Source organism: Clostridium collagenovorans DSM 3089 (assembly GCF_900130005.1).
GTDB classification, from domain to species: domain Bacteria; phylum Bacillota; class Clostridia; order Clostridiales; family Clostridiaceae; genus Clostridium_D; species Clostridium_D collagenovorans.
The window spans coordinates 71,622-129,292 of sequence record NZ_FQXP01000011.1 but is presented as its reverse complement, the minus strand read 5'-3'; the positions used below and the strand labels follow the sequence as shown (position 1 = coordinate 129,292).

General features: G+C 27.6%; 44 protein-coding genes, 1 pseudogene and 1 other annotated feature (2 of these 46 cut by a window edge). Of the genes and pseudogenes, 40 read left to right on the top strand and 5 right to left on the bottom strand.

The features are described from left to right. The 22 genes from BUA48_RS13075 to BUA48_RS12970 form a co-directional block, all read left to right on the top strand. Positions 1-1,745: the 3' portion of an immunoglobulin-like domain-containing protein gene (locus BUA48_RS13075; RefSeq protein ID WP_072832512.1), read on the top strand. The gene continues 4 nt to the left of window position 1, outside the view; 1,745 of the gene's 1,749 nt are visible here — the last part of the coding sequence; the start codon falls outside the window, past its left edge; it ends in the stop codon at positions 1,743-1,745. A gap of 293 nt (positions 1,746-2,038) precedes the next feature. Next, positions 2,039-3,766 carry an ABC transporter ATP-binding protein gene (locus BUA48_RS13070; protein WP_072832511.1) on the top strand — a complete coding sequence of 576 codons (1,728 nt, stop codon included), beginning with the start codon at positions 2,039-2,041 and terminating at the stop codon, positions 3,764-3,766. A gap of 153 nt (positions 3,767-3,919) precedes the next feature. Beyond that, complete coding sequence (locus tag BUA48_RS13065; RefSeq protein WP_072832510.1) at positions 3,920-7,093, top strand: DEAD/DEAH box helicase; 3,174 nt, start codon at positions 3,920-3,922, stop codon at positions 7,091-7,093. 217 nt (positions 7,094-7,310) lie between these two features. Then, positions 7,311-9,320, top strand: coding sequence for a sigma-54 interaction domain-containing protein (locus BUA48_RS13060; protein ID WP_072832509.1), 2,010 nt, complete (start codon positions 7,311-7,313; stop codon positions 9,318-9,320). A 279-nt stretch (positions 9,321-9,599) separates the two neighbouring features. After that, entirely contained in the window at positions 9,600-10,337 is a 738-nt protein-coding gene (locus tag BUA48_RS13055; RefSeq protein WP_072832508.1) for a gamma-glutamyl-gamma-aminobutyrate hydrolase family protein, read from the top strand. A 38-nt stretch (positions 10,338-10,375) separates the two neighbouring features. Further along, positions 10,376-11,686 (top strand): APC family permease, encoded by a 1,311-nt coding sequence (locus BUA48_RS13050; protein WP_072832507.1) that lies wholly within the window; start codon positions 10,376-10,378, stop codon positions 11,684-11,686. Between the two features lie 594 nt (positions 11,687-12,280). Next, on the top strand, positions 12,281-13,927 hold the full coding sequence (gene cplR, locus BUA48_RS13045) for an ABC-F type ribosomal protection protein CplR (RefSeq protein WP_072832506.1): 1,647 nt from the start codon (positions 12,281-12,283) through the stop codon (positions 13,925-13,927). Between the two features lie 445 nt (positions 13,928-14,372). Next, on the top strand, positions 14,373-15,545 hold the full coding sequence (locus BUA48_RS13040) for a GGDEF domain-containing protein (protein WP_072832505.1): 1,173 nt from the start codon (positions 14,373-14,375) through the stop codon (positions 15,543-15,545). A 111-nt stretch (positions 15,546-15,656) separates the two neighbouring features. Next, entirely contained in the window at positions 15,657-15,950 is a 294-nt protein-coding gene (locus BUA48_RS13035; RefSeq protein ID WP_072832504.1) for a CD3324 family protein, read from the top strand. 157 nt (positions 15,951-16,107) lie between these two features. Further along, a complete protein-coding gene (locus BUA48_RS13030) occupies positions 16,108-16,815 on the top strand; it encodes a class I SAM-dependent methyltransferase (protein WP_084666340.1) in 708 nt (235 codons plus the stop codon). A 142-nt stretch (positions 16,816-16,957) separates the two neighbouring features. Continuing rightward, positions 16,958-17,368, top strand: a complete 411-nt coding sequence (locus tag BUA48_RS13025) for a DUF5317 family protein (protein WP_072832503.1) — start codon at positions 16,958-16,960, stop codon at positions 17,366-17,368. Between the two features lie 301 nt (positions 17,369-17,669). Then, positions 17,670-18,032 carry a DUF2089 domain-containing protein gene (locus tag BUA48_RS13020; RefSeq protein WP_072832502.1) on the top strand — a complete coding sequence of 121 codons (363 nt, stop codon included), beginning with the start codon at positions 17,670-17,672 and terminating at the stop codon, positions 18,030-18,032. A 16-nt stretch (positions 18,033-18,048) separates the two neighbouring features. Beyond that, entirely contained in the window at positions 18,049-18,438 is a 390-nt protein-coding gene (locus tag BUA48_RS13015) for an SHOCT-like domain-containing protein (RefSeq protein WP_072832501.1), read from the top strand. Positions 18,439-18,448: 10 nt separating this feature from the next. Continuing rightward, positions 18,449-18,682, top strand: coding sequence for a hypothetical protein (locus BUA48_RS13010; protein WP_072832500.1), 234 nt, complete (start codon positions 18,449-18,451; stop codon positions 18,680-18,682). A gap of 333 nt (positions 18,683-19,015) precedes the next feature. Then, positions 19,016-19,948 (top strand): ABC transporter ATP-binding protein, encoded by a 933-nt coding sequence (locus tag BUA48_RS13005; RefSeq protein WP_072832499.1) that lies wholly within the window; start codon positions 19,016-19,018, stop codon positions 19,946-19,948. 14 nt (positions 19,949-19,962) lie between these two features. Then, the gene (locus tag BUA48_RS13000) at positions 19,963-21,648 is read left to right on the top strand and encodes an ABC transporter permease subunit (RefSeq protein WP_072832498.1); all 1,686 of its coding nucleotides are present in this window, start codon (positions 19,963-19,965) and stop codon (positions 21,646-21,648) included. A 143-nt stretch (positions 21,649-21,791) separates the two neighbouring features. Further along, entirely contained in the window at positions 21,792-22,460 is a 669-nt protein-coding gene (locus BUA48_RS12995; RefSeq protein WP_072832497.1) for an ABC transporter ATP-binding protein, read from the top strand. A 5-nt stretch (positions 22,461-22,465) separates the two neighbouring features. Beyond that, positions 22,466-25,105, top strand: a complete 2,640-nt coding sequence (locus tag BUA48_RS12990) for an FtsX-like permease family protein (RefSeq protein WP_084666338.1) — start codon at positions 22,466-22,468, stop codon at positions 25,103-25,105. Between the two features lie 100 nt (positions 25,106-25,205). Beyond that, positions 25,206-25,904: a response regulator transcription factor gene (locus BUA48_RS12985; protein WP_072832496.1), complete on the top strand. Its 699-nt coding sequence runs from the start codon at positions 25,206-25,208 to the stop codon at positions 25,902-25,904. Next, positions 25,905-27,161 (top strand): sensor histidine kinase, encoded by a 1,257-nt coding sequence (locus BUA48_RS12980; protein ID WP_072832495.1) that lies wholly within the window; start codon positions 25,905-25,907, stop codon positions 27,159-27,161. It abuts the gene before it with no gap. 179 nt (positions 27,162-27,340) lie between these two features. After that, the gene (locus BUA48_RS12975; RefSeq protein ID WP_072832494.1) at positions 27,341-28,009 is read left to right on the top strand and encodes a response regulator transcription factor; all 669 of its coding nucleotides are present in this window, start codon (positions 27,341-27,343) and stop codon (positions 28,007-28,009) included. Beyond that, entirely contained in the window at positions 28,006-29,025 is a 1,020-nt protein-coding gene (locus BUA48_RS12970; RefSeq protein ID WP_072832493.1) for a sensor histidine kinase, read from the top strand. Before BUA48_RS12975 ends, BUA48_RS12970 begins: the two co-directional genes overlap by 4 nt. Before the next feature lie 109 nt (positions 29,026-29,134). Here BUA48_RS12970 and BUA48_RS12965 read toward each other — a convergent pair whose 3' ends face one another. Beyond that, a complete protein-coding gene (locus BUA48_RS12965) occupies positions 29,135-30,022 on the bottom strand; it encodes a hypothetical protein (RefSeq protein WP_072832492.1) in 888 nt (295 codons plus the stop codon). 641 nt (positions 30,023-30,663) lie between these two features. Between BUA48_RS12965 and BUA48_RS12960 the strand changes: the two genes are divergently transcribed. The 11 genes from BUA48_RS12960 (at position 30,664) to BUA48_RS12915 (ending at position 44,093) form a co-directional block, all read left to right on the top strand. Next, positions 30,664-31,629, top strand: coding sequence for a tRNA dihydrouridine synthase (locus tag BUA48_RS12960; RefSeq protein ID WP_072832491.1), 966 nt, complete (start codon positions 30,664-30,666; stop codon positions 31,627-31,629). A gap of 225 nt (positions 31,630-31,854) precedes the next feature. Next, positions 31,855-32,334: a hypothetical protein gene (locus BUA48_RS12955; protein ID WP_072832490.1), complete on the top strand. Its 480-nt coding sequence runs from the start codon at positions 31,855-31,857 to the stop codon at positions 32,332-32,334. Positions 32,335-32,348: 14 nt separating this feature from the next. Then, positions 32,349-34,097 (top strand): hypothetical protein, encoded by a 1,749-nt coding sequence (locus BUA48_RS12950; protein WP_084666336.1) that lies wholly within the window; start codon positions 32,349-32,351, stop codon positions 34,095-34,097. A gap of 21 nt (positions 34,098-34,118) precedes the next feature. Beyond that, entirely contained in the window at positions 34,119-34,283 is a 165-nt protein-coding gene (locus tag BUA48_RS15655; RefSeq protein WP_178138986.1) for a hypothetical protein, read from the top strand. After that, positions 34,283-34,738: a hypothetical protein gene (locus BUA48_RS12945; RefSeq protein ID WP_072832489.1), complete on the top strand. Its 456-nt coding sequence runs from the start codon at positions 34,283-34,285 to the stop codon at positions 34,736-34,738. Before BUA48_RS15655 ends, BUA48_RS12945 begins: the two co-directional genes overlap by 1 nt. A 1-nt stretch (position 34,739) precedes the next feature. Then, positions 34,740-36,296, top strand: a complete 1,557-nt coding sequence (locus tag BUA48_RS12940; protein ID WP_072832488.1) for an AAA family ATPase — start codon at positions 34,740-34,742, stop codon at positions 36,294-36,296. A 178-nt stretch (positions 36,297-36,474) separates the two neighbouring features. Beyond that, a complete protein-coding gene (locus BUA48_RS12935; protein ID WP_242944354.1) occupies positions 36,475-40,185 on the top strand; it encodes an AAA family ATPase in 3,711 nt (1,236 codons plus the stop codon). 14 nt (positions 40,186-40,199) lie between these two features. Beyond that, on the top strand, positions 40,200-40,688 hold the full coding sequence (locus tag BUA48_RS12930) for a hypothetical protein (RefSeq protein WP_072832487.1): 489 nt from the start codon (positions 40,200-40,202) through the stop codon (positions 40,686-40,688). A gap of 10 nt (positions 40,689-40,698) precedes the next feature. Further along, entirely contained in the window at positions 40,699-41,358 is a 660-nt protein-coding gene (locus BUA48_RS12925; RefSeq protein ID WP_072832486.1) for a hypothetical protein, read from the top strand. Between the two features lie 85 nt (positions 41,359-41,443). Beyond that, positions 41,444-42,445, top strand: coding sequence for a homing endonuclease associated repeat-containing protein (locus tag BUA48_RS12920; RefSeq protein ID WP_072832485.1), 1,002 nt, complete (start codon positions 41,444-41,446; stop codon positions 42,443-42,445). Positions 42,446-42,743: 298 nt separating this feature from the next. Next, the gene (locus tag BUA48_RS12915) at positions 42,744-44,093 is read left to right on the top strand and encodes an MATE family efflux transporter (protein WP_072832484.1); all 1,350 of its coding nucleotides are present in this window, start codon (positions 42,744-42,746) and stop codon (positions 44,091-44,093) included. Between the two features lie 399 nt (positions 44,094-44,492). Here BUA48_RS12915 and BUA48_RS12910 read toward each other — a convergent pair whose 3' ends face one another. Together BUA48_RS12910 and BUA48_RS12905 are read right to left on the bottom strand one after the other, a co-directional pair. Further along, positions 44,493-45,296 carry a LytTR family DNA-binding domain-containing protein gene (locus BUA48_RS12910; protein ID WP_072832483.1) on the bottom strand — a complete coding sequence of 268 codons (804 nt, stop codon included), beginning with the start codon at positions 45,294-45,296 and terminating at the stop codon, positions 44,493-44,495. A 349-nt stretch (positions 45,297-45,645) separates the two neighbouring features. After that, complete coding sequence (locus BUA48_RS12905) at positions 45,646-47,079, bottom strand: MATE family efflux transporter (protein ID WP_072832482.1); 1,434 nt, start codon at positions 47,077-47,079, stop codon at positions 45,646-45,648. Between the two features lie 100 nt (positions 47,080-47,179). Here BUA48_RS12905 and BUA48_RS12900 point away from each other — a divergent pair, with 100 nt between their 5' ends. Beyond that, positions 47,180-48,004, top strand: coding sequence for a MerR family transcriptional regulator (locus tag BUA48_RS12900; RefSeq protein WP_072832481.1), 825 nt, complete (start codon positions 47,180-47,182; stop codon positions 48,002-48,004). A gap of 155 nt (positions 48,005-48,159) precedes the next feature. On the opposite strand, the gene BUA48_RS12895 is transcribed toward BUA48_RS12900, so the two are convergent. Next, positions 48,160-49,146 carry a CPBP family intramembrane glutamic endopeptidase gene (locus BUA48_RS12895; RefSeq protein WP_072832480.1) on the bottom strand — a complete coding sequence of 329 codons (987 nt, stop codon included), beginning with the start codon at positions 49,144-49,146 and terminating at the stop codon, positions 48,160-48,162. A gap of 265 nt (positions 49,147-49,411) precedes the next feature. After that, positions 49,412-50,149, bottom strand: a complete 738-nt coding sequence (locus BUA48_RS12890; RefSeq protein WP_072832479.1) for an NAD-dependent protein deacylase — start codon at positions 50,147-50,149, stop codon at positions 49,412-49,414. A 334-nt stretch (positions 50,150-50,483) separates the two neighbouring features. Here BUA48_RS12890 and BUA48_RS12885 point away from each other — a divergent pair. The 6 genes and pseudogenes from BUA48_RS12885 to BUA48_RS12860 all read left to right on the top strand — a co-directional run. Then, positions 50,484-51,266 (top strand): annotated as a pseudogene (locus tag BUA48_RS12885) (HAD-IIB family hydrolase); the annotation flags it as partial. Between the two features lie 402 nt (positions 51,267-51,668). Continuing rightward, the gene (locus BUA48_RS12880; RefSeq protein WP_072832478.1) at positions 51,669-52,172 is read left to right on the top strand and encodes a CarD family transcriptional regulator; all 504 of its coding nucleotides are present in this window, start codon (positions 51,669-51,671) and stop codon (positions 52,170-52,172) included. Positions 52,173-52,672: 500 nt separating this feature from the next. Next, positions 52,673-52,901 (top strand) — a binding site (T-box leader). Between the two features lie 48 nt (positions 52,902-52,949). Further along, positions 52,950-54,857: a threonine--tRNA ligase gene (gene thrS, locus BUA48_RS12875; protein WP_072832477.1), complete on the top strand. Its 1,908-nt coding sequence runs from the start codon at positions 52,950-52,952 to the stop codon at positions 54,855-54,857. A gap of 206 nt (positions 54,858-55,063) precedes the next feature. Further along, positions 55,064-56,227, top strand: coding sequence for a class I SAM-dependent methyltransferase (locus tag BUA48_RS12870; protein ID WP_072832476.1), 1,164 nt, complete (start codon positions 55,064-55,066; stop codon positions 56,225-56,227). Between the two features lie 257 nt (positions 56,228-56,484). After that, a complete protein-coding gene (locus BUA48_RS12865) occupies positions 56,485-57,048 on the top strand; it encodes a beta-class carbonic anhydrase (RefSeq protein WP_072832475.1) in 564 nt (187 codons plus the stop codon). A 187-nt stretch (positions 57,049-57,235) separates the two neighbouring features. Further along, a protein-coding gene (locus BUA48_RS12860) for a DUF5662 family protein (protein ID WP_072832474.1) crosses the window boundary here: on the top strand, positions 57,236-57,671 show its 5' portion. Its footprint extends 119 nt past the window's final position; 436 of the gene's 555 nt are visible here — the first part of the coding sequence; its start codon is at positions 57,236-57,238; the stop codon falls past the right edge of the window.

The following is a 57,671-nucleotide window of genomic DNA, read 5'->3' as shown; positions in this document are numbered from 1 at the left end:
GATTTAAAAATAGAAGAGGGTTAGCATGTTTTTTAATAGCTATTATGATATTTGCTCAATTTAATACTGTGGTATTTGCTTACGAAATAGTTGATAATACTAAGGTGAATGTGGAATCTGTAAATAAATCACCAATAGTAAAAGGGCATGAAGATGTGTTAGTTGTAAAGCATGGAACAGAGGTAACAAAAGATATGATATTAGGTGGTATAGAGATTGTTTGTGAATCTGAGTACACTATTGAAGTTAAAAAACCTAATATAGAGGAAGATGGACAATATGAAGCGGAAATAATAATTAATGATATAGAGGGAAGAAAAGCTTCTGTGGTACGAAAAATAATTATTACAAGTAGTTCCATAATAGAACTTCCAGAGAGTGGACAAGGATTATCTGAGGAGGATGTTAAGGTTCTACAAGTAGTAGATGAAGAAATGATAACATCTTTAAGTCATAGATTAAGTGAGATAAGTAAAGATTATGTCATCAAAGAAAGCAAAATTAGTTTTAGTGAATATAATAAATACAATTTTGTAATTTATAAGAAGCAAGCTGTTTTTAAAGAGCGTGAAAAGACATATGTTGAGATAAGAGTGTCAAAGGTAATTGAAGCAGCTACAGGTGGTATTATTATTGATAAATATAAAGAAATATTAGCTACAAGTGTAACTATAAACAATAAGGAGAAATTAAAGCATTATATAGATAAGGGAGAAGAGATAAATATTAGTGCTACAATAATTCCGGATAATACTACTAATAAGGAGTTAGACTGGATAAGCACTAATAATGATGTTATTGAAATTGAAAGAGTAGAGCAAGGAATAAAGATAGTAGCTAAGGAATATGGAGTTGCAACAATTAAAGTTGGGGCAGTTGATGGTAGCGATCAATATGATGAGTTTACATTCAGTGTAACTAATTCTACTGATGAAGTTCCAAGCGGTATAGAGGTGATTTGCGGAAATGGAACAGAAGATTCACCTATTATATATGCTACTAAAAATATTGATTCTTTAAAGGCATTGATTGGAAGAGCTACAGAGGAGTTTAATGTTTTATTACAAGATAAGGTTATCTTAAAGGAGAATTTAGTTCAGTATTCCATAAAGTTAAGAGAAAAGAGTAACTTTAAAAATGTATTTACTAAATCAAAGGAATATTACATAGCAGTACAAGTGCCTAAAAATCATGAGTTTAATGAATTTTTATATATGTTAGAAAGAGAAGACCTTAAATCACCAGTATTTAATTATAATGGAGATATGGAGATTATATTAGAGTTTGGACAAGCATTTAATAATCCAATTATAACGGCTTTGGATAATCTTGATGATGAAGTAGAGGTAAAAGTAACCACTAAAAAATCAGAAACAAATGAAGTTATTTCTGAAATAGATACTACTATTCCAGGAAATTATAATATAGTTTATGAAGCTGAAGACTCATCGGGAAACAAAGCAAGTTTAGTTATTAAAGTAAAAGTTAATGCTAAACTTGAAGTGCCTGAAGAGGATAAAGATGAAAATATAATTCCAGAAGTTACACCAGAAGAAGATGAAAATGTGAATGTAGATACAGAGGGTAATATAAGTAGTGGTAATAAGACAGAACATGAAGAGTTAGAAAATTCAAAAGAAGAAGATGGAGCTTCAGATAAAGAGAAGGATATAAACTTAATAGTACTATTAGGTACAATGAGTTTAGCTATAGGCACAATATTTGCTTTTAAAATGGAAAAATAAAAAGAGAGCTAGCAGAGAAAATAAAAGCATCTGCTAGCTTTTTTATATGTAATAAAAGCAGAATTTAAAGGAATGATTAATATCTTTAGGTAATGAATTTCAAGGTATTACTAATATAAAACATATATTAGTATATTTTGTAATAATAAGCTATAATTAGTACTGAAGTAAAAAATAAAAGGGTTCAAATTATACGTTTTTATAAAGTGTTAGCGAAAGAAACGTTAAATAGAGATGGTGATATTGGATAAAATTAAAATGTTTTAAATTTATATAATAAGGGGGATTAAATCATGGAAGAAAAGTATTTAAAGAAAATAATCAAGCCTTTAATACCAAAGTACTTAAGTGCTATATTTTTAGGGCTACTACTGAATCTTTTAATAGTAGGTTCAAGTTTCATCTTTAAGTTTCTTTTAGATGATGTAGTGCCTTCAAGGGATATGTCCACATTGACTATTTTTGTCATAGGCTATTTTTCATTTTATGTGTTTAAAAATGTGGTATCATTTTTGAAAGAATTCTTATTTTCAAAATACGGATATAAGATTCTTTATGATATAAGAAGTAATGTGTTTTCTTGTATTACTTCTAAGTTCAGCTTCACTTCATTTTCATCTGAGAAACAGGGGTATATTATAACCTTGTTTAGAGATTGGGTAACCTCCATTAGTTGGTTTTTGTCTAATATACTTCTTAGTACAATAACAGAGGGAATTTTACTTATCATCGGATTAATAGTTTTATTTGTTACAGATATAAAGATATTTTTAATTACGCTTATGACTCTTCCGCTGTATGGGATTATTTATCTTTGTTTCAATTCTAAAATTCGTAAAAATAGAATGGATATGATGGACAAGGATGTAGAAGTTATACAAAATCTTAAGGACTCCTTAGATAGTATTAAAGAAGTTAGAATACTTAATACAGAGGATAAATTTATAGATAAATATAATGTATCTCAAAATGAATTTAATGAAAAAGCTTTAAAATACGTAATTACTACAGGTACATATGATAGCTTGGCTAATATTATTAGTGTTTTAGGAAATATTGTTATTTTATATTATGGAAGCATAGAAGTTTTTAGTGGAAATATGACCATAGGAACTTTGGTTGTGCTAAATTCAATAGTTGCCTTGTTATACACACCTATAGAAAGGATAGTTAATTTTAATCGTCTTTTACAGGTTTTCAAGATTGAATTAGCAAAGATAAATAAGTTTTTAGAAGATAATATATCTAAGGATAGTGTAAAAGAAAATAAGGACTACTTAGGGAGTATTAATAATGAAAATAAAAATATTTTATTGCAACTTCAATCAGTATCCTTTTCTTACTCAAACTTAAAAGTTTTAGAAAATATAAATTTAGATATAGAAAAAGGAACATCATATTCAATTGTTGGGGAAAATGGTTGTGGTAAGTCAACAATAATCAATTTAGTAACGGGATTACTAAACCCTAACAAGGGCAATGTGTTTTTTAATGGTGTTAATATACATGAGGATTTATATAGTTTTAGAAAACAAATTGGATATGTTGCTCAAGACACTTTTTTATTAAATGATTCTATATTGAATAATATTATTTTTGGGCGCAGCGAGAAATCAAAAGAACACATAGAAAATTTACTTAATATATGTGAAGTAGATAATTTTATGAAGTTAAATTCTTTTGACTTAAACAGTGTAATTGGAGAAAAAGGTAATAAGCTATCTGGTGGACAAAAGCAAAAGGTTGCGTTATGTAGGGCATTATATAATATTCCTAAATTACTTATTATTGATGAAGGAACTTCAAATATTGACTCGGATTCAGAAAGAAGAATTTTTAAAAATATAAAAGCAGCTTTTCCAGAACTATCAATAATATTAATATCTCATAGATTATCAACTGTTAAGTTAGTGGATAATGTTTTTGTATTGAAAAATTGTGAGATTGCTGAAGAAGGAAATAGGGAGGAGTTGTATAATAAGGATTCAGAGTTAAATAGGATTTTCTCTAGTCATGTATAATGTAATATTCTAATAATGAATCTTCATTTTTTAAGAATGTAAAGGACACCTTGAAATAGGTGTTTTTTTATTTAAAGTACTTATATAGAATTATTAGACTAATAATCTGAATTTTGATAAAATTAGGATGAATGGTGAAAAGAGGTGGGTTCATTGAAGGAAGGCTTGTATGAGCAGGTTATAAATCAAGATATAATAGAGAAATTAAATACTTTAGAGAAAGAAAGTTTTATTATAAATAAAGCTGATATAGATAAGGAAGAAGCAAAGGCTATTTTATCTCAATACATAGCTCAAGTTATAAGAAAGTCTCTTAATTATATAAGGGACAAGGAGAAGGAAGATAGTGAGAAGTTATTAAAGCAGATTGAAGCTTGCAACGAAATAATTAATATATTAAGTAAGGTTTCTGATGAAGAGGATATAAAAAAATATAATATAGATGAAAATGGGGAGATGTTAGTTGCCTTGTATTCCAAGGTTAATAACAAGAGGGCTTTAAGTAAAAATAGTGTTATAAGACCAGTTACTCCATTATCTCAAAGTTCTCTCTTTACAGGGGCTTCTAAGGAACCTAATATGTTAGGTGAACTAAATAAGGAGATAGTATCATGTGATTCCATTGATTTATTAGTTTCTTTTGTTAAGTGGAGTGGTATAAGATGCATTATTGAAAGTCTTAGGGAAGCAACGGAAAATAATAAAAAACTTAGGATTATAACTACATCTTATATGGGGGCAACTGATTTCAAGGCTATTCAGGAGCTTAGCAAATTACCTAACACAGAAATTAAAATATCTTATGATACGGATAGAACAAGACTTCATGCTAAGGCTTATATGTTTAAAAGAGAAACAGGATTTACAACAGCGTACATAGGCTCATCAAATATTTCTAATGCTGCTTTAACTTCAGGTTTGGAGTGGAATATTAAAATTACAGAGCAGGATTCCTTTGATATTATAAAGAAGTTTGAGGCTACCTTTGAGAGTTACTGGTATGACTCTGAATTTATAACTTATAGTGGTTCAGATGATGATATTAGAAGATTACAAAGCTCTTTAAAGAGAAAATCAATTAGTGAATTGAATGATAGTGAATTTAATTTTACCTTTGATATAAAACCATATTCCTTCCAAAAGGAGATTTTAGAAAAGCTTAAGGTTGAGAGGGAGTTATTTAATAAAAATAGAAATTTAGTTATAGCTGCCACAGGGGTTGGTAAAACAGTTATTTCAGCCTTTGATTATAAAGATTTTTGTGAAGGTAATAGGGGTAAGAGAAATAGATTATTATTTGTTGCCCATAGAGAAGAAATTTTAAAGCAAAGTAGGGATACCTTTAGAGGAATTCTTAAGGATAATAACTTTGGGGAACTTATGGTGGGTGGAAGGAATCCTGATAGTTTAGAACATTTATTTGTTTCTGTGCAAAGTTTAAATAGTAAGGATTTATGCGAAATTACATCTAAGGACTATTATGATTTTATAATAGTTGATGAGTTTCACCATGCAGCCGCACCTTCTTATCAGAGGTTATTAAGTTACTATGAGCCTAAGATATTACTAGGACTTACGGCAACTCCAGAAAGAGCTGATGGTAAAGATGTTTTTGAATATTTTGATGATAGAATTTCAGCAGAAATTAGATTGCCAGAAGCTATTGATAGAAAGCTCCTAAGTCCATTTCAATATTTTTGTGTTACAGACTCTGTTGATTTAAGCAAGCTTAAATGGAGTAGAAAAGGTTATGAAATAAGGGAGTTAGATAATCTTTATACTAATAATGATTTAAGATCCAATCAAATTATTACAAGCTTAAATAAGTATGTTACTGAAATGGATAGGGTTGTTGGATTAGGATTCTGTGCTGGAGTTGACCATGCTGAATATATGGCTAATTATTTTAATAAGAATGGAATTTCTTCCTTAGCTCTTCATGGTAAAAGTAGTGATGAAGATAGAAATGATGCTAAGAGAAAACTAGTTAATGGTGATATTAAATTTATATTTGTTGTGGATATATATAATGAAGGGGTAGATATTCCAGAGGTTAACACGATATTGTTTTTAAGACCTACAGAAAGTTTAACAGTATTTTTGCAACAGTTAGGAAGAGGATTAAGATTAAGTGAAGGTAAAGAGTGTTTAACTGTATTGGATTTTGTTGGACAAGCACATAAAAATTATAATTTTGAAGATAAATTTAAAGCTTTAATAGGAAAGACTAATCATTCAGTAAAAAATTATATTGAAAATGGATTTTTGACATTACCAAAGGGATGTTATATTCAACTTGAAAAAGAAGCTAAGGGATATATTTTAAGAAATATCAAATCCGCTGTAAATAATAAATCTAACTTAATAAATAAGATAAAAACTTTTAGTTCGGATACTGGATTAGAACTCACCTTAGAAAAGTTCTTAGCTTATAATAGCATATCCTTAGTAGATTTTTATGGTAAGTCAGGGGATAGGAGTTTTTCAAGATTATCTGTACTTGCAGGAGTAAGAGAAAATTTTATTGAAGAAAGTGAAGAGAAAATAACTAATAAGTTAAAGAATTTATTTTTTATAAACTCAAGAAGATTTATAGGTTTTATGGTTAAAGTAATAAAGGACTATGAAAATATATCACTAACTAACTTTAATGAAGAAGAAAAATTAATGTTAAATATGATGTACTATACATTTTATAATAATTCACCAGATAAAGAGGGATTAACTTCACTAGATGATGGTATAAATAATCTTTTGAAGAATAAAGTTATGATGAATGAAGTCTGTGATATTTTAAATTACAATTATAATAATTTAGAGTTTATAGATAAGAATGTTAACTTAGGATTTAATTGTCCTTTAGATTTACATTGCGATTATTCAAGAGATATGATTATGGCTGCTTTTGGATATTTCAATGAAAATAAAAAGCCAGCATTTAGAGAGGGAGTTAAGTGTTTTGAAGATAAAAAGATAGATATATTCTTTATAACCTTAAATAAAAGTGATAAAGATTTTTCACCATCAACTTTATATGAGGACTATGCTATAAATGAGAGTTTATTTCATTGGCAAAGTCAAAGTACAACTTCAGTAGAAAGTGCCACAGGACAAAGGTATATAAATCATGTAGCTAAAGGGAGTAAGATAGCTATTTTTGTTAGAGAGGGTAAAATGCGAAATGGTATAACTTCAACTTATACTTATCTTGGCACATGTAAATATAGAAGTCACAGAGGAAGTAAGCCAATAAGCTTTGTTTGGGAGCTTCATGAAAAAATACCAGCAAGAATGATAAATGAAGCAAATAAAACAATAATAATTTAATTATTATAGGAGAATCCAAGTAAAGTATCAATTCATTACTTGGATTTTATTTTTTATTGAATGAGTTCTTTTCTGTTATAATAGTTTTACGATATAATTTTAATAAATAATAATTTTTATGAGAAAAATATATTTTAAATTACATTTGTTTATTAATATTCCGATATTAGTGATGAATTTTAGTAGGGGTAAATCTAAAGATTGAAGGTGTTTAATAATGAAAACTATAGCTGTAGTTACAGATGGTATATCAAGATTAGAGTTATTTTTAAATAAGAATATAGAGAGTATTTTTAAGGATAAAATAACAATAAAAAATTATTATTTAAATAGTATGGAGAAGAATCAAATTATTGAAGGTGATGTGGTTCTTGTCATGATAGATGAAAGAGCTGTGCAAATAAAGAGCTATGTTGATGATGTAAAGAAAATAATAAAAATAAATAGAAGTATAAAGCAAAATGAAGTTTATAAGTTATTCGCATTACCAGAGGGAATAGAGGTACTTGTTGTAAATGATAATGAACAAACCATATTAGAAACTGTGTCTAGTTTATATGATATGGGTATAAATCACTTAAATTTTATACAATATGATCCGAAGAAAGATTATAGTCATATTAAAGTAGCGGTTACACCTGGAGAATCCAGTTTGGTTCCAAGTTATATTGAAGAAGTTATTGATCTTGGACATAGGTGTATTGATAGCTCAACATTTCTTCAAATAATAGCAAAATTAAATATTGATGATAGAGAAGTAACAGAGAGGCTAATAAAGTATTCTGATAAGGTTATTAGTTCATATTCAGGTGTAAATACAAAATTTAAAGAACTTACTATAAAGAATGAAGAATTAAATTCCATAATTAACTTATCTAGTGTCGGAATGGCAATGCTATCAAATAAAGAAGAAATAGTAATTTGCAATCAAAGTGTAAAAAGAATATTAGATATTGATAATAATATAATTGGTAAAAAGGTAAAAGATATAGAAAATAAGGACCTTAGAATGATTTTTAGCTTAAGTAAAGCTAATGATGAGGTAATAAAATTTAAAAATAAATATATTAATGTGAATAAACACAATATAGAAAGCTTTGGAAAGATAACTGGAGCATATTTCTGTATTCAAGAAGTAACCTATATAAAAAAGTTAGAACAAAATTTATCTAAGAAATTAAGGGATAAAGGACAAGTGGCAAGATATCATTTTGATGATATAAAGACTAAGTCTGCGGAACTTGAGCAATCTAAGGAATTAGCAAAGAAGATTGCAAAGTCAGATTATACTGTTTTAATAACTGGAGAAAGTGGAACTGGTAAGGAGTTAATGGCTCAATCTATACATAATGATTCCTTAAGATTCAATCAGCCATTTATAGCTATAAACTGTGCAGCCATGCCTGAAAACTTACTAGAAAGTGAACTTTTTGGTTATGAAGAAGGAGCATTTACAGGAGCATTAAAGGGTGGTAAAAAGGGACTATTTGAACAAGCACACAATGGAACTATATTCTTAGATGAAATAGGGGATATGCCTATGTATTTGCAGACAAAACTTCTTAGAGTAATTCAAGAAAACCAAGTTATGAGGGTTGGTGGAGAAAATGTCATAGATATTGATGTTAGGATTATTGCCGCTACTAATAGAGATTTACTTGAAATGATAAAAAAAGAAAAGTTTAGAGCTGATTTATATTATAGAATAAATGTACTTCATATAAATATACCTCCTTTAAGAGATAGAAAAGAGGATATAACAGCTATGTTAACGTATTTTATGAATAAAAAAATTAATATAAGTAATGAGGTTAGTAAAATACTTAATAATTACTCATGGCCAGGAAACATAAGAGAGCTAAAAAACACAGCTATGTATATAGATACTATGTGTATGGAAGATGAGGTTAAAATTTGTGATTTACCGCATAATATTCTTAATAATAGAAAAGAATATACTCAAGAAATAAAAATTTTACAAGATAAAGCATCTATTGAAAAAGCAAAAAAGATTATGCAAATTATAAATGAAGAAAATAAATTAAATAAATCTATTGGAAGAAGTGGAATAGTAAGCAAGCTAAATGAAGAGGATGATTTTATAACAGAGGGCGAAGTAAGAAGAATATTAAGTATATTTAAAGAGTTAGACTTAGTTACATCTGAGGTTGGAAGAAAAGGAAGTAAACTAAGCGAAAAAGGAATATACTTATTAAAGAATATATAAATAGGATGAGTAATAGGAGAACAAATAGGTTTTAAACACAACCTATAAAACCTATTTATATAGAAAATTAGAGGAATATAAGAACTTTAAAAATAATATATGAACAAATAAAAAAATATTTTTAAATAAAAGAGTCGTTGGAAATACAAGAGGGGGAGAATAAAAAATTTTTCTCCTCTTTTAAATTTTTTGAAAAATAAGACTTTGGCATAGAAATTGCTTTAAGAAAGGTGTGAAATTTTTATTACTATCAATTTAGATATAGGAGTGATATTAGGAATGGAAAATAAACAATATCCGATAATTGGAATATCTGGAAGCTTAATAATCGATGAAGGTGGAATGTTTCCTGGGTATGAAAGAGCTTATGTTAATAACGATTACATACAATCAGTAGCTATGTGTAAAGCAATACCTTACATGGTTCCTATGATTAGTGACGAAGAACTAATAAGAGAACAAGTAGCTAACGTAGATGCCCTAATATTATCAGGTGGACATGATGTAAATCCACTTATGTGGAATGAAGAGCCACATAGCAAGTTAGGTGGAATATTACCTAAAAGAGATACTTATGATATGGCATTATTAAAAATTGCACTAGAAATGAAAAAGCCAATATTGGGTATTTGTAGAGGTGAACAATTAATAAATGTAGGTAATGGAGGAAGCTTATATCAAGACTTATCTTTAATAGAAGGTTCTTATATAAAGCATAACCAACAACATTTATCAAATGTTGCTACACATACGGCTTGCATAAAAGAAGGTACAAAATTACATGAAATACTAGGTGAAGATGAAATATTAGTAAATAGTTTCCATCACCTAGCTATAAATAAAGTAGCTCCAGGATATATAGTATCAGCTACAGCTAAAGATGGTGTAGTTGAAGCTATAGAAAAAGAAGGTGACCATTTTGTAATGGGAATTCAATGGCATCCTGAAATGATGACAAAGGATTATCCTAAAATGCAAAAAATCTTTATGGCATTAGTTAAAGAAGCGTCTAAATAGGAAATAATTATTAAGACACACAAGGTGGAGGGTTAACAATGAAAAAAGAGACGAAGTTAGGATTTTGGAGTATTGTTCTGTTAGGTATCAATGCAATTATAGGTTCTGGAATATTTGGACTTCCTGGTGCAGCATACTCAAAGGTAGGGCCATCGAGTATATTAGTATTAGGATTCTGTATGATTTTAGCAGTATCTATAGCTTTATGTTTTGCTGAAGCAAGTAGTTGGTTCGAAGAAGATGGTGGACCATATATTTATGCAAAAGAAGCATTTGGTAATTTTATAGGATTTGAAGTTGGATTTATGAAATGGGCTGTAAGTATGATAGCATGGGCAACTATGGCTAACTTCTTTGCAGTTACATTATCTTCAGTTTGGCCACAAGCAGCTGAACCATTAACTAAAAATATAATAATAGGTGTATTAGTAATAGGTCTTGGTATCATAAACTTAATGGGTGTAAAACAATCTAAAAAATTAAACAACATAATGACAATAGGTAAGTTAATCCCATTAGTATTATTTATAGCAGTAGGAATATTTTTTATAAAAGGTTCAAACTTTACACCATTTGTAATAATACCAGAAGGGCAAGCAACGTCTTCTGCATTTGTTGCAGTAGCTATATCTTTATTCTATGCATTCACTGGATTCGAATCTTTAGCAGTTGCTGCTAAGGATATGGAAGACCCAAAGAGAAATGTACCAAAAGCTTTAGTAACAGTAATGCTTGTTGTATCTATAGTATATGTTCTTATACTTGCTATAAGTATAGGGGTTTTAGGTTCAGGACTAAGTGGTGCTAATAACCCAGTTGCTGATGCTGCAACTAAAATAATGGGACCAATAGGTGGATATATAATAACAGCAGGAACTATAATTTCTGTAGGTGGTATAAATATAGCATCATCTATATTTACACCAAGATCAGCTACAGCATTAGTAGAACAAGGTTTATTACCTAAACCTATGAGTAAAACTAATAAAAATGGAGCTCCATATGTAGCTATAATAGTATCTATAATAGGAACTTTATTAATAGCTTGGTCAGGATCATTTATAACATTATCACAAATAAGTGTTGTATCTAGATTTATTCAATATATACCTACTTGTTTATCTGTATTAATCTTTAGAAAGAAATTTGCAGATAGAGAAGTAAACTTCAGAATACCAGGTGGTGCTTTTGTACCAGTATTTGCAGTAATAGTAAGTTTAATATTATTAGTTAAAGCTGGAATAGATGCTCCTATGAAAATAGTTTGGGGTCTTGGTGGATTAATAGTAGTAGTACCTATTTACTTCTATATGACTAAGGTTTACACAAAAAGACATAGTAATAATTAAATAAATTTCAAGTAGAATATAAAGTAATAATTAAAGAGATTTATAATTGAAAATAATATATGCTAGTTTATAGCAATATAGATTATTAAAATTAAATAGATAAAAAATGATAAAAGCGGTAATTATTTATTTTAGTATAAGTAATTATCGCTTTTGTATTTTCATTTATAAGGTGATTAAAGGTTAGTAGTGTGAAAATAAACTACTAGTACTTCAAAGTTTGGATTTGAAATACTGGTGAAAAGCTTAACTTATTAAAAAATATTAGTTTATAGTTAGATATGTAAATATGATATTATAAAAATATAAAAAGTATATACTGTAAATAATATGAAAATATTAGTTGATTTTAAAATATATACATGCTAAAATTGCATTAAAAATAAAAAATGAAAGGGTACGGATAAAAGAAAAATGAAGTTATAATTTACATTTAAAGTTTAAAGTATTATAAATTTTAAAAACCTATTTTATAGGTTTATTTATAGTGCTTAAATTAAGGAGAGTAAATTATATTTTTTACTTTTATTTAGCGTGCCTATTATTATAATAGTCTCTCCTTATATTTGAGTACAATTAAGGAGGGATTTTTTTATGCAATTAGTGATGATAGATAAATTAAAAAAATATTATTCGGATAAATTAGTTTTAGATATAGATAAATTTGAGATTCTAGAAAATGAAAAAATAGGCTTAGTAGGGTCCAATGGAGCAGGAAAAACTACATTGATAAAGGCTTTAACGAGACAAATAGAAATAGATGAAGGACAAATATATTTAACTAATAGTTATTCATATATTACTCAAAGTGAGGATTTAGATTTTTTATTAGAAGATAATAAGATAAAAAGTATGTTAAAGGCTCCCGATAAATTTGCAGATTATTTATCGGGGGGAGAAAAGGTGAAATTAAGAATAGCAAATGCATTTAAAGAAGAAAAGAAGTTAATAATAGCAGATGAACCTACTGCGAATTTAGATAAAGAAAGCATAAATATATTAGAATCTATGTTGAAAAAGTATAATGGAGCTATGCTACTAGTATCACATGATAGAAACTTTTTAGATGTATTGTGTAATAGAATAGTTGAAATAGATAATGGAAAGTTAAGTGTGTATAACGGAAATTATACGAGTTATACACACTTAAAATCAAAGGAAAGAGAAAGAGAAAAATTTGAGTTTGAGCAATATATTTCAGAAAAAAAGAGATTAGAATCTGCCAAGATTAAAAAAATTAATTCAAGAGATAATATAAAAAAAGCGCCTAAAAGAATGGGGAATTCAGAGGCTAGACTTCATAAAATGGGGGATCAAAGAGGAAAGAAAAATTTAGATGGAAATGTTAAATCTATACAAAGCAGAATAGATAAATTAGAAGTAAAGGAAAAGCCTAAGGATATAGCAGAAATTAAAATATGTATAAAAGATGGTCTTGAAATAGTAAGTAAGAATTTAATAGAAGTAAATAACTTTACACTTCTCGCACAGAGGAAAAAGTTGTTAGATAATGTTTCATTTAAGATTAAGAGAAATAAAAAGATAGCTTTATTAGGTGAAAATGGATGTGGAAAAACTACTTTAATAAAGGAGATTCTAAGAAATAATAATTCATCAATTAGAACAAATCCTAAGGTTAAAATAGGATATTTTGATCAAAGTCAAGAAATATTGAAGGAAGACAAAAGTATCTTAGATAATATAAAAGTATCATCATCCTTTAATGAAACCTTTATAAGGATAAATTTAAACTTATTTGGATTTAAGGGTACTGATGTACATAAAAAAGTAAACTTATTAAGTGGTGGTGAAAAAGTAAAAGTAGCACTTTGTAAAATAATTTTAGATGACAATAACTTTTTAGTTTTAGACGAACCTACTAATTATCTAGATATTACTTCATTACAGGCACTTGAAGAAGCATTGCGAAATACTGAGAAGACTATGCTTATAGTTTCTCATGATAGAGCATTTATAGAGAAAGTATGTGATTATGTTATTGAAATTAAGAACTTAAAAATTAAAGAGTTCAATGGAAGCTATAGAGAGTATATGGAAAGTAAAAACAATAAAAAGCTAACTTTAGCTTGCAATAAAAAAAATGAGGAAATTTTAATTTTAGAAAATAAGCAAAGTCAGTTAATTTCTATGTTGTGCTTAGAAACTAATGCTGATAAAAAAGTTGAATATGAAAAAGAATATTATGATGTATTAGCTAAACTAAAAGAATTAAGGGAATAAATAATTAATGTAGATAAATTATATGTTAGTAATTTGAACATTCGTACTTAATAAGGAACTATTTAATAAGAAATATAATAACTATCAGTGATATTTTTAGTAAATAACTTAAAGTATATATTATTATTTTTTAGTTCTTTTAATTTTATAGAATAATAAGTACTCTTAATAATAAATATTGATAAATAAATATTCTGAGAAAAGTTGTATAAGCGTGTAAAAACATGTATAATAATGTAGAAATTCATATGAATAATATAGTTTTATATAAATAAAAAATAATAAGGTACATGTATTAGAAGTTAGTTTCAATACATGTACTTTTTTAAAATAATGATTTTAATTTTCAAATAGTATTATTAGATCAATCATATTTTTGAAGTTATTAAAAGAACGGTAAGCCTATATATTATAAATTGTAGGCTAGATAAAAGTGAGGGGAAACATGAGCTTCGTAGACATTTTGATTACATTAGTACGTAATATTATACCTTATTATTATTTGATGAAATGGAAGGAACCAAAGAAAAAGTCTATTTCTATTGTTGGGATAAGTGTTTTAACTATGATATTAATTTCTAATTTGGCATTAATATATGGTTTTAGAAATCCAATATTATTTTTAATAATAGTTACTATTCCTAGTTTGGCAATATTTTATTTGTTTTCAGAGTATAAGGATGGAAGGTTCTTGTTAACTTTCTCAATGGTAGATAATATTACAGCAGTTATATTTTTTTTAGTTGATATATTTAGTTATTTAATAAATATAGATAAAATTGTAAAAATATTTTTGCAAATATTAATGTTAATATTAATTGGTTGTATATCCAAATTAGTTTCTAAACGATATCATGAATTAATGACAATTAAATCAAGTGGATGGATTGTTATTTCAGCACTATCATTTTTATATTATATAATGTTATACGCATTTATTGCATATCCAACTTATATAGTTGAAAGAATTGAGTATTTACCCATAGCTATTCTATATTGTGTGCTGGTCATTGTAACTTATATGGTGATTTTTAGGATAATGGTTCTTACAAAAGAGGTATATAAGAGAAAAGAAAAAGAGTATATTTTATCTGCTCAGTTGGAGAAGCAAGAAATACAACTTGAGTTACAAGATTTGTATTATAAGATGGCATATACTGATGGATTAACAGGACTTAAAAATAGAACTGCTTATGAAGAAAAGCTCGATGAAATTAGAACAAAAAGAGAAAATGTATTATCCTTATGGTATATTTCCTTTGATTTAAATTATTTGAAACAAACTAATGATAGCTTAGGTCATCATATAGGGGATAACTTAATTAAATCTTTAGCTAATGCTTTTAAAGAAGCCTTTAAGAATAATAAGAATATTTTTAGGGTCGGTGGAGATGAATTTGTAGTAATTTTAGAAGAGGATATTAGTGAAGAAGAATTAATTAAAGAGTTGGAAAACTTTCAAAGAGTTTTAGGTAGATATAGTAAGATAATAGATACAAACATAAGTGTGGCATATGGATATAGCTTATTTAAAAACAGTGAGGATAATTTTGATAAGGTAATTATATGTGCTGATAAACAAATGTATATTAATAAAAATAATATGAAAAATAATTAATATAAAGGAGTTGAAGAATGTATGAGAAAACTAATTATTTTTGTATAGCAAAGGCTATTGCAAAATTTTAATAGCCTTTGTCATATTCCTATAAAATTTTAGGAGGCAAAAATGGGCTATATTAAAGCAAGTGATATTTTACCAAGAGAGGTTATAGAAGTTATTCAATCATATATAGATGGAGAATATATTTATATTCCTAGACTAGAGAGCAATAAGAAAAGTTGGGGAGAAAACACCAATACAAAAAAAGAAATAAGGAATAGAAATAATCAAATTTATTTTGAAAATAAATCTGGTAAAAGTATTAAGGAATTATCTAAAAAGTACTATCTATCAGAGAAAAGTATCCAAAGAGTAGTTACAGAGTTAAAAAAGAAAGAAAAAATTCAAGCAGAGTCATAGATAAATTCTATGACTCTTTTTTACTTCAGAAAAGTTTATTAGGTTTTAAGATGTATTAGCTTGATTATAATTATAAATATAAAACAAATGAATTTTAAGAGTCAAAAATTAAAATCAAATATATAATAATATGTTTGCATAATTTAGGGGGATAATTATGGAAAAGGAATATGAAGAATATCTAGAAGAACTTAAATCATGGCTTGAAGAAACAAGGGATACAAAACTAGAGTCTATGGATCAATTTTTTGAAGAAAGGGTTGAGACTTATGATGAACATATGGAATCTTGGGATAAGTATTATAAAGTTATGGGAAAACTTATTCCTAAAAATACTAAAGAACTTCTTGATATTGGATGTGGTACAGGATTAGAATTAGAAGAAATTTTTAAACATCTTCCTGCTATTAGGGTTACAGGAATTGACTTAGCTAAGAGTATGTTAGATAAACTTGAAAATAAGTATAAAGACAAAAATACAGAGCTAATTTGTGGTGATTATTTTACTACGGAGTTTGGAGAAGGTTGTTTTGATACAGCAATATCCTTTCAAACATTACATCATTTTAGACCAGAAAAGAAAATTGAGGTATTTAGAAAACTATATAGTAGTTTAAAAAATGGTGGATGTTATATTGAGTGCGATTATATTGCAAGGACTCAAGAAATAGAAGATTTATTATTCTTAGAAAGTGATATTAGAAGGGAGAAAGAGAAACTTTCAGAAGAATATTTTGTTCACTTTGATACTCCTTTAACTTTGGAACATGAAATAGAGTTAATTAAAAAGGCTGGTTTTGAAAAAGTTGAATTTTTTAATGAAGGTGAAGATAAAAACACTGTTCTTATAGTTGCATGGAAGTAAAGAAATATTTAGAATATATATTAAAGTAACTTTTGAAGTTTTATAAAAAATTATAGAAGTTGGTATAGTGCATAAAATCTATAGTTTTAATTTTTAATAGATGCTAAAATAATTGAAAATATGAAATAGAGAGGTAAAAATTATGAATTTTAATTTAGTAGTCAAGTTATTTCTAATATCAATTATTTTTAGTATTTTAATTTTTTCTATAGTTAAAAATGAAAATCACAAGCTTGCAATAAATATAATGGTATTAATAATTATTACAGGAGCATTATTAGGTGCAGTGGGACTAACACTGAATTTAATAGTTGTAGAAAAAAATTATGGTAAAATGCCCGTAAGTACTGTACAAGGTGAGATAGTAGAAGATTACAGGCATATAGCTTTAAGTGAAGAAGTAAAGTATGAATTTTTAACTGACAAGTATTATTTAACTTTTCCTTGTAAAGGCATGTATTCTATTGGAGATATTTTAGCCGGCATAGGAGTAGTTATGGCTTTTTCAACTATGGGAAATGTAGTCTTATTAGCTAAGTCAAAAAGAATTTAAACTTCTTCAATGATAAAAGACGAAAAGAGAGTAAAAAGACCTAATATTTTAGTATATAAAATATTAGGTCTTTTTTTATTTATTAATTAGATTTAATAAATAGATAATATATCGTCGTAATATTTGCTTTAATATATAAATCACATAGGAATATCATTAAAATTAATCATAAGATTAATAAAATCAATTGAATGTCTGACTATAAATTAATAATATTAATTTTAATATTAAAATATTCAATAAAACTCTTCACATTATTTGAAGGATGGTGTATATTATTATTAAAGATAGGAGGAGTTTCATGTATAAAATATTAAGTCGCTGTCCAGTATGTTCTAATAAGCTAAAAGCAATAAAATTAAAATGCAATAGTTGTAATACAGTTATAGAAAATGAATTTGAATTATCTAAATTTGATTATTTAAGTAGTGAGCAGTTATATTTCGTTGAGACTTTTATAAAATGTAGAGGAAGTATAAAAGAAGTTGAGAAGGATTTGGGAATTTCATATCCAACAGTTAGGGCAAAATTGGATGAAGTAATTGAAAGTTTAGGATATTCGGTAAAAGAAACTAAAACTAAACAAGAAAGTAAGGATATTTTAGCTGCCTTAGAAAAGGGAGATATTTCAGTTGATGAAGCAATTAGTAAATTAAAGGATTAAAATTGGAGGGATTATTATGAATGAAGAGGTTGTTACAGTATTAAAAATGGTTGAAGAGGGGAAAATTTCTGTTGATAAAGCTAAGGAAATAATTGAAGCTTTAGAAAGTTCATCAAAAAATACTGATATTGTACCTGCAAAACTATATGATGATAAGTTTTTCAGAGTTAATATTTTAAGTAATGAGGGAGATAGAGTTAATATACAGCTTCCAATTAAAGTGATTAAAGAAGTCATAAAACTTACTGGTAAATTACCTATATCAACATCCATTGAAGGTATGGAGGGAATTGATATTGATGAAATAATGAATACCATAGTATCATGCTTAGATAATGAGGTTATGGGGGATATAGTAGATATAAGTTCTAGTCAAGGTGATATAGTTAAAATAGGAATAAGTTAGGGGTTTTAAAATGAGAATTTCTATAAGAAGCAAAGAAGCAAGGCTTAAATTAACTTTACCAGTTCCATTAGCTATGGGAAGTATAATAATAAGGTGTATTCCAAATGAGAGTTTTAGTAAAGAACAAAAGAAAATTGCTATAGAGCTTTTTAAGGGCTTGAAGGGAACTTTGAGAGAGTATAGGGGCTTAAGAATTGTAGAAGTTGAATCACAAAGTGGTGAGTATGTAAGTATTACCTTATAAAAAATATATTTTTAAGTTTAATTATTAAGAAGATTATAATATATCCATATATGTAGTGAGAGAAGTTTTAAATTACATATATAGGATAACTGATACTATAAATAGGGTAAGTACTAAGAATTAAGTTCTTAATATAAGATTAATATAATGTAAATAAAAGCAAGAAAAATCTAAGTGTAACGTAAAATCACATTTAGATTTTTTTTGCTTTATTTTTGATTTAATAAGATAGATTTTATTTGTTATCAAAAAGTAAGATTAGAATAAGATAATTGTAAGTTACACAGAATAAAATACTAAATATCAGGAAGAGCAAACAAGGAGGTAAGAAATATGAAAACCGTTTTAGAACTGAAGAATGTTAGTAAAATTATGGGGAATAAAACTTTAGTTGAAGATATAAGCTTTAAAATTAATGAAGGTGAGATATTTGGTTTCTTAGGACCCAATGGTGCTGGAAAAACTACAACTATAAAGATGATTACAGGGTTATACAGTATAAGCAAAGGTGAAATATATATAGATGGCAAAAGTGTTAGAAAGCAGTTTGAGGAGGCTTTAAACGGGGTTGGAGGAATAATAGAAAACCCTGAGATGTATGGATATTTAAGTGGACGAGACAACTTAAGACTTTATGCAAGGATGCATGGGGGAATAACCAAGCAGAGAATAGATGAAGTTGTTGATTTAGTTAAGCTTGGAAACAGAATAGATGATAAGGTTAGTAAGTATTCTTTAGGTATGAGACAGAGACTAGGTGTAGCTCAAGCTCTTTTACATAATCCTAAGTTACTTATATTGGATGAGCCTACTAATGGTTTAGATCCAATGGGTATAAAGGAACTTAGAGAAACTTTAAGAGATTTAGCTGAAAAAGAGGGGCTATCAGTAATGGTATCAAGCCATCTTTTAACTGAGATGGAGCTTATGTGTGATAGATTTGGTATTATTGATGGTGGAAAAATAATAGATATTAAAACTATCGGCGATATCAAGAAAGATGAGTCAGCAACTAAGAAGTTTTATAAGTTAGAAGTTAGTGATAATGAAAAGGCTATAAGTGTTATAAGTAAAAAATATCCTAACTTAGATGTAGAAATTTTAGATAATGCAGTAAAAGTAAGTTGTGAACGAGAAGAATTAGGGAAAATAAATAAAGAAATAATCTTAAATGATATGACTTTATATGTAGTTAATATGATGACTAAAACTTTAGAAGACGAGTTTATGGAAGTGACTAAGGGCTCTAAGGAACAAATTAGATAAAGGGGATGAAAAATTTGAAAATAGTAAGTTTAACATATAATGAACTAGTAAAGCAATTTAAAAAACCTAGTATAAAAATAATTTTTGCATTAATATTAATAACAGCTATGGTACTACCAATGTTTATTAAGAAAATGCCGGTTGATAGATATAGCAATAGTGCTTTAGAAAGCAATAAGTTTTTAGTAGAACAAGCCAATCAGATGATGGAACAATCTAAGGAAGATAAAACTCAAAAGGGAAAAATGTCATATCAGTATGCTATGATTGAGAAAGAGTATTGGCAGTTATATGTAGATTATAAAATTGGATTTGATGATTGGAGAAGAATTGAAGCAGAAAATTTTAGAGATGCAGCGTATGATTTAGCAGCTATAGAATTTGTATTAGAAGGATACAATCAAGAAGTAGTAATTGAGAACTTACAGAGTGCAAGCACTGATGAGGTTTCAGCATATTATGAAATGACTTTGGCTAAAAAGAAAGAAGTTGAGACAGCTTTAATATCTCAAAAAGAGAAAATAAAAAGTATTATAACTAATAATGATTATATGGCTCATACTGAAGAAGAGTTAAAAAGAAAGCAAGGATTTATAGATTTAAATAAAAAGACTATTGAGGATTATGAAAAGTTAAAAGCTAAAAATCCTAAGGATGAAGAAGGAAAGGAAAAATTAGCACAATTAGAAAAGCAAGCAAAATCAGCAGAAAGTTCAATTAAGAATTTTGAAGAAGATAAAAAGATAATAGAGTTTAGATTAAAAAATAAAATAGATTATGACTTAAACAACTGGAAAAATAACTCAATAAATACTATTGAAAAGGAAATTCAAGAGTTAAGAATTAATTTAATGACAGAGACTGAGTATAGTTCAATAGCTACTCAACAAGGGTATTCTATGACATATGATGACTATGTTAAGAATTATAATGAAAAGAAAGAACAAAGAATAAATAAGATAAATGAAGTATGGTATGGACTAGAAAATAATATTCCAGCTTTAAATGACATAAGAGATGCTAGAAGTGTATTAGATGGAACTTATGAAATATATATGATTTTAGCAGTTATAATGGTTATTATAATTGGTGGAGGAATTGTAGCATCAGAGTTTTCACAAGGAACTATAAGATTATTGTTAATAAGACCTGTTTCAAGATGGAAGGTACTATTATCAAAGTTATTAGCTGTTTTAATAATTGGATTTTCAATTGTTATATTAGGAATTGGTATATTATATATTTCAACAGGAGCTGTATTTGGCTTTGAAACCTACAAAACTCCATTATTACAAACAATAAATGGTAGTATAACTAGGGTAGAATATATCAAGTATTTACTTCCTAAAATAGTTATTTCATCTTCAAGTTTAGTATTTATATCATCTTTAGTTTTAACAATATCAACATTATCAAAGAATACAGCTTTAGCAGTTGCAATAAGTACAGTGCTTTATTTAGGTATAGCTCCTGTTACAGATTTGTTAGTTGGTATGAAACAAACATGGATAGTAAAAACATTATTACCTTATATAAATGCTTCTTACTTTAGATTAGTTCCGTTTACAGAGCAAGCTTTATCAGAAAGATTTGGTATACTAATGCAGTATAATCAAGGGGCTATTCAATTAATCATAGTTTCAGTGGTACTTTTAATAATATCATTTGTAGTATTTATGAAAAAAGATATTAAAAATTAATATAAATAAAAAGTTGGCTAAGGCCAACTTTTTATTTATATTCAAAACTAACTAATACAAAATATTAAAATAGGTATGTTGTAGAAATTTTAAAATCATAATATAGTTAAAAAGTATTATATAAGAAGTTTAAGGAGTTAATAATGAGCGCTATTAAAGTAATAAATGTTAGTAAAGATTATGGCAAAGGAAATAATAAAATAGAGGCCTTAAAAAATATAAATTTAACTGTAGAAAATGGAGAGTTTATTGCTATAGTTGGAGCATCAGGTTCAGGTAAATCTACACTGTTACACGTAATTGGAGGTGTAGATAGGGCTACTAGTGGAGACATATACATAGATGACATATACTTAAATGATTTAAATGAAGATGAAATATCATTATTGCGTTTAAGAAAGTTGGGATTTGTATTTCAGACTTATAACTTAATTCCTGTTCTTACAGTAGAGGAAAATATTGAAATGCCAGTACTTTTAGATGACGGGGTAATGGATGTAAGGTTTAAAAATGAACTTATAAAAATGCTACACCTAGAGGATAGGGTAAATCATTTACCTTCAGAACTTTCAGGTGGTCAGCAGCAAAGAGTTGCAATAGGAAGAGCACTTGCTAATAAACCTTCTATAATTTTAGCAGATGAGCCTACAGGAAATTTAGATTCCAAAACAGCTATGGATATTATGGAATTATTAAAATACACAACTAAAAAATATAAACAAACCTTAGTAGTAATAACACATGATGAAAAAATAGCGCAGATGGCTGATAGAGTTATTACTATAAAAGATGGAGAAGTAATTAGCAGTTAAAAGAGGTGAGTCCTATTAAAAAATATGGTGATATAGTAAATAAACAATTTAAAGTAAATAAACGACGAAATTTATCAACTATATTAGGAATAATTCTAAGTGTAATTTTATTTACAACTGTGGGTTTTATCCAAGAATATTACAGAGATATAAACATTTTATATGCTAAAAATAATAATGGTAATTATGATGTTGTTTTTAAAGGCATATCTAAAGGTGAAGTTGAATTATTAAAAAATAATGTACTTGTAGAAACAATAGGAGTATATAGTGAGGTTTTTTCATCTAGAATTAAAGTTGGTGAAGATAGAGAAAAAATAATAAAATTAAGTGCAGTAGACAAAATTATATTAAATGAATTATTTTCTCCCATAGTTAAACTGCAAAAAGGTAGATTTCCCGAGAAATATGGAGAAGTAATTATAGATGATTTAGGAACAGGAGTCTTAAATAGAAATATAGGAGATACAATAGAATTAGGTGGAAAAGAATATAAGGTAGTAGGTATATATACTAATGATACTTTTTTAAATACATATGAAATTAATATGATTACATATTTTGATGAAAAAAGTAACTATGAAAATATAAATACAGCTTTTACCGTAAAAACAGAAAAAGATAAAACGAGTATCATAAGAGATATAGCAAATAATCTAGGAATAAAAGAAGTAAACGAGAGCAAGAGTAAAGGAACAGGAAGTAAAGAGTTTATTTTTAATAAGGTACTTTTTTATCATTATGGAGAGAAAAATATAGGGGAAGGGTACTTAGAAAATGATTCTAAAAATACAGAAGTTATTTTATACGGGATAATATTAGTATTAACCACCTTTTTAACCTATGGTTCAATTAATGTATCCATAAAAGAAAGAGTAGAGCAATTTTCCATTCTAAGATGTATTGGAGCAAGAAAAAGTAAAATAAGAAAGTTATTGATAAAAGAAAGTTTGTTTTTAGCTATATTTTCATTGGTACCTGGAATTATAATAGGGCAAATATTTTCCTATGGAATTTCAAATATTCTTTTTAAACAAATAGTTGAATCAACTGTGTATACAGTACAATATAAAATATATTTTAATGTTATTCTAATAACCGTAGTATTAACTATAATTAATATATTCCTAGCTACTATTATTCCAATAATAAATATAGGTACAATATCGCCTATAGAAGGAATAACTAATGGAAGGGCTATAAAGAAAAATATTAAAGGAAGAAAATCTAAAATAATAAAAGGATTGTTTGGATATAATGGTGAGCTAGCTTATAAAAATATTAGAGCTAATAATAGAAATTTTATAATTACTACATTAACATCTATTATAATATTATCAACTTTTATAGTATTCACAGGATATAAAAATAATATTTTAAATAGTTTTGAAAGAGAAAATAATATTATCAAAGATTTTAGTATTGATATATCGGTTAAATACGCTAAAAAATATAATGATGCATATGAAGAATTAGATAAATATAAAGGTGAAATTGAAGATTTGCAGATAAGTGAGAAAATATATGGAAGGATAAGTAGTTTAGTTAGCGGAATATTTAAAAATATAAGTTTAAATAAATATATAAAGGATAGAGATAATCAGTATTATATAAAGGAAAAGAGTATTAATCAGGATGGAGAACAATGTGTATATAGTAATGGTATAAATTTTATTATTATGGATGATGAGGCTTTAAAAGAATTAATAACCGTGCAAAACCTAGATATAACATTAGAAGACTTTAAGGAAAATGGGGTATTAATAGCAGATAGAGCAGTTGTGAAAAACCTTGTAAATGTAGCTAGAGAACCTATATTTAGTTTAGAAAAAGGTGATAAACTTAACTTAGAGTTAAAAGCAGGTAAAGATGATTGGAGTCAAAAGGATGTACAAAAAGAAATTGAAGATATAAGACAAAATAATAGAGAAATAAGCTTTAAATATTTAGATTCAATTAATGGAGAAAAGATATTTGATAGCAAGAGATATGGTAGTGATAATTATATAAATTTAGTTGTGAGTAAAGACTTTTATTACGAAAATCTTGATCTATTTACAGGTTATAATAACAAGGAGAATAAGATTATTGATCCAAATTCAATAATTTTTGTATTAGAGTTAAAGCCTAATATAGATAGAAATGTAGCAACTGAAATTTTACAAAGTTATTCAAGAAAAATTGAAGCTACATACTTAGATAATAAGTTGAGTAATGTTAGAACTAAAAATCAGCTTATAATTAGCTCTAGTTATATGTATGTTGTACTATCTTTGATTATAATTACTGGAGGAATTAATTTAATAAATAATAAAAATATAAATATAAAGTTAAGAGGTAAAGAAATAGGAACTTTACTTGCTTTAGGTATAAATAAGAAGAGACTAAAAAAAATCCTGATGCTTGAAGGAATAGTACAATGGTTTATAGCCAGTGCATCATCAATAATATTGTCATATGCAGTCTTAAGTGTATTATATAAAGTATTAATGTATAGCACAGAAATAATTACAAACAGAATGCCAATAGGAGCAACTATTTTGGGGTGTAGTGTTTTATTTATAATAAATATTTTAGGAGTTTACTTACCTATAAGAAAATTAAAATATACAGACACTATGGGACTTATAAGAAACAAAGAGTAGATAATAACTTGTTAGATACTAAAAAGTAAATAATAAGAAGGAAGGGAGGATTTAGAGGGAGTTTGGTACTTACAATACAATCTCTCACTAAAGATAAATAATGAGAAAGGTTTTATTGGTAGAAGATGATAGAGCAGTAGCTTTGGCTGTAATATATAGCTTGAAAAAGGAAGGATTTAATATAGAGCATGCTATTAATTTAAAAGTAGCAAGAACATTAATCAAAGATGATATAGATATTATATTATTAGATTTAATGTTACCTGATGGAGATGGCTATGAGCTTTGCAGTGAAATAAGAGAAAGTGGGAGTAATGTACCAATAATTTTTATGACAGCCTGTGATGAAGAAGCTAATATAGTTACAGGATTAGATTTAGGTGCAGATGACTATGTAACTAAGCCTGTAAAAATAAAAGAATTAGTATCTAGAATAAATGCTGTTTTAAGAAGAAAAGGTAAAGAGGTTAAAGAAATAGAAATAAGTATTATGAAAAGTGAAAATATTGAATTGGATAAAGGTGCACATATTGTTAAAAATCATGGAGAGGATATATACCTAACATTAAATGAATTCAAGCTTTTACAAATGTTTATGGAAAATTATCCTAATGTATTGACTAGAAATATAATTCTAGAGAAGTTGTGGGATGCAGAAGGTAATTTTATTGATGATAATGCACTCAGTGTTTATATAAAAAGACTTAGAGAAAAAATAGAAAAAGACAGTAAAAATCCACAATTTATAGTTACGGTTAGAGGTGTTGGATACAAATGGAATACTAAGGTGGTGAAATAATTGATAGACTTTCAGAATAAGGATGAAAGATTAAAAATTATACTATACATAAGCATAGCCTTAGCTTTTCAAGCTATAATATTATCTTTTATATACTATACTTCCTTAAAGTCTGTAAATAATAGAACAATAGAAGAAAATTCAATTATAATATCAAAAATAAATTCTAAGGATAAGGATCTATTACAGGATATTATACCAGTTATAACAGGCAAAATTAATGGAAGTGAGCAGAATATAAAAGATGGGAGAGAAATATTAAACTTATACTCTTATGGTAACAATTTAAGTTATAAATATAATCCATTGATAGGCAATATAGCTAATAAGTATATAAGTATTATTACATTAATAGTGTGTATAACACTAATTGTATTAGTGGTTGGTATCATATATCTAATAGATCCACTGTTTAAAGAAATAAATTTATTAACTCATAGGGCTGAAAATATAGTTGAAAATAAGGATATAGAGAACCAGAAAACTTATAAGTATAAAGGAAGTTTAGATAAATTTATAGTAAAATTTGAAATGATGGAAGAGAGAATATATAATAACATAGATATTTTGAAAGAAGAAAAGTTAAATTTAAAAAATATAATAAATGATATATCTCATCAATTAAAAACACCTTTAATGGCTCTATCTATGTATAATGAAATTTTAAATGATCATAGAGAAATGGAAGATGAAGATGTAGATAACTTTATAACTTTAAGTAAGGAACAATTAGATAGAATGGATTGGCTTGTTAAAACGCTTCTAAAGTATGCTAGACTTGAAAGTAATATTGTAGATTATAATAAAGAAAAGTTCTTATTGAATAATACAATTGAAGAGAGTATAAATCCATTATTAGTAAAGGTAGAGGAGAAGAAGCAAAGCTTAATATTTAAAGCAGATAGTGAAGTGTATTTATATCATGACAGAAAGTGGATAGCTGAAGCACTAAGTAATATAATAAAAAATGCAATAGAACATACAGCTATAGGTGGAAAAATAGAAGTTGGAGTGCAAGAAACACCTATAACAGTTAGAGTGTGGGTGAAAGATAATGGTGAGGGTATAGATGAAAGTGAAATAAAAAAAATATTCAATAGATTTCATAAAGGTCAAAACTCACTTAATCCAACAAGTATAGGTATAGGACTTTGCTTGAGTAAATCAATAGTTAAATCACATAATGGAGATATTACTGTGGATAGTAAGGTAGGAGAAGGAAGTACATTTTATATTACTTTTATAAAAATTCCATAGAATTTAAAATGGATTTTCGTAGTATTAAATTAAACAATACATAAAAATGTTTAAAGAAAAGTGACTAAAAGATTTAAAAACTTTTAAATAAATAAAAGGTTTGAAGGTTAAGGAAATATAAAGTTAAATAAGTTACTTAATTGAATTATTAAAAAATTTAATTTGTGGGGATACAATAGATGTTTAATATAATGATAATTGATGATAATGAACAATTACAAAATGAATTGGGAATTCTTTTAATTAATAATAACTATGCTGTTACAAAAATAAAAGAGTTTGATAATATTTCCAATCAAGTAAAGGAAAATAATCCACACTTAATTTTACTTGATATTAACTTACCACAGGATGATGGATTTAAAATATGTACTGAAATAAGAAGTTTTTCAAAGGTTCCAATTATATTTATTACTAGCAGGGATACAAATATTGATGAGCTCATGGGGATTACCTTAGGAGGGGATGATTTTCTTACAAAGCCTTATAACACACAAATACTTTTAGCAAGAATAGCATCGCTTTTAAAAAGAGCTTATCCTAGTGAGAAAAGTACAAATACTATTGAATGTAATGGTATAAAACTTAATATATTATCAAGTACCGTAGAATACGGTGAGAGCAGCATAGAATTGACTAAAAATGAATTTAAAATATTACATTACTTAATTAAAAACAAAGGTAAGATATTATCTAGATTTGATATTATGGAATATTTATGGGATAGTTCATTATTTATAAATGACAATACACTTACTGTAAATATAACAAGGATAAGAAATAAATTAGAGGAAATAGGAGTAAAGGATTTTATAAAAACAAAACGAGGTCAAGGGTATATAATATGAGTTTAAAGAACTACTTAAAAAGTAGAATTTCATTAATAATAATTAATATAATTGCTTTAATAACTATGTCATTATTCTTATTTAGTACGGGAAATGCTATTGAGACCATAAGAATTATAGTAGGGGTATGGATAATAAGTTTGAGTACTTTTTTTTGTTATGAGTATAGAAAAAGAAAAATATTCTTTGATGAACTTTTAAAAACAATTGATAATTTAGATAAAAAGTATCTTGTTAGTGAGGTTATTGATATTCCACCTTATATAGAAGCAGTTCCTTATTATGGTTTACTTAAGAAAGCTAGTAAGTCCATGAGAGATGAACTTAATGAGAATAAGAATGCACGTAAGGAATACAAAGAGTATATTGAGCAATGGGTTCATGAAATAAAAACTCCAATTTCATTGATTAAATTAATAGAAGAAAATAATAAAACAAATCTATCACCGCTTATATTACAACAATTGCAGGAAATAGATAGGTATGTTGAACAAGCCTTATTTTATGCAAGAAGTGAGGAAGTAGAAAAAGATTATCTTGTAAAAGAAATCTCCTTAGAGCAGTGTATAAATAAGGTTATAACTAAAAATAAGCAAGTATTTATTTTAAATAATATAGATGTTGAAATAAGTGATGTAAATAAAAATGTCTATTGTGATAGTAAGTGGTTAGAGTTTATTTTAAACCAAATAATAGTTAACTCTATAAAGTATAGAAGCAGCAAAGATCCAAAAGTTATAGTAAGTGCCAATGAAATTAAAAATGGTGTTGAACTAATAATTGAGGATAATGGAATGGGAATACCTCAAAATGAATTAGGACGTGTTTATGAAAAGGGCTTTACAGGAAATAAAGGGAGAATAAAAAGTAAATCTACAGGAATAGGTTTGTATCTGTGTAAAAAGTTATGTGATAAATTAGGCTTATTAATAAACATAGATTCACAGGAAGAGGTATACACAAGGGTAAAGATTATTTTCCCTAAGGGTAGCTTTGTAAGCTTAGATGAGGTATAAATACTAATTGACTTTCTAATGTTAGGATAAATTTTTTGTGATTTATTTTTATTAAGCACACTAGGCGCTCGCTGTGAATTCTTAGTGTGCTTAGTTAAAAAAACACCTGTTATTTTAAAATGCTATTATATTCTCTATATAAGATTTTTAAGTTTTCATTTATTATATACTTTCTATTTAAGAATGGTATAAAGCATATAATAGATAAAAACCATATTGATACTCGCAAACCGCCTAGTCTTCCATGAAGAAAAACTTCAGCAAGGAATAAAATTATATAGCCTGAGATAAAACTTAAATTTTCAAAGACTATTTTCAGAAGCTTATTTTTATCATAATTCAAAACTAAACTTGTTAATTTAACATTTAAGGTCGTAAATACAAATAGTAATATAACACTAAAGATAATGAGTAAAATCATTAAGTTATTAAAATGTTTATATATAAAACTAGATATAAAAAGTCCAATATATATAAGAATGCAAACAATGTTTATTTTCCCAGATAGTATAAGAGCATGTGCCATACTATTTAAAGAATTATTTGCATCAATATCTAATTGAATTATATTATCCTTATTATTCAGAAGTTTAGTTATAAATTTATTAATTTCTACATAACTAACAGTAGTTGAGTTTTTCTTAGGAGAGACTTTATATATTTTAGATATAAATATCTCTATAAGTATATTTAGGATAAATAATATAGCAATACTAAGGTTAATTATTGCAAGATGAAAATCAAAATATAAATATAGAATATTTAGTATTAAAGATACTACTCTTGCAAGCACATCTATTGTTGATATCTTTTTCAACACACTTAATTTCTTTCTAAAGGATTCTTCCATTATAATAGTTGATAAACTTAGTGCTATATATAGTGCTACATGAACAATATAGTCATCACCATAGGATTTTAGTACAAATCTATGGAATAAAAGTAATAGATAAAAAATAATATTAGAAATAGATAAAAATTTAAATTTCGATAACATAATAAGTATCCTCACTTGTAGTTTAAGGTTTTACTAAAATAATATATGACGAACTTTACAATAAATTAAGCTATGCATCTCCTCGTTTTTTTAGTTAAAGTTTAGCATTTATACAATATATTATCAATAACTATCAGTAAATTTTATAAGTACTTTTATTCCATAACTTTTCTATATAAATGGGGATTGTTGAATTTTAATTTTTAACTCTATACTGTGATTATTTCTAAGTAATAGGTTGTTACTTTTGATAAGCTTACATATAAATATAAAGGTAAATGGAGAAAATTAATTAGAACTTATATATTAAAGAAAGCTCAAATATGATAAAATATATTTCTATTATATATACTTTGTAATACTAAAACTATATTATTAAACTTTAGTGCATCACTGTAATTTTACAGAGAAAGCCTAAAAATATAAAATAAATTTAATTAATGAAATGTACTTTATAGATTTTGTAATATTAAATCTATAATATAAATTAAAATTGATATCTATATGTTTATATATAAATCTAAATATGGTGATTGAAATTTAATTACTGCAAGATATATAATAAAATACTATTTAAACATAAAGAAAGAGAGGTAGTGGGAGAAGCATAACTTAAAATAAAATCTCACTAAAGACAATAGATGAAATATTACTTAGCACCAATGGAAGGAATCACAATACATATATATAGAAATTTATATGAAAAGTTTTTTCATAATGTAGACAAATACTTTACCCCTTTTGTTGTTCCTAATAGAAGTAAAAATCTTAGAACTAGAGAATTAAGAGATGTTTTGCCAGAAAACAACAAGGGTATAAATGTAGTACCTCAAATACTTACTAATGATTCAAAGGGCTTTATAATTACTGCTAGAAAGTTACAAGAACTAGGATATAATGAGATTAACTTGAATTTAGGGTGTCCTTCTGGTACTGTTGTATCTAAAAATAGAGGTTCAGGATTTTTAGCTAAAAGAGAAGAGTTAGATAAGTTTTTAGAGGAAATATTCACAATAGATGATATGAAAATTTCTATAAAAACTAGACTTGGTAAAGATAGTGCAGATGAATTTTATGAACTAATTAAAATTTATAATAAATATCCCATGGAAGAGTTAATAATACATGCTAGAACTCGTGAGGATTTTTATGGTAATACACCTAATTTAGAAGTATTTAGAGATGCTTTGGATTTAAGTGCTAATTCTGTATGTTATAATGGTGACATTTTTACTGCTAATGATCATGAGAACTTAACAAAGGCTTTTCCTAATTTAGAAACAATGATGATAGGACGAGGAATAATTGCTAATCCCGGGTTACTTGATGAAATAATAAGTGATAAATTTTTAGATAAGCAATTATTAAAACAGTTTCACGATGAACTTTTGTATGAATACCTTGAAGTTTTTAAGGATGAAAAGAATACTATGTTTAAGATGAAGGAAATGTGGGGATTTATGATTCACATATTTTCTGATAACAAAAAGTATCTTAAAAAGATAAAGAAATCTCAAAAGGTAAGTGATTATGAAGAAGCAGTTTCTATTTTATTTAATGAACAGGAAATAATAAGGGGAGCAGGATTATTTAGTAGTCAAGAGTAAGAAAATTTTATAATAAAGTTTATTTAAAGGCTCAAGGAAACATTAAGATTTTCTTGAGTCTTTATTATTTGATTGAAAAAAGTTATAAAAATAATAAGAAAAAAACCATTATATCAATAAATTAGTGAAATTATATAATATAACTACAAAATTGTAATAATGTAGTATAATATAGGTTATATAGTACAAAATTAGAAGTTATATTGTTAATAGGGGGGAACTTTAATGCCAAGACCATTAGTACTGGGAAGAGAAAAGCAAGAGAATAAATTAGAATTAAATATTCAACAAAGCTCTGCTACGAAGACAAGCATGAATCCAATGGAGCTAGAAAAGAGGCTGAGAAGTAAGAGATCCAATGAGTATATGGAAGCAATAAGAAAGCTTGATATTGGTGGGTGCGAACAATGTAAAAAGCAGTTTGAGGATTGTGTTGAAGCAATAAAAAATGAATTTAAGGATATTCCGGAAATTAGCCTTTTAGTTGGATTAGTATCAAAATGCTATTTAGGAGAGCCTTATGATGTTCATACAATAGATATGGAGGGGAGAATCTTAGTACATTATAAAATTTCCGAAAGCATGCCTATGTTACTTGAGAAAGCAAGGGGACTAGCACTTCATGGAGGGTATCAGTATATAGAGGTTTACACAGATTGCTTATGTGCTGTAAAAAGTGATGGAAGCGTTAGTGTGATTAAATAGGGGGTACATAAACAATGTCAGATAATCAAAATAATTTATCCAACTTAAGAGGGATAGAAAGTAATTTGAAATTTTTATCTAAGGATATAAGAGGAATAACTAATAATTTACAAGGTATAAATAAAAATTTTGAGGCTGTACTTAGTAAAGTTAATAGTGTAGATAATAAGGTGGATGTAGTTTCAACAGAGCTAAGTGCTTTATGTGAAGAGTTTAGAGCTTTTGTTAATGAAGCAAATAGAGTTGCTAACTTAACTGATGCAAAGCACAATATAGTTATGTTAGAGCAAGAATTAGAAAAAGAATTTGGAAACTATGAAGTTGTAAGGAGACATGCTGTTGGTATAATTCAAGCTGCAGATGTTAATATAGTCAAAAAAGAAACAATAGAGAACATAACAGAGGAATTGATGCTTGCAACACCAAGATATTGGTTGGCACCAGCATTAATAGCATTATCTGCTTGGTTAAGTGATAATAGGGAGCTTGCGGAAAAAGCACTTAAAGAGGCTATAAGAAGAGATGATGAAAAAACATCATTATTATTTTGCTTAATAAGTAGAAGAGCAGGAAGATTAGATGGTTCACTATTATGGCTTGAAAGATATTTTGAAATGCAAGATCCAGAAAAAATGGAACGTAAGATAATTATTGTCTTAGATGCTTTTGCTAGTGGTTTATTTGGAGGAGATACAAAGGGGTTATGCTCTTCTAAAATCAAACAATGGATTGAAGAGTTATCTTCAAAATCAGGCTTTGTTGAACAACAAAGAGAAAATTGGAAAAAGGTACTTGAATCTAAAAAGGTTGCAGTAAATGAAGAAGAATTCCCTGTTTTAAAAGAACATAGTCCTACATGGAGTAAGATGAAGGAATCCTTAGAAGCAGTTCAAACACATAATGAAATATATAAATATTTCAATACTATATTTAATGTTCCAGTAGAAAATGTAACAGCTGTGTCAGCTAAAATAGATGAAATATTAGATAATTTGGTTGGAAACTATGATATTGAGGAATTGCCAATTAGAAATCAATTAAGAAGAAATAGATTAGTAGTTGAAGAGAATGGTTCATTAGAGAAAGCAAATAAGAGATTTGATGTGGAAGCCAAGTCATTTGAAAGATATGAAGATTTTTCTCAGCACCTAACCAATATTGCTTTAACGCCAGAATCAACAGGTGCATTAATTGCTACTCAAAAACTTGCTGTGGCGTTATCTAAAGATTGGGTATTAGATGCTTATGAAGATTTAGCTGCTAAAGGAAGGATGGAAGTACCAGTAGAAGTTGATATTAATATAGAGAATTGGAGTGGAAAGACAAGAGATGGTTCTAATGGAGAGGAACTTCTTAACTCATTAAACACGTATATAGATGAAATAAAAGAAAAAAAATTAAGCAAAATACATTGGCTTAATGGTACAGTTGTATCTACTGGGTTAATTGCAACACTAGTGTCATTTTTCACTCTAGCAACCGTTGTAGTACCTATAATTGCAATGAGCATATTTACTTTAACAGGTATATCACAAAAAAGGTCTATTCCTAATAAGAGAGAGAAGATAGAAACTGAACTTGATAACTTTAGAAAGACATCACAAGAAATATTAAATGGCTTTTTAGCTGAGGTAGTTGATTATAGAAGATTGTATGCAGAGAAAGATATTGAAAGTGAGAAAGTAGTAAACTTCTTAAAAGAATTAACACCAGAGCAGTATATTTCAGTTCAAAGTAATAGTAAGGCTAGAGAAATATTATAATAGTACGGAGGGTAAAATTTAATGAGTAATGATTTATTATTGAATAGACATGCTACAACAAATTCTGAAGGGCATAAGGAAATTGAAGTTGTAAATAAAGAAGAAAAAGATAAATTAGCAGCATCCTTTCCAGAATGGACTTTAACTCCACCAACAGTTCTTGTAAGAAGAGTGAGGAGAAAATAATGAAGATTCCAACAATGTATTTAGATTGGGTAGAGTGCTTTGATATTGTAAAAAAAGGTACAGATGATAAAGAGGTTTTAAATTGTATGAAAAGTGGAACTCTTACGTTAGCTGCAGGGGTTGGGGGAAGAGTTGCAAAACAAATGAATGAAGTTATACAGTTAAGATTAAAAAAGGCATCAGATAAATTTTCAAGAGCTATGGATTTTAACAATGGAGATTTAAATATGCTTGCTAATTCGTTAATATTACTGAGAAAGGAATTTAAATTCTTAATAGAATTTGTAAATATTCCTATTTTACCAGAAGAAGATATTAAAGCTTTTGTAGATATAATAAAAAAACAGGCTGACTTAATGCAAGAGTCCCTTGAAAAAACAAGCAGAACTGATAGAACAGGGATGTTAGCTAGTGTAATAAAAAAGAATAGAATTAATAACTTGGAGGATAAGTAGGATGAATTTTAAAGAGTGTACTCAGAAGGTTAAACAGTATTCATTGGCAAGAATACCGTTTATATCATTTAATACTCTTGAAAAAAGTAGGGCGTTAGAGGTATGTAAAGTAGTATCAGAAGATTTATGCTTGCCATTTTATGTACACACACTTTCAAAAGGTATGTATGATATTTCAACAGGAAGAACTGTAAATGAAGATAAATCTTTAATGGGAGCCTTAGACTTTATTACAGAACAAATGAGAATTAAGCAAAATATGACTTTCATACTTACAGAAGTTCCAGATATAGAAACAGATACAATGACTTCTAGATATATTCAAGATGTTGTATCATTAGCTGAAGAAAATGGTGGAGTTATAATTGCATTAACTACAACTCAAGTATGGGGGCAATTACAAAGATTTGGTATGTCATTAGACTTAGATTTACCAAATGAAGAAGAAATGCTTCAGATTATACAAGAAAATATTGAACCATATAAGAGGGACATAACAATAGAGTGGGATAATAACGATTATCGTGAAGCAGCTACAGTTTTAACTGGAGTAACACAGGTTGAAGCACAAAATGTAATAGTATCTTTAGTAGCTAATAGAGAAATTAAGAAAAGTGATTTAACAGAGCTAAAGTTTGCTAAAAATAAACTTTTTACTAACATTGAAGGATTGGAGAAAATAGAAGTATCTCAAAATATCTTAGATGTTGGAGGATTAAGTGGTTTAAAAGAATGGCTTAATAATAAGAAGAAACTTCAAACTCCTGAAAAGAGAGATGAGTTAAGAAGAAGAGGTTTACAACCACCTAGAGGAGTGCTTCTAGTAGGGGTACCAGGATGTGGTAAATCCCTTTCGGCAAAAGCAATAGCAGCATTTTGGAATTTGCCTTTATATAGACTAGATTTTGCAACAGTTCAAGGTCAGTATGTAGGACAAAGTGAACAGCAATTAAAAGAGGCTTTTCAGACTGCAGAACATCTTTCACCATGTGTATTATGGATAGATGAGATAGAGAAAGGTCTTGGTGGATCAGGTAATGATAGCTCAGGAGTTACAACCAGAATGGTTGGACAATTTTTGTTTTGGATGCAAGAATGTAGAAAATTAGTTTTTGTAGTAGCTACAGCTAATGATGTTTCAAAGTTACCTTCTGAATTATTAAGACGTGGGAGATTTGATGAATTATTCTTTGTAGATTTACCTTCTGAAAAAGAGAGAGAAGAAATAATAAACTTATATGTTAAGAAGTATATTAATTTAGAGTTATCAGAAAGTGCTATAAGAGAGCTTGTTGATATAACAGAAGGCTTTACAGGTGCAGATTTAGAGTCGTCACTTAGAGATGTTGCATATAGATTAATTGCTGATGATGATTTAGAGTATTCAGATGAATTAATAATAAATTCATTGAAAAATGTTGTGCCATTGTCTAAAACTAGTCCTGAAAAGATAGAATCGATTAGAGATTGGGGAAGAGAAAGAGCAGTTCCAGCTTCTGGACAACCAATAGGAGGAAATATATCTAATACTAAAGCTTCTAGAAGAGTTTTAGTTTAGAAATATAACTATAAATAAGAAAAGTTTTATTCAAAAACCTCAAAAGCAATAAAAGCTTTTGAGGTTTTGCTATTGTAATTATATTAATTTATATTTAATTAGATAATCTTATTATAAAATATATCTTTTATGATAAAATATAACTATCATGAAAAGATAAAATGGAGGAAGATTCAAAGTGGTTAAAACTAAAACAAAAAAAGAATCCTTGCCAATGTCTAAGTTTATAAGAGTATTATTTCCAGAAATTCAAGTTGTAGATTATATAAAGGAAAACGGAATAATAGATCGAGATTATTTTAAGAAGAATAAGCAAGTAATAAGTGAAACAACTACTAATGTAAAAAGTAAAATTAGTAATGTGAGTATCAATAATACTGGGAATATTACTAATATGGCTAAAGAATCAGTTGCTAAAGTAACCAATGCGTATGAAAATACAAATAAATCACCTAATACAAATAACATAAAAACAAATACTAGGACAAGCAAAGAAGAATTAGATAAGGCTTTCTTAACAATAGAAAGTGTGCTTTCAGAATATGTTCTTGGACAAAAAGAGTATTTATCTAAACTTACAGTTGCTTTCAAAAGACCCTTTGTATATGGAAAGGAAGATGGAGTTAAAAACACAATTTTTATAACGGGTCCAAAGGGTTCAGGAAGACATTTATCAATAAAGGCTATATCTAAGTTTTTAAAGGAGCAAAAGATATTAAAAAAAGAAGGAATATCTACTTTAGATCTTTCAAAATACAAACTTGAAAAAGATGCAGAAAATTTATTTTTAACGGATTTTTATGGTGCACTTTATGGAAGTAACCCAGTAATTGTATTTGATAATTTTGAACAGTGTCATCAAAACGTTTTAGATTTAATTAGTAAGTTAGTGGTGGATGAAAAGCTTAAATTAAATAGACGATACATGGATAAATTAGGGGAAATGGTAGATGTCACTGGTAAAGGAAATCTTACATTAAATACTACGGATGAAATATTAGCTAATGGAAAGTATTTAGTTTTTATAACAGAAAAGAGTGAAGAAAGTATTAGAAATACTTTTTCTGGTGCTTTTATGAAAAAGGTATATGATATTATAAATACAGTTGAGCTTGAAAAGGATAGTCTAGATATAATAAGTAAATTTATTTTAAAAGACTATAAAGAAAAGATTTTTAAGAATCTTCATATAGTTATAAATTTTAATGAGTCAATTTTAAATTATGTATATGAAAGCTTTGAAAAAAGTTTGGGTGCACATGGATTATATGATGTTATTGAAAAAAATATATATGCACCTTTAGTTGAGCTAGATCTTATGGGTAAACTAAGTAGTGAGCAAGAGTATAGCTTAAAAGAGGAAGATAAAAAAGTATTTATATTTAATAGCTTACAATGCTTAGAATTATCAGCTTTGATTAAAGAAGAACAATTAGGTAATATTGAAGATTTAAATAAAGAACTTGATAATATAATAGGATTAAGTAGTGTAAAAGAATTTATAAAGAAATTAGAAGATAATATAAAAGTTCAAAATATGAGAGAAAGCAATGGAAGTAAAAAAGCAAAGTTATCTTTACATATGATCTTCACAGGAAATCCTGGAACGGGTAAAACTACAATGGCTAGAGTAATGGCAAAATATTTAAAGGCATTAGGATATTTATCAAGTGGGCATTTAGTTGAGGTTTCTAGAAATGATTTGGTTGGACAATATGTTGGAGAAACTGCACAGAAGACTATGAGTAAAGTAAATTCTGCAATGGGCGGAATCTTATTTATAGATGAGGCTTATGCTATAGCAAAAGATGAAAATGATGTCTTTGGAATAGAGGCTGTAGATACTTTGGTAAAAGCTGTTGAAGATAATAGGGACAATTTAGTTGTTATATTAGCAGGGTATACTGATGAAATGCAAAAATTCTTGAAGACTAATAGTGGATTGAAGTCTAGATTTAATTATAATGTAGATTTTGAAGATTATACCCCAGATGAATTACTGCAAATATCCAAGGTAATAGCTAAAGCAAATGGATATGAGATAGAAGAAACTTTAGATAATAGACTATTAGAATTGTTTGAAGGAAAGCAAATAAAGGGTAGAAATGATAGCGGTAACGGAAGATTAGCAAGAAATATAATAGAAAAAGCTATTGCTAATCAATCTAATAGGCTAGCTAATTTAGATGAAGGAAATATAGATAAAGAAGAGATAAATAAACTTACAATAAGTGATTTTGGCTTAGATAAAAAAGTAGAATTTGACCTTGAGAATGAATTAAGTAAGGTAATAGGATTAGAAGAGGTAAAGAGCTTTGTAAGGAATATAGAGAAACAGTTAATAGCTAAGGAAAAAAGAAAAAAACTTGGTGTAAGTGTAGAATCTTCACAGTCTCTTAATATGATTTTCACAGGAAATCCTGGTACGGGGAAGACTACAGTTGCAAGGCTTATAGCCAACCTTATGAAAAATATGGGAGTTTTAAAATCAGGTGAAGTAATTGAAGTAGATAGAAGTGGACTAATAGGACAATATGCTGGTGAGACAACTAAAAAGGTAACCGAAGTATTCCAGTCAGCTTTAGGTGGAGTTTTATTTATAGATGAGGCTTATGCATTAATGTCCTCTGAAAATGATCCATTAGGAAAAGAAGCTGTAGATACTTTAGTTAAACTTATAGAGGACTTTAGAGAAGATATAGTCGTTATTATTGCTGGTTATAATAAAGAGATGAAGGAATTTTTAAATACAAATACAGGATTAAAATCTAGGTTCCCTTTAAGTATAGATTTTAAGGATTATGAAATAGATGAATTAGTTCAAATTGCGAAGTTGATGATAAAGGGAAAAGGCTTTGTATTAGCAGGAAACTCTGAGGATGAATTAGAAGAAGCTATAAGAAGAGAAAAGCAAAATGGTGGACAACAATCTGGTAATGGAAGAATGGTAAGAAATATAATTGAAAAAACAATAAGAAAGCAATCATCAAGAATTGCAGATATGGATAGTATTGATGAAAATTCAGTTATATTATTACAAGAAGAGGACTTTGGAACTGTAGATAAATCTATAGATGAATTTGATTTAGAAGAAAAACTAAATGAAGTTGTAGGGCTAAATGAAGTTAAAGAATTTATAAGAAGTCTTCAAGCACAATTAAACATAAGAGCTCAAAGAAAACTATTAGGACTTCCAGTAGATGAGTCACAAACTTTGCATATGATTTTTAAAGGAAATCCAGGTACGGGTAAAACAACTATGGCAAGAATAGTTGGAGAGGTTTTATATAACATAGGAGTTCTTAGTAACAAAAATTTTATTGAAACAGATAGAAGTGGATTAGTAGCTGGGTATGTTGGACAAACAGCTATAAAGACTAAAGAAAAAATAGAGTCCGCACTTGGTGGAATATTATTTATAGACGAGGCTTATGCTTTATCTCAAGATTCACAAAGTGGTAGTGGATTTGGAAAAGAAGCTATAGATACCTTAGTAAAATGTATGGATGATAATAGAGATAATTTATTAGTAATATTAGCTGGATATAGTAATGATATGGATAAGTTTTTAGAGGTTAATCCAGGGTTGAAGTCTAGATTTGCTAATATTATAGAATTTAAAGATTATTCAGTTGAGGATTTATTAGTTATAGCAGATAACTTATTTAGTAGTAAGGGGTATGTTTTAACTGAAGAAGCTAGAGTGAAAGTAAAAGATATATGCCAAGAAGCTTGTGGAATTTCTGATTTTGGAAATGGTAGATATGTTAGAAATCTATTTGAAAAATCAGTAAGAAATCAGGCTGTAAGACTTGAAAAAATTAATGACTTAACTAAGGAACATCTTGTTACTATTGAAGAGTGTGATGTATCTAAGGTTAATCTGTAGTAGAGGTGCTAAGTATGAAATTTATATCTAAAATTATAGGTAATTTGATAACTGTTGCTTATTCAGTGTTGGCTATGCCTTTATTGATAATTATGGCTTTACTTTTCCCTATTATGACTATGACAGATGCATTCAAAATAATTGGTACAGGCTATACAGTTACAGGAGATTATATATCCTTAATTATGGGAATGTTGGTAATTATGTATGTATCCTTAAGGTTTAGAGTTATAAGAAGAATATATAGTATTTTTCCATCATTATTTGAAACTCTTAAATATTTAATTATAGCGTCTGTATTTATAGGATTTGGGACTGAGATTTTAAATTGGAGCTATATAACATTGACACCAGGAAGAAAGACTTTTGGCATAATTATATTTGTATTAGTGTTAGTAATTTGGAGAGTAGTAGTTTCAATTTATTACAGAAAAAAACCACTATCACAAACTATGTTAGAAGAAACTAAAAAATTACAAAATTATAATGAGGAGCTTAGCTAGGGAGGGTAACATGAAAAGATTTAATGAAAACACGCCCACTGATTTTGAGGAAGTAAGTACGATTGAATTAAAGGATGAACAAAATACAGATAATATGGAAGTAAATAAAGCAAATACATCTTTAGAAGAAGAGAGCTTTAAACACCTTGAGGATAAAGAGATAAAAGAAGAATATATTAATCCTGCAATGAAAAGATTTAGAACTATTATAGGAGCAATTATTATATTGGCTTTACTATCAACTAGCATAACTAGTACTAAATACAACAAGGTTTTAAAGGAAAACTTATCTTCAGGTGCTATAGAAAATGTAAGTGTTGGAGATATAATGAGTAAAGAATCATTGAAGCTTGAACCTAAGGATGCAACTGTAGAGATTACTAATGGATTTGGGAATCTAGAAATATCCATTTGGAATTTTGCAGAAAAGGAAGATAATGATTATGTACAGGTATTTATAGATGGAGTTGAGCAGGGAGCACCATTTTCTATTAGACATAAGGCTGTAAAAATAAGTGTTCCTGATAAAGCAGTAATTCAAGTTCAAGGTGTTAGGGATGGAAGTAATAACGGAATTACTTATGGAGTACAGTTTAATAAGACAGGAGAAACTTATTTAAATACAGTTCCTTTAAATGCTATGAATAGTTATACTATAATAAGTAAATAAGGTTAAAAATCTTATTTAAAAAATAATAAAATGCTTATTCATTATGGGTAGGCATTTTATCTTTTATAAATTAGAGGTGTGAAGTATGAAAAACAAACAGTTTTCTGAAAGTGAAATTAAAGAATTATATGAAAGAATCAAAAGTTTATCGGCTAATTGTTTAGAAGAGAATTTAAATAATAGGGATAAGGAATCTGAAGAGTGGAAGACATTTTCTTTAGAAACTAAGAGTGGAAGAGAGATATATAATAGTTTAAGTGATGAAGAATTATTAAAACTTTTATATGAAAAAGCAGAATCTTTTGGACGTTCTCCTTCACAAAATGAGGTATTTTGGGTTTGTAGGGATTATATAAAATTAAGATTTGAAAAGTGGCCATATGCACTTAGAGCTGCAGGACTTCCTACTTCTACAGGAAATGGTGGTAAGACTCTAGAGAGATTTAGAATTGAACAGAAGGAGATAGAGGAGTTTCTTAAGGAGGTAAGAGAAAAGGCAGTAGAATTAGGAAGATTGCCACATCCTAAGGATTTGCCTAATGTTCATAAGGGTATGAAGAGATATGTGCGTACTTGGGGAGAGGTGCTTGCAGCTGCAAATATAGATAGTGATGTAATTTTAAATAAATCTGTTTATAAAATTAAAGACTTAGAAGAGGAGTATATTGCTCTTTTAGGACAAGTTAAAGAACAAGTTAAATTATTAGGTAGGGTTCCGATGCATAGTGAAGTTGAATCTGATTTAAGAAAGAAGTTAATAAAACGCTGTGGATCATGGAGAAATGCATTATATCAGATAGGCTTAGAGCCAGTTAAGAGAATAAGTCCTTTTTCTACTACCTATCTTAAGGAAGATGTCAATGCAGAAAGTAAAGTTCATAGCAATCAGTTATATGATTGTTATTATAAAATACTTAAGTTAGATGAACAAACCAAACACGATCTTTTATTTTTAAAAAGATTATCAGAAAAAAAGAATAAAATTCCTAATAAAAAGGATGCTCCAGTTGAAATTAGACAAAGGTTAAAAGGTTCTTGTGGTTCATGGTCAAATGCATTATTTCAAGTTGGATTAATTAAGGAATAATAAATAAAAATAACTTAGTATATTCCATTGCTTTAGAGTGGTACAAGCATTAATTTAAGAAAAAAACTTATTCTTATAGTGCCTTTCTGAAGTAATGGATATTTTATAATGTTTGAGTATGTATGATACTTATATAAAAGTAATTTACAGTTAGCATAATAAAAATATCACCCTAATTATATATAATTACATTATTTCATAATTTATATTGTTTATATTAATATTTTACAATAGTTGCAATAAGTTTTATACTTATAGTGTACATGAGTTTATTTATATTTATGGGGGGAAATTATCAATGAATAAGGATCTAACGGTTGGAAAACCAGAGGTTGTTTTATGGAAATTTTCTATTCCGCTCTTAGGAAGTATTTTGTTTCAGCAACTATACAATATTGCGGATAGTCTTGTAGCAGGTAAATTTATTGGGGAAAATGCTTTAGCTGCTGTAGGAAACTCTTATGAAATAACATTAATTTACATAGCCTTTGCTTTTGGGTGTAATATAGGATGCTCTGTTGTCGTATCTCAATTATTTGGCGCTAAAAGATTAACAGATTTAAAAACTGCAGTAAATACTACTTTTATTTCAAGTGGAGTTTTATGTTTAATATTAACTATACTTGGATTTTTGTTATGCCCTTTTTTACTGAGAGTAATAAATACTCCAAGTGAAATTTTTAGTGACTCTATGTTGTATTTAAACATATATACTGGAGGTCTTATATTTTTATTTTTTTATAATATAGCAACAGGAATTTTTTCTGCCATGGGGGATTCTAAGACACCTTTTATATTTCTTGCTATATCTTCTACAGCTAATATTTTTGTAGATATTTTATTTGTTAAAGCGTTTAATATGGGTGTTTCAGGTGTTGCATGGGCTACATTTTTATGTCAAGGAATAAGTTGTGTTTGCGCAGTTAATACGATTTTTAAGAGGTTATCAAAGATAGAAACGGAAAAGAAAGGTGAAATTTTTTCGTTAAGATTATTAAAAAGAATTTCTGCTATTGCAATTCCTAGCATTTTGCAACAAAGTTTTATTTCAATAGGAAATATAATTATACAAGGAATTATTAATGGCTATGGGGCAGGGGTTATAGCTGGGTATTCAGCAGCTATAAAGTTAAATAATCTTGTTATTACGTCTTTCTCTACCTTAGGTAACGGTATGTCTAACTTTGTGGCTCAAAATATAGGCGCTAATAAAATGGAGCGTGTAAAGCAAGGATTTAGAGGTGGACTTATCATGGTTTATGTACTTTCCATACCTATAATAATACTATACTTTGTATTTGGAAAGAGCATGATACATATATTCATGAATCAAAGCACTGGAGAAGCAGTAGATACAGGAATTAAGTTTTTGAGGATTGTAGCGCCATTTTATATTATAGCTTCTACAAAATTAATTGCAGATGGTGTATTAAGAGGTGCTGGAGCAATGAAGTTATTTATGTTTGCAACCTTTACAGATTTAGTTTTAAGAGTTGTTTTAGCTAAATTATTATCAGGACAATTTGGTTCTGTTGGGATATGGTGTGCATGGCCAATAGGATGGACAATTGCAACTATTTTATCAGTTATGTTTTATCTTAAAGGTAAGTGGAAAAATAAAGTTGAGAATGTAGTAGCCATTGAATAATAGTAATATCAGAATTTAATTAGCTTTAAATTTAAAAACCATGTAGTAATTTATATGCTTATAATTTATTTTAAAGTAAGCATTTAAATAATACATGATTTTCATACGAAAAACTACTATACAATTTGATTATCAGCATAAACATTGTATCTATCGACGCTTTTAATGGGATAAGAACTACATTTTACCACAGAAAATACTACGATAGAAAAGGCTGTGATACGAAGTTGTCTTAAAATATTCCACCTTATAGATACAGCACATCAGTATTGGATACATGAAAAATTGAATAGTTTTGTATCGCAGTATGAGCTGATTCTTCACAAGGAGAATAACTGGAATATTGTAGGATAAGAAAAGCCGGAAGTACGGCATTAATGCCTGTACTTGCGGCTTCCTTTAATTTTCTGACAGTATTCTTTTGACTGACATATAACGTTCTTTGCTGATAGGAATAATTGTGCCGTTATGCAAGGTCAAAGTGTACCTCTGAATACCTGCCACATACGTTGCATGAACTAAGTAGCTTCTATGGATACGCAGTAAAAACGGACAACGTTCTTCTAATTCCCTCAAGGAGTATTTTGTAATAAAACTTCCGCTACCAGTATAGATAGTACTTTCCTTATCATTTGATACGGCATATAATATTTCTATAGGAAGAAGTGTATGGATGAGTCCTCTGATGTCTTTTAACAAAATTCGTTCTGCATGATGATTCTGTGTGTCAATCTGGCGTAGATATTCAAACCATCCTAAATTTTCAGAGAGTTCTTCTATCTTGAAGCTTTCGTATTGTAAAGGAACATCCCTGGAATCGGAACAATGAATATGAACCGCAAGCAGACTGTCCTCTACCTGTTTCCATACAAAAGTAAGACGCACCTTTGCAAGAAGCACAATACCGTCCGCCTGCTCTCCTGCCACGGTATAACGACCATAGACAGCAGTGTATTTCTTCTCACGGAAAATGAGAGCATACTCTTCCTGCAAGATTTGCACAGGCAGTTCTTTGCTTTCGGATTGTGTTTCTCTGATAAAGGCTTCCTTACCATAGGTATATTGGGAATCATATGTCCCAATCCAGACACAGTGTTCGTCCATAAAATCTACTACAGTAGAAATATCTCTGCTGTAAAAGCCATGTAAAACGGTCCTCGTTTTCTCAATGATCTCTTGTTCAGTAAATATATGTTTCGACATGGCGTCACGCTCCTTTTTTTCTATTATAAGGGAATACAGAAGAACTGGCAAGAAAAAACGGGCGAAAAATTGCCTGTTTACGATTATTTTTATACCGTATACGGTTCTTGGTTGAAATGGTGAAAAATATAAATTTGTGCATAGCCAATAGGCTGGACTATTGCAACTATTTTATCTGTTATGTTTTATCTTAAAGGTAAGTGGAAAAAGAAAGTTGAAGCTGTTGCAGTTACAGAGAAGTAGTAACATAAGAATTTAAGTAACTTTAAAGTAAAAAACCATGTATTAATTTAAAGACTTACGATTTATTGAAAAGTAAGCTTGTATACATGGTTTTTTATAATAAATTTTATAATTTTACTTCAGATTTAGATAAGTGATTAAGAGTCTTCAAGGTATTTATACAAAAGACTATACATACAAATACAGTAATTAAATCAGCAATAGGTTGAGCTAGCATAACTCCATATAAACCAGATTCCATAGGATAAGAGCCTAATTTTTCAAGAATGCTAGGGATACCATTATTAAAAATCTTAGGAAGTATAAAAGTTAATGGAATAAGAAGTATTCCTTGACGACCTAGAGATAAAAAGGTAGTTTTTTTAGTATCACCCATGGCTTGAAATACAGCTGTAATAATGGATATAAAGGCAAATCCAACTAATAAGTAAGTCTGCATCTTAAGACAATTCACACCAAGTTTTATAACCTCAGGATCATTGCTAAAAAGTTTAATGAAGAATTCAGGAATAATATTTATAATAATAATAGATATTATACTGTAACTAAATGTAACAATAAGTGAAAAGCATAATGATTTTCTTACCCTATCATATTTTTTAGCACCAACGTTAAACGAAGCAAAAGGTAAAAAAGCATTTGTATATCCGCCTATCATTTGAGTAAAAATAGTATAAATTTTATTAACAATACCCATAGCAGCAAGAGCAGCTACACCAAAAACAGAGGCTGCAGAATTTAGTATAGTAAAGGATATAGCAGATAAAAATTGTGCTATAAAAACTGGTATACCAACTGAAAAAATCTGTTTTAATATTTCCTTATCTTCAGAAGTTCGTTTGAAAATAGTAGTGAAATTAATTTGAACTTCAGATTTTTTACGGAGATAGAACATAGTCATAAGCACAGTAGAGATAGCTTGACTAATGGCTGTTGCAATGGCTGCACCTTTAAGTCCCATATTTAATCCCCACATAAAAACAGGATCAAGAATTATATTAGCAATAGCCCCTATTATAATTGTATACATGGACATTTTTGAGGCACCTTCTGTTCTAAGTAGATTATTTAGAACTAAGTTGGAGATTGTAAAGATAGCTCCAATTAATAGCCAGGTTGAATAGGATTTAGCAAAGGGAAGCACTGTATCAGAAGCTCCCATTAATTTCATAATACTATCCATAAATGTAAATCCAATAATCATAATAAATATTGAAAATATAATACATAATAAAATAGACAATCCACCTGCACGATTAGCTGATTCATATTTTTGTGCACCTAGAAATTTTCCTACACAAGATGCAGCACCTACTCCAATTAATAGACCTAGGGCCATCAATACTACAAAAAATGGAAAAGAAACTGAAACTGCAGCCATAGAATTTGTATCATGTAACAACCCTACAAATATAGTATCTACAAGATTATAAAGTGCAGAGGCTATCATTCCTATCATAGATGGTATAGCTAGTGTTAATAAGGTTTTTTTTATTGGACCATCTTTCATTAGTGTTGATTTTTTATTTTCTTTAGTCATATATATCCTCCTAATAATTTATTGTGTAGTGTAGTATAATATAAAGTATGGTGTAACACCATTGTCAAGGGAATTTTAAAATTAAAAGGAGAAATGAATTGTGACTTTAGATAGAGAAAAATATTTTTTTACTCCAAGATATACAAGAGGACAGGTTTGTAAAGTATTTGGAATTACCAAGGACACATTAAGACATTACGAGGAGTGTAGCCTAATAAAGCCTTACGAAAATAAAAAAAACAAGTATAAATATTACTCTATTGCAGATTTAGAAATTTTAAGTGTGATTTTGTTTTTAAGATCTATAGATATACCAATTATTGAAATTCCAAAGTTTATAGAATGTAGAGATATTAATGAGTATGGAAATTTTTTAGATGCTCAAATTAATGAAGCTATTAATAAAATTAATTATTGGAATAATATTAAAGAAATTTTATGTTACTTAAAGAACACCGTAGATGATTATAAAAATCTTTCACATAAGGTAAGAATTTTAGAAGATATAACTTTTAAATTTAAGGTAGCTCAATTTGATTATCAGAATTATGATATAGAAAAAATGGTTCCGGATGTAGTATCCAATTTATCCTTATCACATATTATTAAGTTGAAAATTATAGATAACAGTTGGATTTTAAGTAATAGAGAGGATACAACTCATATGATTGTAGGAAGCTTATGTAAGAATGTACAGAATGTAGAGAAGGATATATGTATACATAAATTACCCGTAGCACTTATGCTTACAACATTAGAGCCACTAGAAAAAATTCCGAAGATAATTACTGAATTTAGGGAAAGTTATAAAGGTGATTATGAGTTTGAGGAGAAAACTTATATAGTAGAACATACATTTTTTAATATTTTTAATCAAGATGCTTTGATAAGAAATATTTATCTACCCATAGTAGCTAAAAAATAAGTATTAGCTAAAAAAATAAGCTTAGAAATCTTATTTTTAAATATCAATATATAATAATTAGTATAGAATTTAAGAAATACTTTTATTATAAAAAATAAAAACTTAGATATAAAAGTAAGTTAGAGCATACTTTATATCTAAGTTTTTTAGAAATATTAACTTTCAGGTAAATCTTTTTTATACACCTTAGTAAATAAAAAAGGAGTATATACAATTATGCTGAAAATAATTAAGCTTATAATATCTTTTGAGGTAAGAACTGATTCAATACTGCCATTATTAAACATAATTATAAGACAATTATTTAATAAGTGAATCAATATAGGTACCCACATATTACAGGTATTCATATATGCATAGCCCATAAAAATAGCAAGTCCTATACAAGAAATTATATGTCCAATAACACATAAAATAGGCGTTTTAGGACTATACAATGTGAAACAAAGAGGAAGATGCCAAATTCCCCAAATAGCTCCTAAAATTATTACACCAAGTCTTTTACCATAAAGTTTTTGCAGTCTTGGTTGCAAAAAATATCTCCAGCCAAATTCTTCACCAAAGAATATTATAAAGCCAAAGAAAAAATTTAAAATGGAAGATAGTAGTGCCTTCCAAATAGCTGTTGGTGAAAATGCTATTGGTTTATTTAAAATCAATTCAATTACAAGAGGAAGAAAAAATATAATTATAAATATACCTAAATCAAAGTATAATGTTTTTATATTTTTAGTAAATTTTAAATTAAGGCTTTCAAAGTCGTTCTTATACTCAAAAACCTTTATTATTAAAACTAAGGAAGTAATACTTTGAGTTATAGAAATAACTATAGAATCTAAGTCTTCTATAAAAAATGTACCTATAATTAAAAATGAAATCTGTAATAAAGTGGAAAATATAAAAATCTTAAAAAAGTCATTTATATTTTTAGTAAATTCTATTTTGCATATATACTTAAGTACGATAATAGCTGCGAAGGCTGGAATTAACATAAAAGTTAAAGCAAAATTTGAAGGGGTATTAGGGTAGTTAGTAGTACTACGAGAAAGAAATAGTAATAAACCTAATATAATAATAATTCCAAAGTTGATTAATAAAAAAACTTTTACTTCTTTTTTAGTCTGTAACATATCTGCTGTCATTGTAAAAACTCCTTTCATTATTGGAAAAATTTTCAGATGAGATTAAAATTATTATAACACTTTAAAATACGAGGAACAACTCAGCTTGGTAAGGATAAGGTAAAATTAATTGCGAAATTTTAATATGTTTTCTTTTGTGTGTGATGAGTATTAAGAAATGAGCTGTTACCTTAATCAATTTATATTGAGCATATTATAATTATAAATCAATCATAACTATAATATGACTTTAAATTTATTCTTAGTTATACAGCTCATTTGAAATTTAAAATATCTTCATAACCTCAGAAAATACTTTTCCAATATTATCATTTATAATTAAAGTAGCTTTATTATCAGCGGAAGTTGTACTCTTATTTATGAGTATAAGATTTTTTCCTCTAAAGTAATCTATAAGTCCAGCAGCAGGATAAACTACCAAGGAAGTTCCTCCAATTATTAGTGTATCGGCTTGAGCTATAGCTTTAACAGCTCCTGTTATAACATTATTATCTAAACTTTCTTCATAAAGAATTACATCAGGTTTAATAGTTCCAGAACATTTAGTACATGTAGGTACTCCTTTTGAGTTTAAAATAAAATTAGCATCATAGAAATTATTACATTTAGTACAATAATTTCTATGAACAGAGCCATGAAGTTCAAAAACCTTTTTTGAACCAGCTTCTTGATGAAGTCCATCAATATTTTGAGTAATAACAGTCTTTAATTTACCTAACTCTTCAAGTTTAGCTAAAGCAATGTGGGTATCATTAGGTTTAGCTTCAGAATAAATTAATTTTGCTTTATAGAAATTAAAAAATTCCTCAGGATATTTAATATAAAAACTATGAGATACTAGTTGCTCTGGTGTAAATGTAATATTTAATCTTTCATTAAATAATCCATTAGCACTTCTAAAGTCAGGTATTCCACTTTCACAACTACAACCTGCGCCGCCAAAGAAAACTATATTATTACTAGTTTTTATAATTTCACATAATTTCTCTATTTTATTATTCATAAAGTCATCTCCGATTTTTATTTATTATGATAATTGCTATGATTTTAGTACATATCTATAATAATTGTAAATCAATATACAATCTAGTACAATTGCTACTCAAATAATAAAAACATATACGTGAATTAATAAAATATTTCAATCTTAGATAAAAGATATGAGTTTTATGAAAATATCATGGTATAATATGGATTAAGTATAAAAAAATACATATTAAGACTTGGAAATAGTTATTTTTAAAAATGTACTATAATTGTTTTGCATGAAAAATATAGGGGGAAGGTTCATGGAAATTAGTGAAGAAAAGGTATTATATGTATAAGATTTAGATAGAACCTTAATTAATGACAGTGAAGAGATAACATTATATACAGCTAGTATAATAAATAATTTGGTTAATAAAGGAATGATTTTTTCTTATGCAATGGCACGTTCTAATTCAACATCATCTAAAATAACAAAGAAAATAATTGTAGATATTCCAATTATAATTTATAATGGAGCCTTTGTTATTGACAATAAGTCAGGTGAAATTCTAATCTCTAATTATTTTGATACTAAAGATTGCCTTGAGGTATTAAATATTCTTATCTCCAATGAAATATTTCCAATTGTATATTCACATATTAATGGTGAGGAAAAGTTTTCGTATTCAGTAAATAAGCTAAATAAAGGTATGAAGGGATTTATAGATAGCAGAAAAGGTGACTATAGAGATAATCCTATAAAAAATTTAGAAGAGTTAGGAATTGGACAGATATTTTATTTTGTTTGTATTGATAAAGATCAGAAATTAATGCCTATTTTTGAATATTTAAAAGAAAAATATTCTTGTGTGTATCAAAGAGATAGAAACACTGGAGAATATTGGCTTGAAATAATGCCTGTAAATGTAAATAAAGCAACAGCAATTTTGCAACTAAAAGAACTATTAAAATGTAATAAAGTTATTTCTTTTGGAGATGGAAGAAATGATCTTTCTATGTTTGAAATTTCAGATGAGTGTTATGCTGTAGATAATGCTGTATATGAATTGAAATCAATTTCTACAAGCATTATAGGAAGTAATAATGATAATGGTGTTGCTGAGTGGTTAAATAATAATGTAATAGTATAAACATAATCATTATAGATATAAATCTAATGTAATTATATAAAAATTCTATTAGTAGTTTGTAAGTAATGCACTAAATTTATGGGTGGAAATTATTATAGTTATATAGTTTTAATCTAAACTAAGGCATAGCTTTCAAATATGAATCTTAGTTCTGCATATGATTAAGGATTGATTAAAAGATAAGTTGATTATAGTAATAAAGTTGAATATTAGTTAATAAAACCCTTGAATAGTAAGCAAATCTTCATAAATAGGTAAATTATTTTAGGATTTACTTACATTAGAAAATTTTTATGTGTTACAATAGAGATACAGCGAGTAGTTTTAATAACGTAAATCCAGTTGTTAAGGCTGCTTTTGTTTTTTTGCAAATATACTTAATTAAAAGAAAGGAGTAATTTTATGTTTGAAGTTAATGATTATGTAATGTATGGAATGACTGGTGTATGTAAAGTTATAGATATTAAAAAAGAGAAGTTAATGGATGATGTTTTAAAAGAATATTATGTGTTATCTCCTGTTTATTCTAAAAACACTGTAATAAAAATTCCTGTAGACAATAAAAAAATTCCTATTAGAAAAGTACTCTCAGAGGGAGAGGTTGATTTGGCTATAAATAACATGAATGATACAGAATGTTTATGGATAAATGATGATAAGCTTAGAAATGAGAAATTTAAGGCTATGCTAAAAAGTGGTGAATGTGATAATTTAATGACTTTAGTAAAAAGCATATATTCAAATAAATGTGATAAACAATCAAATGGGAAAAAAATAGGTAAAAATGATGAGGAAATTATGCAAACAGCAGAAAAATTATTAAATGAAGAGTTTGCTACTGTACTAGATATTTCTCCAGAATCAGTAAAATCATATATAAAAAGTCACACCTCTGATGAAGATTAAAATAACTATTTTAATAAGGTAATATTATTTTTAGGATTTAAAGAATAAGTAATGCTATAAGATCTAAACCGTTTTTTCAAGAAAGAGTTTAAAAAGTATAAAAAGTATTATAAGAATGAACAGTTTACATAAATAACATTGGATTTTAAAATTATATTATAATAAAATCAAAAGTAAAGATTGAAAATAAAGTATGCTAATATATGTTTAAAATACACTTGAATTTTAAGTATCAGTGTATTAAAAAACATCATATGATAACTAATATTATAAAATATACAATCAATGACGTAAAATCTATTTACAATTAAGCATAAAAGTGATAGTATTAATTTCAATAAAAGGTAAGTATAAGAAGAGTTTTAAATAATATTTATAGTTACTAAATTTCATAATAAAAGCTAATTTTTATTATGTTTTAGTACATTTATTAGGGAGACTGCTAGTTCTTTAAGGTATAAATATGGACTATGCAGCAAAATATATAATAAAAGATATAGATAAAAGCAAAGAGAGGGAAAAGTATTATAGAGTACAGTTTCCAGAGAGAGAATGTTACAAGTTGAGAACATTCTTAAATATGCCTATAAGAACAACTACCCTGGAGCTATGACTTAGTAGCTAGGTTTAGTGAAATGTCATCGGCGAAGGTCGTTAAACAATTGAGAAGAATTGAATTATTTTAATTCAATTTGGGTGGAACCACGGATAACAGCATTCGTCCCAACACTGGGATGGATGTTTTTTTGTTTTTAAATAAAAAAAGGAGGTAGAAAGATGATTAATATAAGACTTAAAGATGGATCAATTAAAAAGGTTGAAGAAGGTTCTAATATTTATGAACTTGCAAATTCAATAAGCAGAAATTTAGCTAAATCAGCTATAGTAGGTGAAGTAAATGGAACATTAGTGGGTTTAGACTATAAATTAAATGATAATGATGAGGTTAATATACTAACATCAGATGATGAAAGAGCAATGGAAGTTATCAGACATTCTACTTCTCATGTAATGGCTCAAGCAGTAAAAAGACTTTATAAGGATGTTAAACTTGCTATAGGTCCATCAATAGATAATGGATTTTATTACGATTTTGATATAGAAAAACCTTTTTCAGTGGAAGAATTGCAAAAAATAGAGAAAGAAATGAATAAGATAATACAAGAAAATTTATCCTTTGATAAAATAGATATATCAAGAGAAGAAGCAATAAAGCTTATGGAAGATAAGGGTGAGAGTTATAAGGTAGAACTTATAAAAGACTTACCTGAAGATGTGAAAATATCTTTATACAAGCAAGGAGATTTTATTGATTTATGTAGGGGACCTCATATCCCATCTACTAAATATATAAAGGCCTTTAAGTTAACAGGTGTAGCTGGAGCTTATTGGAGAGGTAATGATAAAAATAAAATGCTTCAAAGAATATATGGGGTTGGGTTTGCTAATAAAACATTATTAGAGACTCATCTTCATAATTTAGAAGAAGCTAAAAAAAGAGATCATAGAAAGTTAGGTAAGGAACTGAAGTTATTTACTTTTACTGAAGAAGGACCAGGATTTCCATTTTTCTTACCTAAGGGTGTAATTCTTAAAAATACTTTAATAGAGTTTTGGAGAGAGTTACATCAAAAGGCTGGATATGTAGAAATAGAAACTCCTATAATGCTTAATAAAAGGTTATGGGAGACTTCAGGACATTGGTATCATTATAAAGAAAATATGTATACTTCAACTATTGATGAAGAAGAATTTGCTTTAAAGCCAATGAACTGTCCAGGAGGAATGTTAGTTTATAAATCCGAGTCACATTCATATAGAGATTTTCCAATGAGAGTTGGAGAATTAGGTAGAGTTCATAGACATGAACTTTCAGGTGCCTTACATGGCCTTATGAGGGTGCGAGCTTTCACTCAAGATGATGCGCATATATTTATGCTTCCTGATCAAATAAAGTCTGAAATAAAGGGTGTTGTGGACCTTATAGATAAGGTGTATTCAAGCTTTGGATTTAAATACTCTTTAGAGTTGTCTACAAGACCAGAGGATTCTATGGGAAGTGATGAAGAGTGGGAATTAGCAGAAAACTCTTTAAAAGCTGCCTTAGATGAATTAAATCTAGATTATAAGATAAATGAAGGAGATGGAGCTTTTTATGGCCCTAAGATAGATTTTCATCTTGAAGATAGTATAGGCAGAACTTGGCAGTGTGGAACTATACAATTAGATTTCCAATTACCTCAAAGATTCGAACTTGACTATATAGGTAGTGATGGTGAAAAGCATAGACCAATAGTTATTCATAGAGTAATTTTTGGAAGTATAGAAAGATTTATAGGAATATTAATTGAACACTTTGCTGGAAAATTCCCAACATGGATTTCACCAGTTCAAGTAAAAATATTACCTATATCAGAGAAATTTAGTGATTATGCAGAAAGTGTTAAGGCTCAATTAGTATCTAAGGGTATAAGATCAGAAATTGATGGTAGAGATGAAAAAATAGGATATAAAATAAGAGAAGCTAGAAATGAAAGAGTACCATATATGATTGTTGTTGGAGAGAAAGAACAATCTAATAATGAAATTTCATTAAGAAGCAGAAAGAATGGAGAAGAAGGTAGCCTAAAATTACAGGAGTTAATAGACAGAATTGTTGTAGAAATTAAGAATAAAGAAATTTAAAGCAAGTGTTATAAGAAGTCCTTTATGATGAAAATAAGTCATAAAGGACTTTTTTATTGAACTTTATATTAAGTTAGTTTTTATAAAATATAATAAAAATATTTTATAAGAGCAATTTATTCATAAGTCTTTTAAATTATTTAATTTAAGATATAATAATATTATTGTACATAAGATAGTGAAAATAAATTATAAGGTGTGTTGAAATGGAAGAATTAATAAAGGCAATTGATGAAATTATAAAAGATGAGATTATAAAAGTAGTTATTAGTAATAAAATGAATAAAGATATTGAATATAATAAAATAAAATTTACTTTAAAAGAAAAGTCATCAAAACAGTACTATCAAATAGAGAGATTTACTGATAAGCAAGTTTTTCATGAAAATATAGAAGTGAATATGCTTAAGGAAAGGCTAGAAGAGTACATAGGTGAAAACTATAAACAAGTTGCAGCTTGGTCTAAGGAAACTACTTTTGATCTTAAGATATCTAAGAAAGGTAAAATTCATTTGAGCAAGAAAAAAGGTGATAATGCTAAGTTAGCTAACAAAGAACATAATAAGCAAAAGAACTATATACTTCAAGAAGGGATGATAATTGAACCTCTTATAGACTTAGGTGTTTTTACAAAGGAAGGTAAAGTAGTCAATTCTAAGTATGATAAATACAAACAAATAAATAGATTTGTTGAGATTATTGATGATGAAGTAAAGAAAAATGATTTTAAAGAACTTACTATTTTAGATTTTGGATGCGGTAAATCATATTTAACTTTTGTATTATATTATTATTTTGTAGAGATTAAAAAGATCAAGGTTAAAATGATAGGATTAGACCTTAAGGAAGATGTAATTAAAAAGTGTAATGATATAGCTAAGAGTTATAATTATGAGAACTTACATTTTGAACTAGGTGATATTAACGGATTTAAATATAACAATAAGGTTGACATGGTCATAACTCTGCATGCTTGTGATATAGCTACAGATTATGCACTATATAATGCTATAAAGTGGAATACTAAAATGATTTTTTCTGTTCCATGTTGTCAACATGAGTTTAATGAACAAATTAAAACTGATTCTTTCTCCATTTTGACAAAGTACGGAATAATTCAAGAAAGAGTAGCTGCTTTAATGACAGATTCAGTTAGGGCTAATTTATTAGAAGTACTAGGATATAAGACTCAACTCTTAGAGTTTATAGATATTGCACATTCTCCTAAGAATATATTGATTAGAGCATCTAAGGCTAATATATCTGAAGAGAAGAGAAGTAAGGCATTATCTGAGGTTAAGTCTTTAATGGAGGAGTTTAACTTAAATCCTACATTATTTAATTTGCTTAAAAATGATAAGCTAATTTAACAATATAAGTTTTGGCTAACTTCATATAGGTATAATTATAGGAGAATTTACTTAAATAAAAATTAAAGTTAAATATTATAAATATCTTTTCAGTTAACATATAAAGTTTTTAAAATAAAATTTATAAAAAAGAAAATATATTAATATTTGAGTAGTTAAATATTAATAATAGTAGATTTTAGGGTGAATATAGTTATATATTAAAAAGATAATTCTAATCATATAAATTAAGAATTTATAATTAAAGAGAGGATTCTATGAGAAAATTAGATGAAATATTAGCTTTTAATGAAAAATTTGTGGATAATAAAGAGTATGAGCAGTATGTTACATCAAAAAATCCTAAGAAAAAAATGCTTGTTTTATCTTGTATGGATACTAGGCTTACAGATTTGTTACCTAAGGCATTAAATATCAAAAATGGAGATGTAAAAATAGTTAAAAATGCTGGTGCTACAGTTACACATCCTTTTGGTAGTATAATTAGAAGTATTATTGTAGCTATTTATGAGTTTGATGCTGATGAGATATTAGTAATAGGTCATCATGGCTGTGGAATGTGTAATTTAGATACAGAACAATTACTAAATAAGGCTATTGAACGAGGTATTTCTAAAGAGTCCTTAGATATGCTTTACAATAGTGGTATAGATCTTAAAAAGTGGCTTCATGGATTTGATTCTGTAGAAGAGTCTATTAAAGATAGTGTTAAGGTCATAAAAAATCATCCATTAATGCCACAGGGGGTATCAGTTCACGGTTTAGTTATGGACCCTGTAACAGGTAAACTTGATGTAATAGTTAATGGGTATGATGAATAAATAAGGCTAAACATTTTTAATTAAGACGTAAAATTTATAAGTTTTATAGATTTTACGTCTTTAATTTATGCTCTTTAAGCAATAGGTTTGGATAAAATTATATAACAGGAGTAAAATATATATAGGTGTTTATTTAAAGTAAAATATTTAGAGTTGTCAAAACAAAAGAATTTAGGGGGATTGAAGAATGAATATGATTAATCATTTTAAAACAATAACTAATCACAAGTTGTTAGTTATGAAGTATTGCTTTAAGGTGGGGTTATACAAGCAAGGACTTCTTCATGACTTATCAAAATATAAATGGGTAGAGTTTTCTGCTGGAATTAAATATTATAAGGGAACTGTAAGTCCAAATGGTGTGCAAAAGAAAGTAGAAGGTTATTCGAAGGCTTGGTTGCACCATAAGGGCAGAAATAAGCATCATTTTGAATATTGGATTGATTATGGTGAAAAAATGAAAGATGGGTTAGTTGGAATGAAAATGCCAACTAATTATGTAGTTGAAATGTTTATAGATAGAATGTCTGCTTCTATGAATTATCAAAAAGAAGCCTATACAGATAGAAGTGCATTAGAATATTATGAAGCACAAAGGGAATATTATGTTTTACATGAAGATA

Coding starts and splice junctions, on each gene's coding strand:
- BUA48_RS13070 (WP_072832511.1), top strand. CDS start 2,039: ATGGAAGAAAAGTATTTAAAGAAAATAATCAAGCCTTTAATACCAAAG.
- BUA48_RS13060 (WP_072832509.1), top strand. CDS start 7,311: ATGAAAACTATAGCTGTAGTTACAGATGGTATATCAAGATTAGAGTTA.
- BUA48_RS13055 (WP_072832508.1), top strand. CDS start 9,600: ATGGAAAATAAACAATATCCGATAATTGGAATATCTGGAAGCTTAATA.
- BUA48_RS13050 (WP_072832507.1), top strand. CDS start 10,376: ATGAAAAAAGAGACGAAGTTAGGATTTTGGAGTATTGTTCTGTTAGGT.
- cplR (WP_072832506.1), top strand. CDS start 12,281: ATGCAATTAGTGATGATAGATAAATTAAAAAAATATTATTCGGATAAA.
- BUA48_RS13040 (WP_072832505.1), top strand. CDS start 14,373: ATGAGCTTCGTAGACATTTTGATTACATTAGTACGTAATATTATACCT.
- BUA48_RS13035 (WP_072832504.1), top strand. CDS start 15,657: ATGGGCTATATTAAAGCAAGTGATATTTTACCAAGAGAGGTTATAGAA.
- BUA48_RS13030 (WP_084666340.1), top strand. CDS start 16,108: ATGGAAAAGGAATATGAAGAATATCTAGAAGAACTTAAATCATGGCTT.
- BUA48_RS13025 (WP_072832503.1), top strand. CDS start 16,958: ATGAATTTTAATTTAGTAGTCAAGTTATTTCTAATATCAATTATTTTT.
- BUA48_RS13020 (WP_072832502.1), top strand. CDS start 17,670: ATGTATAAAATATTAAGTCGCTGTCCAGTATGTTCTAATAAGCTAAAA.
- BUA48_RS13015 (WP_072832501.1), top strand. CDS start 18,049: ATGAATGAAGAGGTTGTTACAGTATTAAAAATGGTTGAAGAGGGGAAA.
- BUA48_RS13010 (WP_072832500.1), top strand. CDS start 18,449: ATGAGAATTTCTATAAGAAGCAAAGAAGCAAGGCTTAAATTAACTTTA.
- BUA48_RS13005 (WP_072832499.1), top strand. CDS start 19,016: ATGAAAACCGTTTTAGAACTGAAGAATGTTAGTAAAATTATGGGGAAT.
- BUA48_RS12995 (WP_072832497.1), top strand. CDS start 21,792: ATGAGCGCTATTAAAGTAATAAATGTTAGTAAAGATTATGGCAAAGGA.
- BUA48_RS12985 (WP_072832496.1), top strand. CDS start 25,206: ATGAGAAAGGTTTTATTGGTAGAAGATGATAGAGCAGTAGCTTTGGCT.
- BUA48_RS12975 (WP_072832494.1), top strand. CDS start 27,341: ATGTTTAATATAATGATAATTGATGATAATGAACAATTACAAAATGAA.
- BUA48_RS12970 (WP_072832493.1), top strand. CDS start 28,006: ATGAGTTTAAAGAACTACTTAAAAAGTAGAATTTCATTAATAATAATT.
- BUA48_RS12965 (WP_072832492.1), bottom strand. CDS start 30,022: ATGTTATCGAAATTTAAATTTTTATCTATTTCTAATATTATTTTTTAT.
- BUA48_RS12960 (WP_072832491.1), top strand. CDS start 30,664: ATGAAATATTACTTAGCACCAATGGAAGGAATCACAATACATATATAT.
- BUA48_RS12955 (WP_072832490.1), top strand. CDS start 31,855: ATGCCAAGACCATTAGTACTGGGAAGAGAAAAGCAAGAGAATAAATTA.
- BUA48_RS12950 (WP_084666336.1), top strand. CDS start 32,349: ATGTCAGATAATCAAAATAATTTATCCAACTTAAGAGGGATAGAAAGT.
- BUA48_RS15655 (WP_178138986.1), top strand. CDS start 34,119: ATGAGTAATGATTTATTATTGAATAGACATGCTACAACAAATTCTGAA.
- BUA48_RS12945 (WP_072832489.1), top strand. CDS start 34,283: ATGAAGATTCCAACAATGTATTTAGATTGGGTAGAGTGCTTTGATATT.
- BUA48_RS12940 (WP_072832488.1), top strand. CDS start 34,740: ATGAATTTTAAAGAGTGTACTCAGAAGGTTAAACAGTATTCATTGGCA.
- BUA48_RS12930 (WP_072832487.1), top strand. CDS start 40,200: ATGAAATTTATATCTAAAATTATAGGTAATTTGATAACTGTTGCTTAT.
- BUA48_RS12925 (WP_072832486.1), top strand. CDS start 40,699: ATGAAAAGATTTAATGAAAACACGCCCACTGATTTTGAGGAAGTAAGT.
- BUA48_RS12920 (WP_072832485.1), top strand. CDS start 41,444: ATGAAAAACAAACAGTTTTCTGAAAGTGAAATTAAAGAATTATATGAA.
- BUA48_RS12915 (WP_072832484.1), top strand. CDS start 42,744: ATGAATAAGGATCTAACGGTTGGAAAACCAGAGGTTGTTTTATGGAAA.
- BUA48_RS12910 (WP_072832483.1), bottom strand. CDS start 45,296: ATGTCGAAACATATATTTACTGAACAAGAGATCATTGAGAAAACGAGG.
- BUA48_RS12905 (WP_072832482.1), bottom strand. CDS start 47,079: ATGACTAAAGAAAATAAAAAATCAACACTAATGAAAGATGGTCCAATA.
- BUA48_RS12895 (WP_072832480.1), bottom strand. CDS start 49,146: ATGACAGCAGATATGTTACAGACTAAAAAAGAAGTAAAAGTTTTTTTA.
- BUA48_RS12890 (WP_072832479.1), bottom strand. CDS start 50,149: ATGAATAATAAAATAGAGAAATTATGTGAAATTATAAAAACTAGTAAT.
- BUA48_RS12880 (WP_072832478.1), top strand. CDS start 51,669: ATGTTTGAAGTTAATGATTATGTAATGTATGGAATGACTGGTGTATGT.
- thrS (WP_072832477.1), top strand. CDS start 52,950: ATGATTAATATAAGACTTAAAGATGGATCAATTAAAAAGGTTGAAGAA.
- BUA48_RS12870 (WP_072832476.1), top strand. CDS start 55,064: ATGGAAGAATTAATAAAGGCAATTGATGAAATTATAAAAGATGAGATT.
- BUA48_RS12865 (WP_072832475.1), top strand. CDS start 56,485: ATGAGAAAATTAGATGAAATATTAGCTTTTAATGAAAAATTTGTGGAT.